Origin of the sequence: Bordetella genomosp. 7, from assembly GCF_002261415.1 — a bacterium.
In the GTDB taxonomy this organism is placed as follows: Bacteria; Pseudomonadota; Gammaproteobacteria; order Burkholderiales; family Burkholderiaceae_B; genus Bordetella_A.
The window spans coordinates 1-55,805 of record NZ_NEVI01000020.1 but is presented as its reverse complement, the minus strand read 5'-3'; the positions used below and the strand labels follow the sequence as shown (position 1 = coordinate 55,805).

Annotated in this window: 55 protein-coding genes (1 of these 55 running past the window's edge); 33 read left to right on the top strand and 22 right to left on the bottom strand. The window is 63.3% G+C overall.

Going from position 1 to position 55,805, the window contains the following annotated elements; genetic code table 11:
• A protein-coding gene (locus CAL18_RS16260; protein ID WP_094818326.1) for a sigma-70 family RNA polymerase sigma factor crosses the window boundary here: on the bottom strand, positions 1-211 show its start. 347 nt of this gene lie to the left of the window's left edge; the window shows 211 of its 558 coding nt (coding positions 1-211); its start codon is at positions 209-211; the stop codon falls past the left edge of the window.
• Between the two features lie 346 nt (positions 212-557).
• Here CAL18_RS16260 and CAL18_RS16255 point away from each other — a divergent pair, with 346 nt between their 5' ends.
• Genes CAL18_RS16255 through CAL18_RS16230 form a run of 6 tightly spaced genes read left to right on the top strand, consistent with a single transcriptional unit; the run spans position 558 to position 5,472 of the window.
• The gene (locus tag CAL18_RS16255; RefSeq protein WP_094797428.1) at positions 558-1,223 is read left to right on the top strand and encodes an RraA family protein; all 666 of its coding nucleotides are present in this window, start codon (positions 558-560) and stop codon (positions 1,221-1,223) included.
• An 8-nt stretch (positions 1,224-1,231) separates the two neighbouring features.
• Positions 1,232-2,461, top strand: coding sequence for an aminotransferase class I/II-fold pyridoxal phosphate-dependent enzyme (locus CAL18_RS16250; RefSeq protein ID WP_094818325.1), 1,230 nt, complete (start codon positions 1,232-1,234; stop codon positions 2,459-2,461).
• 18 nt (positions 2,462-2,479) lie between these two features.
• Entirely contained in the window at positions 2,480-3,310 is an 831-nt protein-coding gene (locus CAL18_RS16245; protein ID WP_094818324.1) for an ABC transporter substrate-binding protein, read from the top strand.
• 23 nt (positions 3,311-3,333) lie between these two features.
• Positions 3,334-4,038: an amino acid ABC transporter permease gene (locus tag CAL18_RS16240; protein ID WP_026641415.1), complete on the top strand. Its 705-nt coding sequence runs from the start codon at positions 3,334-3,336 to the stop codon at positions 4,036-4,038.
• 6 nt (positions 4,039-4,044) lie between these two features.
• Complete coding sequence (locus tag CAL18_RS16235) at positions 4,045-4,737, top strand: amino acid ABC transporter permease (protein WP_026641416.1); 693 nt, start codon at positions 4,045-4,047, stop codon at positions 4,735-4,737.
• Between the two features lie 12 nt (positions 4,738-4,749).
• The gene (locus tag CAL18_RS16230) at positions 4,750-5,472 is read left to right on the top strand and encodes an amino acid ABC transporter ATP-binding protein (RefSeq protein ID WP_026641417.1); all 723 of its coding nucleotides are present in this window, start codon (positions 4,750-4,752) and stop codon (positions 5,470-5,472) included.
• Here CAL18_RS16230 and CAL18_RS16225 read toward each other — a convergent pair.
• The 6 genes from CAL18_RS16225 to CAL18_RS16200 all read right to left on the bottom strand — a co-directional run bounded on the left by CAL18_RS16225 (position 5,462) and on the right by CAL18_RS16200 (position 10,995).
• Complete coding sequence (locus CAL18_RS16225) at positions 5,462-6,370, bottom strand: LysR family transcriptional regulator (RefSeq protein WP_094797426.1); 909 nt, start codon at positions 6,368-6,370, stop codon at positions 5,462-5,464. The two genes, CAL18_RS16230 and CAL18_RS16225, sit on opposite strands and share 11 nt — an antisense overlap.
• Positions 6,371-6,466: 96 nt before the next feature.
• The gene (locus tag CAL18_RS16220; RefSeq protein WP_094818323.1) at positions 6,467-7,753 is read right to left on the bottom strand and encodes a TRAP transporter large permease; all 1,287 of its coding nucleotides are present in this window, start codon (positions 7,751-7,753) and stop codon (positions 6,467-6,469) included.
• A 2-nt stretch (positions 7,754-7,755) separates the two neighbouring features.
• Positions 7,756-8,256, bottom strand: a complete 501-nt coding sequence (locus CAL18_RS16215; RefSeq protein ID WP_094818322.1) for a TRAP transporter small permease — start codon at positions 8,254-8,256, stop codon at positions 7,756-7,758.
• 25 nt (positions 8,257-8,281) lie between these two features.
• Positions 8,282-9,274 carry a TRAP transporter substrate-binding protein gene (locus tag CAL18_RS16210; protein ID WP_094818321.1) on the bottom strand — a complete coding sequence of 331 codons (993 nt, stop codon included), beginning with the start codon at positions 9,272-9,274 and terminating at the stop codon, positions 8,282-8,284.
• Between the two features lie 80 nt (positions 9,275-9,354).
• Positions 9,355-10,074 carry an SDR family NAD(P)-dependent oxidoreductase gene (locus tag CAL18_RS16205; protein ID WP_026641422.1) on the bottom strand — a complete coding sequence of 240 codons (720 nt, stop codon included), beginning with the start codon at positions 10,072-10,074 and terminating at the stop codon, positions 9,355-9,357.
• Positions 10,075-10,209: 135 nt separating this feature from the next.
• The gene (locus CAL18_RS16200) at positions 10,210-10,995 is read right to left on the bottom strand and encodes an aldolase (RefSeq protein WP_026641423.1); all 786 of its coding nucleotides are present in this window, start codon (positions 10,993-10,995) and stop codon (positions 10,210-10,212) included.
• Between the two features lie 280 nt (positions 10,996-11,275).
• On the opposite strand from CAL18_RS16200, the gene CAL18_RS16195 reads away from it, so the two are divergent.
• A complete protein-coding gene (locus CAL18_RS16195; protein WP_094818320.1) occupies positions 11,276-11,911 on the top strand; it encodes an XRE family transcriptional regulator in 636 nt (211 codons plus the stop codon).
• A gap of 44 nt (positions 11,912-11,955) precedes the next feature.
• Here the strand turns inward: CAL18_RS16195 and CAL18_RS16190 are convergent, their stop codons facing one another.
• The 5 genes from CAL18_RS16190 to CAL18_RS16175 form a co-directional block, all read right to left on the bottom strand.
• Positions 11,956-12,927 carry a Bug family tripartite tricarboxylate transporter substrate binding protein gene (locus CAL18_RS16190; RefSeq protein ID WP_026641424.1) on the bottom strand — a complete coding sequence of 324 codons (972 nt, stop codon included), beginning with the start codon at positions 12,925-12,927 and terminating at the stop codon, positions 11,956-11,958.
• A 67-nt stretch (positions 12,928-12,994) separates the two neighbouring features.
• Complete coding sequence (locus tag CAL18_RS19780) at positions 12,995-13,114, bottom strand: putative transporter small subunit (protein ID WP_212589910.1); 120 nt, start codon at positions 13,112-13,114, stop codon at positions 12,995-12,997.
• A 15-nt stretch (positions 13,115-13,129) separates the two neighbouring features.
• Positions 13,130-14,821: a sodium:solute symporter family protein gene (locus tag CAL18_RS16185; RefSeq protein WP_026641425.1), complete on the bottom strand. Its 1,692-nt coding sequence runs from the start codon at positions 14,819-14,821 to the stop codon at positions 13,130-13,132.
• 472 nt (positions 14,822-15,293) lie between these two features.
• Entirely contained in the window at positions 15,294-16,205 is a 912-nt protein-coding gene (locus tag CAL18_RS16180) for a LysR family transcriptional regulator (protein WP_094818319.1), read from the bottom strand.
• A 96-nt stretch (positions 16,206-16,301) separates the two neighbouring features.
• Positions 16,302-17,066, bottom strand: a complete 765-nt coding sequence (locus CAL18_RS16175) for an SDR family oxidoreductase (RefSeq protein ID WP_249278426.1) — start codon at positions 17,064-17,066, stop codon at positions 16,302-16,304.
• A 733-nt stretch (positions 17,067-17,799) separates the two neighbouring features.
• Between CAL18_RS16175 and CAL18_RS16170 the strand changes: the two genes are divergently transcribed.
• Entirely contained in the window at positions 17,800-18,783 is a 984-nt protein-coding gene (locus CAL18_RS16170) for a LysR family transcriptional regulator (protein ID WP_249276338.1), read from the top strand.
• Here the strand turns inward: CAL18_RS16170 and CAL18_RS16165 are convergent.
• The gene (locus tag CAL18_RS16165) at positions 18,763-19,653 is read right to left on the bottom strand and encodes a DMT family transporter (protein WP_094797422.1); all 891 of its coding nucleotides are present in this window, start codon (positions 19,651-19,653) and stop codon (positions 18,763-18,765) included. The genes CAL18_RS16170 and CAL18_RS16165 overlap by 21 nt on opposite strands.
• Before the next feature lie 184 nt (positions 19,654-19,837).
• Between CAL18_RS16165 and CAL18_RS16160 the strand changes: the two genes are divergently transcribed.
• The 15 genes from CAL18_RS16160 (at position 19,838) to CAL18_RS16090 (ending at position 33,226) form a co-directional block, all read left to right on the top strand.
• On the top strand, positions 19,838-20,152 hold the full coding sequence (locus CAL18_RS16160) for a non-heme iron oxygenase ferredoxin subunit (RefSeq protein ID WP_094818317.1): 315 nt from the start codon (positions 19,838-19,840) through the stop codon (positions 20,150-20,152).
• 136 nt (positions 20,153-20,288) lie between these two features.
• Positions 20,289-21,152: a fumarylacetoacetate hydrolase family protein gene (locus tag CAL18_RS16155; protein WP_026641430.1), complete on the top strand. Its 864-nt coding sequence runs from the start codon at positions 20,289-20,291 to the stop codon at positions 21,150-21,152.
• 13 nt (positions 21,153-21,165) lie between these two features.
• Positions 21,166-22,173: an ornithine cyclodeaminase family protein gene (locus CAL18_RS16150; RefSeq protein WP_094818316.1), complete on the top strand. Its 1,008-nt coding sequence runs from the start codon at positions 21,166-21,168 to the stop codon at positions 22,171-22,173.
• 21 nt (positions 22,174-22,194) lie between these two features.
• A complete protein-coding gene (locus CAL18_RS16145; RefSeq protein WP_094797421.1) occupies positions 22,195-23,298 on the top strand; it encodes a cupin domain-containing protein in 1,104 nt (367 codons plus the stop codon).
• Between the two features lie 5 nt (positions 23,299-23,303).
• A complete protein-coding gene (locus tag CAL18_RS16140) occupies positions 23,304-23,822 on the top strand; it encodes an aromatic-ring-hydroxylating dioxygenase subunit beta (protein WP_094818315.1) in 519 nt (172 codons plus the stop codon).
• Between the two features lie 16 nt (positions 23,823-23,838).
• Complete coding sequence (locus CAL18_RS16135; protein ID WP_094818314.1) at positions 23,839-25,077, top strand: aromatic ring-hydroxylating dioxygenase subunit alpha; 1,239 nt, start codon at positions 23,839-23,841, stop codon at positions 25,075-25,077.
• Positions 25,077-26,141 carry an NADP-dependent oxidoreductase gene (locus CAL18_RS16130; RefSeq protein ID WP_094818313.1) on the top strand — a complete coding sequence of 355 codons (1,065 nt, stop codon included), beginning with the start codon at positions 25,077-25,079 and terminating at the stop codon, positions 26,139-26,141. Before CAL18_RS16135 ends, CAL18_RS16130 begins: the two co-directional genes overlap by 1 nt.
• 39 nt (positions 26,142-26,180) lie before the next feature.
• Positions 26,181-27,401, top strand: coding sequence for an ABC transporter substrate-binding protein (locus tag CAL18_RS16125; RefSeq protein WP_094818312.1), 1,221 nt, complete (start codon positions 26,181-26,183; stop codon positions 27,399-27,401).
• Between the two features lie 64 nt (positions 27,402-27,465).
• Positions 27,466-28,329, top strand: a complete 864-nt coding sequence (locus CAL18_RS16120) for a branched-chain amino acid ABC transporter permease (RefSeq protein WP_094797418.1) — start codon at positions 27,466-27,468, stop codon at positions 28,327-28,329.
• Between the two features lie 2 nt (positions 28,330-28,331).
• Positions 28,332-29,342 (top strand): branched-chain amino acid ABC transporter permease, encoded by a 1,011-nt coding sequence (locus CAL18_RS16115; RefSeq protein WP_094818311.1) that lies wholly within the window; start codon positions 28,332-28,334, stop codon positions 29,340-29,342.
• On the top strand, positions 29,339-30,082 hold the full coding sequence (locus tag CAL18_RS16110) for an ABC transporter ATP-binding protein (protein ID WP_094797416.1): 744 nt from the start codon (positions 29,339-29,341) through the stop codon (positions 30,080-30,082). The genes CAL18_RS16115 and CAL18_RS16110 overlap by 4 nt, the downstream gene beginning before the upstream one ends.
• Positions 30,082-30,777 carry an ABC transporter ATP-binding protein gene (locus CAL18_RS16105; RefSeq protein ID WP_026641439.1) on the top strand — a complete coding sequence of 232 codons (696 nt, stop codon included), beginning with the start codon at positions 30,082-30,084 and terminating at the stop codon, positions 30,775-30,777. The genes CAL18_RS16110 and CAL18_RS16105 overlap by 1 nt, the downstream gene beginning before the upstream one ends.
• A gap of 2 nt (positions 30,778-30,779) precedes the next feature.
• Positions 30,780-31,523 carry an SDR family oxidoreductase gene (locus CAL18_RS16100; protein WP_094818310.1) on the top strand — a complete coding sequence of 248 codons (744 nt, stop codon included), beginning with the start codon at positions 30,780-30,782 and terminating at the stop codon, positions 31,521-31,523.
• 36 nt (positions 31,524-31,559) lie between these two features.
• Entirely contained in the window at positions 31,560-32,789 is a 1,230-nt protein-coding gene (locus tag CAL18_RS16095; RefSeq protein WP_026641441.1) for an NAD(P)/FAD-dependent oxidoreductase, read from the top strand.
• Positions 32,790-32,827: 38 nt separating this feature from the next.
• Positions 32,828-33,226 (top strand): nuclear transport factor 2 family protein, encoded by a 399-nt coding sequence (locus tag CAL18_RS16090; protein ID WP_026641442.1) that lies wholly within the window; start codon positions 32,828-32,830, stop codon positions 33,224-33,226.
• A gap of 19 nt (positions 33,227-33,245) precedes the next feature.
• Here the strand turns inward: CAL18_RS16090 and CAL18_RS16085 are convergent, their stop codons facing one another.
• From CAL18_RS16085 to CAL18_RS16065, 5 genes are all read right to left on the bottom strand, one after another.
• Complete coding sequence (locus CAL18_RS16085; protein WP_094818309.1) at positions 33,246-34,115, bottom strand: alpha/beta fold hydrolase; 870 nt, start codon at positions 34,113-34,115, stop codon at positions 33,246-33,248.
• Positions 34,116-34,293: 178 nt separating this feature from the next.
• Entirely contained in the window at positions 34,294-35,844 is a 1,551-nt protein-coding gene (locus CAL18_RS16080) for a tripartite tricarboxylate transporter permease (protein WP_026641444.1), read from the bottom strand.
• Positions 35,845-35,865: 21 nt separating this feature from the next.
• Positions 35,866-36,381, bottom strand: a complete 516-nt coding sequence (locus CAL18_RS16075) for a tripartite tricarboxylate transporter TctB family protein (protein WP_026641445.1) — start codon at positions 36,379-36,381, stop codon at positions 35,866-35,868.
• 15 nt (positions 36,382-36,396) lie between these two features.
• Positions 36,397-37,416 (bottom strand): Bug family tripartite tricarboxylate transporter substrate binding protein, encoded by a 1,020-nt coding sequence (locus CAL18_RS16070; protein ID WP_051423929.1) that lies wholly within the window; start codon positions 37,414-37,416, stop codon positions 36,397-36,399.
• Between the two features lie 147 nt (positions 37,417-37,563).
• Positions 37,564-38,769 (bottom strand): pyridoxal-phosphate-dependent aminotransferase family protein, encoded by a 1,206-nt coding sequence (locus tag CAL18_RS16065; protein ID WP_026641447.1) that lies wholly within the window; start codon positions 38,767-38,769, stop codon positions 37,564-37,566.
• A 205-nt stretch (positions 38,770-38,974) separates the two neighbouring features.
• On the opposite strand from CAL18_RS16065, the gene CAL18_RS16060 reads away from it, so the two are divergent.
• Both CAL18_RS16060 and CAL18_RS16055 read left to right on the top strand, forming a co-directional pair.
• On the top strand, positions 38,975-39,730 hold the full coding sequence (locus tag CAL18_RS16060; protein ID WP_038852733.1) for a GntR family transcriptional regulator: 756 nt from the start codon (positions 38,975-38,977) through the stop codon (positions 39,728-39,730).
• 26 nt (positions 39,731-39,756) lie between these two features.
• On the top strand, positions 39,757-42,783 hold the full coding sequence (locus CAL18_RS16055) for an FAD-binding and (Fe-S)-binding domain-containing protein (RefSeq protein WP_094818308.1): 3,027 nt from the start codon (positions 39,757-39,759) through the stop codon (positions 42,781-42,783).
• Positions 42,784-42,846: 63 nt separating this feature from the next.
• On the opposite strand, the gene CAL18_RS16050 is transcribed toward CAL18_RS16055, so the two are convergent.
• Complete coding sequence (locus tag CAL18_RS16050; RefSeq protein WP_094797410.1) at positions 42,847-43,332, bottom strand: MarR family winged helix-turn-helix transcriptional regulator; 486 nt, start codon at positions 43,330-43,332, stop codon at positions 42,847-42,849.
• Between the two features lie 50 nt (positions 43,333-43,382).
• Between CAL18_RS16050 and CAL18_RS16045 the strand changes: the two genes are divergently transcribed.
• Both CAL18_RS16045 and CAL18_RS16040 read left to right on the top strand, forming a co-directional pair.
• On the top strand, positions 43,383-44,891 hold the full coding sequence (locus CAL18_RS16045; RefSeq protein WP_026641450.1) for an FAD-dependent oxidoreductase: 1,509 nt from the start codon (positions 43,383-43,385) through the stop codon (positions 44,889-44,891).
• A gap of 22 nt (positions 44,892-44,913) precedes the next feature.
• Entirely contained in the window at positions 44,914-46,158 is a 1,245-nt protein-coding gene (locus tag CAL18_RS16040) for an MFS transporter (protein ID WP_026641451.1), read from the top strand.
• A 64-nt stretch (positions 46,159-46,222) separates the two neighbouring features.
• On the opposite strand, the gene CAL18_RS16035 is transcribed toward CAL18_RS16040, so the two are convergent.
• On the bottom strand, positions 46,223-47,167 hold the full coding sequence (locus CAL18_RS16035; RefSeq protein ID WP_026641452.1) for an alpha/beta fold hydrolase: 945 nt from the start codon (positions 47,165-47,167) through the stop codon (positions 46,223-46,225).
• 119 nt (positions 47,168-47,286) lie between these two features.
• Here CAL18_RS16035 and CAL18_RS16030 point away from each other — a divergent pair, with 119 nt between their 5' ends.
• The 6 genes from CAL18_RS16030 to CAL18_RS16005 all read left to right on the top strand — a co-directional run bounded on the left by CAL18_RS16030 (position 47,287) and on the right by CAL18_RS16005 (position 52,782).
• The gene (locus CAL18_RS16030; protein WP_026641453.1) at positions 47,287-48,114 is read left to right on the top strand and encodes an AraC family transcriptional regulator; all 828 of its coding nucleotides are present in this window, start codon (positions 47,287-47,289) and stop codon (positions 48,112-48,114) included.
• Between the two features lie 253 nt (positions 48,115-48,367).
• Positions 48,368-49,537 carry an ABC transporter substrate-binding protein gene (locus CAL18_RS16025; protein ID WP_026641454.1) on the top strand — a complete coding sequence of 390 codons (1,170 nt, stop codon included), beginning with the start codon at positions 48,368-48,370 and terminating at the stop codon, positions 49,535-49,537.
• Positions 49,538-49,549: 12 nt separating this feature from the next.
• The gene (locus tag CAL18_RS16020; RefSeq protein ID WP_026641455.1) at positions 49,550-50,425 is read left to right on the top strand and encodes a branched-chain amino acid ABC transporter permease; all 876 of its coding nucleotides are present in this window, start codon (positions 49,550-49,552) and stop codon (positions 50,423-50,425) included.
• Complete coding sequence (locus CAL18_RS16015; protein WP_026641456.1) at positions 50,418-51,314, top strand: branched-chain amino acid ABC transporter permease; 897 nt, start codon at positions 50,418-50,420, stop codon at positions 51,312-51,314. The genes CAL18_RS16020 and CAL18_RS16015 overlap by 8 nt, the downstream gene beginning before the upstream one ends.
• A 9-nt stretch (positions 51,315-51,323) precedes the next feature.
• Complete coding sequence (locus CAL18_RS16010) at positions 51,324-52,073, top strand: ABC transporter ATP-binding protein (RefSeq protein WP_026641457.1); 750 nt, start codon at positions 51,324-51,326, stop codon at positions 52,071-52,073.
• Positions 52,063-52,782 (top strand): ABC transporter ATP-binding protein, encoded by a 720-nt coding sequence (locus CAL18_RS16005; protein WP_026641458.1) that lies wholly within the window; start codon positions 52,063-52,065, stop codon positions 52,780-52,782. The genes CAL18_RS16010 and CAL18_RS16005 overlap by 11 nt, the downstream gene beginning before the upstream one ends.
• 25 nt (positions 52,783-52,807) lie before the next feature.
• On the opposite strand, the gene CAL18_RS16000 is transcribed toward CAL18_RS16005, so the two are convergent.
• Both CAL18_RS16000 and CAL18_RS15995 read right to left on the bottom strand, forming a co-directional pair.
• The gene (locus tag CAL18_RS16000; protein ID WP_094818307.1) at positions 52,808-54,778 is read right to left on the bottom strand and encodes an FAD-dependent oxidoreductase; all 1,971 of its coding nucleotides are present in this window, start codon (positions 54,776-54,778) and stop codon (positions 52,808-52,810) included.
• A complete protein-coding gene (locus CAL18_RS15995; protein ID WP_026641460.1) occupies positions 54,775-55,557 on the bottom strand; it encodes an SDR family oxidoreductase in 783 nt (260 codons plus the stop codon). The genes CAL18_RS16000 and CAL18_RS15995 overlap by 4 nt, the downstream gene beginning before the upstream one ends.
• Positions 55,558-55,805: the final 248 nt, after the last annotated feature.

Sequence of the window (55,805 nt, the reverse complement as noted above, 5' to 3'; positions counted from 1 at the left end):
TGGCGCGCAAATACGCGCGCGCCTCTGGTCCGCTGGCCAAGCCTCTGGACGCGGGTTTCACAATAAGGCGCAAGAAAGCATCGTGGGCCAGGTCGGCCGCATCGGCGGCGTTCCCCAGGCGGCGCTGCAACCATGCCTTGAGCCAAGCGTGGTGATCGATGTAGAGCGCGTCGATCGACGGCTGGGGCGATAGGGGGGGCGCGGCGGTCAAGATCCGGTCGCTCCATGGCGGTTTCGGAGAGGACGTCTGGATGGTAATGGAAATTGTTTTTGTTTAAAAGACAAACGCCTTGCTGCGCACGATATGCACCTTGCAACTTATCGGGATTTACCCTTGTCTGCCCTCGTTTGGTGCATGGGGCGCCGGTGCGCCGTTCAGGGCGCGCAGCGGCATGCCGAATCGTAAGTTCTTGTTTAATAGAATGAAAATCTAACTCGCGCCAGGTATTTCAGAACAAGGCGACGTAACATTCCTAAAAAGAATAAGACTTAAGGACTTTAATTCCCTTTTAGCTTGCGGGGGTTTTTTGCATGATCGGCACTTCAGGAGCCTAACCATGCAGAACTCATACGCCATCCATCCCGCCCCGCCGGTTCTCAGTGCCGAACTGGCCACCGCTTTGCAGTCTATCGTCACGCCGCACCTGAGCGACCACCTGCACCGGCAGCGGGGCGTTGTCGGCCTGAACCGGTATAACCGCCGCGGCAAGCTGGTGGGCAGCGCACTGACCGTAAAGACGCGCCCCGGCGACAACCTGTTCATCTACAAGGCCATGACGCTGATCCAGCCCGGACATGTGCTGGTCGTGGATGCCGGCGGCGAGCTGTCCAACGCCTGCGTGGGCGAGATCATGAAGCGGTACCTGCAGCAGCGCGGCTGCGCCGGCCTGATCGTGGACGGCGCCATTCGCGACGTGGCGGCATTCGAGAACGACGACTTTCCCTGCTATGCGCGCGGGCACGTGCACCGCGGCCCCTATAAGGACGGCCCGGGCGAAGTCAATGCGCCGGTGAGCATCGGCGGGCAGGTCATCCAGCCGGGTGACGTCATTGTGGGTGATGAGGACGGCATCGTGTCCTTCCCCGCCAGCCAGGCCGACGCGCTGGTGCAAAAGGCGCGCGAGCATGCGGCCAAGGAAGAACGGATCATGGCCGAGATCGCCTCTGGCGCCGAACGCCAGAGCTGGCTGCACCCCGTACTGGAAGCGAAGAACCTGCTGTAAGAGACATCATGACCGCAACACCCGAGCAACAAGATTCCGCCAGGTTCCTGGCCCGGCGCATGAGCGCCATCAAGCCCTCGCCCAGCATGGCGGCCAAGCGCAAGGTGGATGCCCTGCGCGCCGAAGGCCAGACCATCATCGACTTCACCATAGGCGAGCCCGACCTGCGCACGCCCGCGCATATTGCCCGCGCGGGCATTGACGCCATCGAGCGCGGCGATGTGAAGTACACATCTTCGTCAGGCATTCGCGAACTGCTGCAGGCCGTGCAGCAGAAGTACCAGCGCGAAAACGGCCTGTCGTTCGGCCTGGACCAGCTGGTGGTGGGCACGGGCGCCAAGCAACTGATTTTCTCGGCCCTGCAGGCAACGCTGGACGCCGGCGACGAAGTGATCATCCCCACGCCATACTGGGTGTCGTATCCCGACATGGTGCTGATCAACGAGGGGCAGCCGGTCATTGTGTCCACGAGCGAGGCGCAGGACTTCAAACTGACTCCCGAAGCGCTGGAAGCCGCCATTACGCCGCGCACGAAGTGGCTGTTGCTCAATGCGCCCAACAATCCGTCCGGCGCTACGTACACCGAATCCGAGCTGGCTGCATTGCTGGCGGTGCTGGAGCGCCATCCGCACGTGCTGCTGATGGTCGACGAGATCTACGAACACTTTTGCTACGATGGCCGCTATGTGTCGGCGCTGTCGGTAAAGCCGGAAATGGCCCCACGCGTACTGTTGGTCAACGGCGTATCGAAGGCCTATGCGATGACCGGTTGGCGCGTGGGCTACGCGTCCGGGCCGGCCTGGTTGGCCAAGGCGATTTCCACGCTGATATCGCAGTCGACCTCGTGCGCAAGCCAGATCTGCCAGGTGGCGGCGGCCACGGCGCTGACGGCCGACCAGCAATGCGTGGCCGACACCGTCGCCATCTACAAAGAGCGGCGCGACTTGATTGTCGAGCTGCTCAATGGCATCGAATCGATGTCGTGCGCCAGTCCGGCCGGCGCGTTCTATGTGTTTCCCAATATCCAGGGCTTCCTGGGCAAGCGCACCCCCCAGGGCAAGATCATCGCCAACGACCTGGACTTCGTGCATTACCTGCTTGACGCCGCAGGCGTGGCCGTGCTGGATGGCACCGCTTATGGCAACCCCGGCTATATGCGCATGAGTTTTGCCACCGACCTGGACACCATACGGGTCGGCTGCGAAAAGCTGTCGTGGGCATGCGGCCAACTTCAATAACATCGCAAGGAGAAAACCATGAACTTCAAGAAAATTCTGAAGGCATTGCCATTGGTGGCCTGCCTGGGCGTGGCCGGCGTTGCGCATGCCGATGCGCTGTCCGATATCAAGGCGCGCGGCACGCTGGTGTGCGGCACGCTGGGCACGTCCGAGCCGTTCAGCTTCCAGGACCCGGCCACCCGCCAGGTCGTGGGGTATGAAGTCGACCTGTGCAAAGAGATCGCCGATCACCTGGGCGTGAAGCTGGACGTCAAGATGATCGCCGTGGCGGCCCGTATTCCCGAACTGGCCGGCGGGCGCGTCGACGTGGTGGCGGCCAACCTGGGCTGGAGCCCCGACCGCGCCAAGCAGATCGACTACAGCTACCAGCACTACGTCAGCCCGCAGAAAATCCTGATCCGCCGCGACGATGCCGACGCCCTGAAGACCAACGGCGACCTGGCCGGCAAGCGCGTCAGCGCCGTATCGGGCTCGTCGTCCGAGGCCGGCGCCAAGCGCCTGATTCCCGATGTGACCACGGTGACGTTCAAGGACCCGCCCACCGCGTTCATGGCGCTGCAGCAGAAGAAGGTGTCGGGTTTCGTGGGGTCTGAGCTGATGCTGTTGAAGTTCAAGCAAGACGCCGAGCAGTCGCCCGTCAAGCTCGAGATCATCGAAGACCCGCTGTTCGTCGAACCCTGGGGCATCGGCATGGCCAAGGGTGAAGACGGCCTGCGCACCGAAGTGAACAAGGTGCTGGCCGACCTTGAAGCATCGGGCAAGATGCAGGCGATCTTCGAACGCTGGTTCGGTCCGGATACCAAGTTCCCGACCAAGCGCGTGTTCAAGGTCGAAGAAATCAAGGGTTGAGCCGGCGGGGCGGGTAGCTGCTTATGAACTACACATTGGATTTCGGTGCGTTACTGAGTAACGGCTACCCGTCGCTGATTCTTGGAGGGCTGGTCACCACCCTTCAGATGACCTTGTTCGCCTGGCTGCTGGCCTTCGGCCTGGGCAGCGCCCTTGCGGTGCTGCGCATGCTGAACATACGCGTGCTGAACTATGCCATCGCGGTATACGTGGCGTTTCACCGCAATGTTCCCATGCTGGTGCACATTTTGCTGTGGTATTTCGGCGTGGCGTCCATCGTGCCGCCGGCCATCAACGATGTCATCAACCTGGTGGGCGGAGAATTCTTCTACTCATCGGTTGCCATCGGCCTGGTTACCGCGGCGTATGTCAGCGAAGATCTGCGCAGCGCCATACGCGCCATTCCGCGTGGCCAGATGGAAGCGGCGCGCAGCCTGGGGCTGGGCTATCTGCAGGCCATGCGCAAGGTGATACTGCCGCAGGCGTTCAAGATATCGATTCCGCCGCTTACCAACCAGACGCTGCTGCTGTTCAAGAACACCAGCCTGGCCATGGCCATCGGCCTGATCGAACTCACCGGGGCGGGGCGCGAGATCGAATCCGCCACATTCAAGACTTTCGAGATCTATTTCGTCGTGACGGTGCTGTACCTGGCAATTTCGCTGCTGCTGATGGCCGGCGGCGCCCATTTATCCAAGCGGGTCGCGTACGTGGCCAGGACCCGGTAGGCCGTCATGCTGGAAATACTTTCTGATAACTGGCTGTTGCTGCTGGTGGGCCAGTGGCCCCATGGCCCCATGGGCGGCCTGGTGGCAACAGTGGGCCTGGCGCTCGTGAGCCTGGCGCTGGCGTTTCCGCTGGGCGTGCTGCTGGCGCTGGGGCGCATCAGCTCGCTCAAGGTGTTTTATTGGCCGGCCACGGCCGTGGTGTACCTGGTGCGCGGGTTGCCGCTCATCATGTTCATCTTCTGGGCGTACTTCTTCCTTCCGCTGCTGATAGGCAATTCCGTCAGCGGCGTGGTCACCATGGCCGCCGCGCTGATCATCTACGAAGGCGCCTACCTGGCCGAGATCATCCGCAGCGGCATCCAGGCGCTGCCGGCCGGCCAGATGGAAGCGGGACGCTCGCTGGGCCTGTCGCACATGCAGGCCATGCGCAAGATCGTGCTGCCGCAGGCCTTGTACAACACCATTCCCAGCATGCTCAGCCAGTTCATCTCGACGGTGAAGGAAACATCGCTGGGCTTTGTGATCAGCGTGCACGAACTCACGTTCGCCGCGGCGCAGGTAAACAATATGCTGCTGACCAAGCCGTTCGAAGTGTTTGCGCTGCTGGCGCTGACCTACTTCGTGCTCAACCTGATTCTTACCGGCATCGTCAAGCTCGTTGAGGCCCGCATGGGCGGAAAGCGCACCGTGGCTGCCTAGGCTTTGTCTAACATGATCGAATTCAAGAACGTCAGTAAATGGTATGGCGATTACCTCGCCCTCGACGATATCAACGCCAGCGTGCGACAGGGCGAAGTCCTGGTGGTGTGCGGGCCGTCCGGGTCGGGCAAGTCGACGTTGATCCGCACCATCAACCGGCTTGAACCCATCCAGAAAGGCAGCATCCTGGTCGACGGGGTGGATGTTTACCGCTGTGGGTCGCTCGATGAAATGCGCAGCCATATAGGCTTTGTGTTTCAGTCGTTCAACCTGTTCCCGCACATGAACGTGCGCGAAAACCTGATGATGGCGCCGGTGCTGCTCAAACGCATGGGCAAGAGCCAGGCGCGACAGCATGCCGAGGCCCTGCTCGAGCGCGTGGGCCTGGCGCACAAGGCCGACGCCTATCCGGGCGAACTGTCGGGCGGCCAGCAGCAGCGCGTGGCCATTGCGCGCGCGCTGGCCATGAAGCCGCGCATCATGCTTTTTGACGAGCCCACCAGCGCGCTGGATCCCGAAATGGTCAACGAGGTGCTGCTGGTGATGAAGTCACTGGCGGCCGAAGGCATGACCATGGTTTGCGTCACGCACGAAATGAACTTTGCCCGGGACGTGGCCGACTCTGTGTGGTTCATGGACGCCGGACGCCTGGTCGAGCAGGCGCCGCCCGCGCAGTTCTTCGCGCAGCCGCAAACCGAACGGGCGCGCAAGTTCCTGGCCGACATCAGACACTGAGCCCGCCGCCATAGGGGCGGGTAAAGTCGCATACGTCGCGCGCGATGCGCGCGATTTCCCGATAGAACATCGGATTGGATTGCCGGGCGTACATGGCGCAGTACATAGACGTAGGCAGCGGCTTGGTGGTGCGCACCTGCACCAGCTTGCGGCTCTTGAACAGGTCTGAAAAGTACCCCAGCGGAATACAGGCCACGCCCAGGCCGGCCACCGTCAGGCCCACCATGGCCTGCAGGCTGTTGATGGTGAACAGGTTTGTCTGCGCCGTGTAGGGCGCCAGCCATTCGTCATAGATAACATTCAGGGCCGAATCCGGGTCCTGCCTGATGACGTTCATGCGGGATATGTCTTCCGGCGTGTAGACCTTGGCCGGCGAAATCAGCGCCGGGCTGCCTGCCCAGCCGAAGTCCACCTGCGCAAGCGGCTCGCTTTCCAGGTGGGGGTTACGGATTTCCCAGTGCAGAATGGCCATGTCCAGCTGGCCGCTCAGCAGGTTCTGCTGCAGGTTCCACGCCATGCCGATCTTCAGCTGCACCGCCAGTTCGGGAAACGCCGCGCGCAAGGCCTGCATCAACTGGGGCAGCCACGTCATGGCGGTAATTTCGGTAATGCCCAGGCGCAGCGAGCCCGTAAAGGGCTTGAACCCCTTCATCTTCAACAGCATCTGGTCGCGCCGCGCGAGCAGGTCGGCAGCCAGTTCCAGCAAGTCTTCGCCGGTGCGCGTCAGCGTGGCCTTCTGGCCGCTGCGATCGAAGATCTGGATGTTGAAACTGGTTTCCAGTTCCTGGATGCGCTTGGTAATGGCCGACTGGGTGGTATTGAGGCGTTCGGCCGCATTGGCGAAGCCGCCCAGCTGCACTACCCAATAAAGCGCCTCGATTTGCTTGAAGGTCAGCATGGCAACGCCGGTAGCCGTGGTTGGGGCAAATTGTAGCCCCGCCCTGTGTGGCAGGCGGGGCGGCGCTGATCGGCGCCGCCCGGGTTGCCCGTGGCTTTACAGTGCGCCCGCCAGCGCCGGCAGCCACAAGCTCAGGGCAGGGACATACGTCACCAGTAACAGACATATCAGCATGGCCACGTAAAACGGCCATATCGTGCGCGTGATCTGTTCCATGGTGACGCGTCCCACCGCAATGCCCGCAAACAGCGTGGCCCCAACAGGTGGCGTCACCAGCCCGATGGCCAGGTTCAACACCATGATGACGCCGAAATGCACGGGGTCGATACCCAGCTCCATGATGATGGGCATAAACACCGGCACGCAGATCAGCAGCATGGGCGTCAGTTCCATGAAGATGCCCAGCACCAGCAAGGCGATGTTGGCCAGGATCAGGAACACGGTGACGTTGCTGGAATACGCGAGGAACAACTCAGCGATCTGCTGCGGCACGCGTTCCAGTGCCATCATGTAGCCGAAGGCCGATGCGGTGGCCATCATGATCATGATGATGCCGCAGGTGCGAACCACGCCCGTCAGCAGCTTGGGCAGGTCTTTCCAGCGGTAGTCCCGGTACACGAACATGGTCACGGCCAGCGCGTACACGCACGCCACACCCGCGGACTCGGTGGCGGTGAACACGCCGGACAGGATGCCGCCGGTGATGATGACGACCGTGATCAGCCCCCATCCCGCGTCGATGAAGCGGGCGCGGATCAGCCGCAGGCCTGTGGCCTCGCCGCGAGGAAAGTTATGCCGGTAGGCGTAGTACAGGCATAGCGCTGCCAGGCACAGGCCCAGCAGCAGGCCGGGCAGGATGCCGGCCAGGAACAAGGCGGGCACCGACACCATGCCGCCGGCTGCCAGTGAATAGATCACAAAATTATGTGAAGGCGGCAGGATGGTGGCCTGCAGCGAGCCGGTCATGGTGATGTTGGTGGCAAAGGTGCGCGGATAGCCGTTCTTTTCCATTTGCGGAATCATTACCGAGCCAATCGACGCGGTATCTGCCACTGTCGAGCCCGATATGCAGCCAAACAGTGTCGACGCGCATACATTGACCAGGCTCAGGCCGCCTTTCAGCGATCCAAGCAACGCCTTGGCCAGGTCTACCAGCCGGCGCGCCATGCCGCCTTCGGCCATGATGGCGCCGGCAAGAATGAACAATGGTATGGCCAGCATCGGCACCTGGTTGGTGCCGTCCACCAGCTTGATCACCAGCGCGGCAAACGGGATATCGCTTACATACGCGGCGGCAGCCGCTGCCGCACCCATTGCGAAGGCCACCGGCATGCCCATGACCAGCAGTGCCGCAAACACCAATAGCAGAACGTATGTGGTCATGGTCAGTCCAGTTGCAGATCCGCTTTGTCTTGTGAGTTTTCTTCGAGCCGCTGCGCCAGCAGGTTGGCCAGCACCATCAGCGCCATCAGGCCGAAGCCCAGCGGCACTACCGCGTACACGACCGCCGCGGGCAGGGCCGGCACTTCGGGCAGGCTCTGGCCCAGCGTGGACTGGACGAGTTCCCAACTGGCCACGGCCATTGCCACCAGCAGTGCAAGCAGCAGGACGTGCACGACGTTGGCGTTGATAATGCGCAGCCGCGCAGGCAGCATGTTGGTGAAGGTGTTGACGCACACATGCAGCCGGTCTGCCATCGTGACGGCCGCCGACAGGAAGGTAAACGCCACCAGCAGGATCGCCGCCACCGGCTCTATCCACCCTATGGGGGCGTTCAGCCCATACCGCGCTGCCACGCCCACCGGTATCAGTATGGCAATCAACGCCAGTGAAATCGCGGCCAGGAACATCGAGATGCTCCTGGCCCAGCAAGCAAGCTTCTGCATTTGCGTAACCCGGGCGGCCGTGGGCTCAGATGGCTTCGATAGCCAGGATCAGGTCTTGGTGCTTCGCGCCATACTTCTCGCGCACCGGCGCGGTTTTCTCGCGCAGCACATCCTTGCCCTGGAATTCAATCACTTCCACGCCCGCCGCGCGCATGTCCTGCAGCGCTTGCCCGTCGGCCGCCTTCCACAGTTCGCGTTGGCGCTTTTCTGCTTCTTTCGCGCTTTGTTTTACGGCTTGCTGCTGCTGCGGGGTAAGCTTGTCCCAGGCGCGTCGCGACATGACCAGCACGTCGGGAACGATCAGGTGTTCGGTCAGTGAATAATGCTTGGCTACCCGGTGAAACGAGGCCGCCACCAGCGTGGGCGCCGCGCCTTCTGCGCCGTCCAGCATACCCGTCTGCATGCCTGCGAACACATCGCCAAAACCCAGCGGCACGCCGGCGGCGCCCATGGCTTCAATCGCGTCAGACAGAATGGGGTTGGGAATGACACGGATCTTCTGGCCTTGCAGGTCTTGTGCAGTTTCTACCTGCTTCTTGGTGGTCAGCATGCTGCGCGCGCCCGCGCCGATCCATGTAAGCGCAACCAGACGCGAATTGGGCTGATCGGTAATGCGATCGAGCAACTGGTCGCCAAGCGGGCTCTCGATCAATCGTTCGAGATGCGCCTGATCCTTGAACAAGTAGGGCAGGGCCAGTACGTTCAGCTCGTCCACGATCGACGCCAGCACCAGCGCGTTTACGCGGCTGAGCTGGATCGCGCCAAGCTGGGTTTGTTCGATGGTTTCCTTTTCGTTGCCGAGCTGGCCGCCCGCATACACTTGTATCTTGAGCTCGCCATTGGTCTTTGCGCCGAGCAGATCCGACATCTCGGTCAGCGCTTCAGTGGTGGGGTAGCCAATCGGCAGGGTTTCGGCCAGCTTCAGGGTCGTGGCGGCTTGCGCGGGCAGCATCGCCATACCCACGGCGAACGCGCCAGACATTACAACCGAAAGCATGCTGCGACGGGAAATCTTCATTACTCTCTCCAGGCAATTTTTTGTTGTGCTGTCGTTATGCAGTAAGTCAGGTAACCCCCTGACAGGGCTGTTGCATGTGTTCAGACTGCCAGATACCCGCCATCTACCGGGATGATGGCGCCTGTAATAAAGCCCGCCGCCTCGGTGCACAGAAACACCGCCACCGTCGCGATGTCATCGGGGGTGCCCCACCGGCCCATGGGCGTACGCTCCAGAATGGCCCGATTGCGCGCCGGATCATCTTGCACACCCTGGGTGAACTTCGTGGCGATCCACCCCGGCGCGATCGCGTTGACTCGGATACCCTCGGCCGCGTAGGCAATGGCAAGCGACTTGGTCAATTGCGCCACCGCGCCCTTGCTGGCCGAATAGGCAGGCACCAGCGGGCCGCCGAAGTAGCTGAGCATCGACGCCATGTTCACGATCACACCGCCTGTTTTTGCCAACAGCGGGCGAGCGGCCGAGCAAACGCGCATTGTGCCGGTCAGGTTGATGCCAACCACGTGTTCGAATGAATCGATCTCGTGCTCTTTGCCGCGCTGGATGGCGCCGGCGCAGTTCACGACCACGTCGAGCCTGTCCAGGCTCGCCAGGACGCTATCGACGTCGCTGGCGCGGCTGACGTCCATGACAGCGACTTCCACCTTGTCGCTGACTTCCGCGTCAGCCGTGCTGCGCGCGGTCGCCAGCACGCGGGCGCCCAGGCCGGCCATGCGATCGGCCACGGCTGCGCCTATGCCGCGCGTGCCGCCCGTGACCAATACCCGCTTGCCGGCGAATAGATCGGATTGATATGTCATTGCCCTGCTCCGTCATCATGATCCGCCCGCCCATGACACTTGAGGTCTGTTGAGGGGCGGCTGGAAGTTCGTGTTGATCCTATGACATTTGTGTCATATAAGACATAAGCGTTTTCCCCGTGTGCGGGGCGACGATTATTCGAAGCAGTCGGGGTGCCTGTCCAGGACGCGGCGCGCCATGTTGAAGAACGCTACCTTGGTGTGCTTGGGCTTGATCAGCCAATCGTGCGCCTGCCGGCCTTTCTGGGGGTCGATGGGCTTGATCTCGCCGGCCGCCATGCTCATCAACTGCAGGCGGGCGGCTCGTTCGAACGTCACTGCCAGCATGCAGGCTTCCTCTACCGATCCGCCTGCCACCAGCAGTCCGTGGTGCGCCATCAGCAGGGCCCGCTTGCCATTGAGCGCTTGGGAGATCATGTCGCCGTCTTCGTTGCCGAACGGCACTCCTGGCCAGGCGCCGACGAATTCCACATCTTCGTACAGCAGGCAGTTGTCCATATGCGAGATAACCAGCGGCTGTTCAAGCTGGCTGAGCGCCGCCGTATACATGGCATGCGTGTGGATAATGCACTGAGCGTCCGGCCGGGCACGGTAAACCCAGGAATGAAAGCGATTGGCCGGGTTGGGCATGCCTTTGCCCTGCAGCACGTCGAGGTCTTCGTTGACCAACAGCAGATTGCTGGCCTTGATTTCGTCGAAGGCCAGGCCGAAACGTTGCGTGTAGTAGGTGCCCGGTTCGGGGCCCCTGGCGGTAATCTGGCCGGCCACGCCCGAGCCGTGGCCGTGTTCATGCAACACCCGGCAGGTAAGGGCGATTTTTTGCTGAATCGTGTATTCGTCCTGGTCGTCGAACGACGCCAGGAGTTTTTCCTCTGCCTGCTTGAGCAGTTGTTCTTTGTTTTCCGCGAAAGTCGTGGCCATTGAAGCTCCTTTGCTGCCTTGCCGGACGTACCGCCGGCGCGCGCAGGCGCGGCCCGGCAGTCGGGCCGTGCGCACGGGCAATACACGTAAAATCCAGTTCCGGCACACTTCTCGGTAGAAACGTGATAGTTTGTGTGCCGTGAATCCAGTATGACACAAGTGTCCTACAGGACATGTGGGTATTTCGCCATACTTCGGGAAAGTACTTACCCGGCGCGCCAGTGGGCAGCCGCCGCCGTGCCCGGCCGAAGTTGGTTATCAAAAAAATGGAGATAGGGCGATGTCCGCAACGCTACGGGTGCTGAGAGTCCAGTCGGGATTGACGCTGGAAGAACTCGCCGCCCAGACGAATCTCACGCGCAGCTATCTGTCCAAGATCGAGCGCGGGATCTCGACGCCGTCCATCAGTTCGGCGTTGCGCATATCGCGGGCGCTGGATGTTCCCATCGAGTCTCTGTTCGACACCGATGAGCCGACGGATTCGGTGTCAGTCATCCGTGATCCGTTAGCACGCGGGGGCAACGCCACGGGCGCCTTGCAATTGGTGGCGGGCGCCTCGCCACGCTGGAATATGCTGGCCTTCGTGATCCACCCGGACGATGCCCGATCGCCAGCCAATCCCACCGGCCATCACGATGGCGAAGAACTGGTCTACGTGCTGGCTGGGCGGGTCGAGCTGCAACTGGTCAAACGCAAGGAAGTGCTCGAGACAGGAGACTGTGCGCACTTCGATTCCACGGTGCCGCACAAAATATCGTCGCTCAGCGGCGCGGATGCAAAGGTATTGATTGTGATATCGCCGCGTAAAACGCCGCAGAAGCGGCGCGAGTCCAAGCCCGCCAGGCCTGGCCGCGCCGCGCGTCCGGACGAGTTGGCCGGCGCGCGAAGCGGCGCGAAAAGCCGCCCGCGCTCATAAGTCACCCTAGGGTCAGGGCCCGCAATGCGCGGGCCCGCTGCCGCTCAATCGACGGTGGCGCCAGAGCGCTTGACCGCCTTGCCCCACTTGTCGACTTCGGTTTGCACGAAGCGGCGACCTTCTTCCGGCTGGTAGATAAGCGGCTGGCCGCCGCGTTCGGCCAGCGCGCGCGACATCTCGGGCGACCGGAGAATGGCGTTGATCCGCTCGTTCAGGTAGTTCACGACGTCCGCAGGTGTTTTTGCGGGGGCGAACACCATGGCCCAGCCTACGGCCTCGAAGCCCGGCAGGCCCGATTCGGCCACCGTGGGCACTTGCGCCAGTTGCGGCACGCGTTCGCGCGTGGTTACGGCCAGGGGCACCGCCGCCTTCGATTGCACGTGGGGCAGGGCGGCGGTAACCGAGTCCACCATCAGGGGCACGTGGTTGCCCAGGAAGTCCGCCTGCGCCGGGCCGCTGCCCTTGTAGGGGATGTGGCGCAGTTCGACGTTGGCGTCGGCCTTGAACATCTCGGCCGACAGGTGCTGCGTGCCGCCTATGCCGGCGCTGGCATAGGCCAGTTCGTCCGGGCGCGCCTTGGCTTGCTCAATAAGCTGCTGCAGCGACGTGATGCCGCTGGCGGGCGTGGCCAGGAACACCAGCGGCACGGTAAAGATGCCGCCTACCGGTGTGAAGTCGTTGCGCAGCGAATAACCCGGATTGCTGTAGAGCGTCTGGTTGACCGCGGCGGCGCTGCCGCCCACGACCAGCGTGTAGCCGTCCGGAGCCGAGCGCGCTACGTACTGCATGCCGATGTTGCTGCCCGCGCCCGCCTTGTTTTCGACGACCACGGGTTGGCCGATGTCTTTGGCAAGACGTTCGGCCAGCATACGGGCGAAGATGTCGGTGGCCTGTCCGGGAGGAAAGGGCACGATCATGTTGACCGGCCTGTCGGGGTAGGCCGCTTGCGCGGCGCCGGCTGCGGTAATGAGAACGCCGGCTGCGATGGCGGCCAGGCGCTTGAATCGATAAGACATAACGCACCTATGGAGTGAAGTGACGGGCGGCATTGTAGCGACAGGCCGGACTGCGCCGCCCGCGGCTTCAGACCATGGATTCGCCGTTTTTCCGGGCGCGTCGCAGGTCGCGCCACAGGGCCACGACCAGCAGGGCCAGGATGGCGGCCGAGATCACGGGCCAGATCAGTATGTATAGCGTCAACATAGAGGTCTCCTTTGCTCAGGCTTGCGCCGGTTGGGGGGCGGGGCGCGGCGAGATGGCGTCAGGCTGGCCGTCATCGTCCTCCTGGAACGAGGTCACGCGGTCTGCCAGCACGCTGAAATCGAAGCGCTCACGGCTGCGCAGGCTGAGCGCCGTGCATACCGCTGCGCTGACGCCGTACGCGGTCAGCGACCCGGTCAACACGATGTAGTCGCGCAGGAAGCCCAGGAAGAAGGGCGTCGCCACGGCGGCGGCCAGTACGCCCACCACCAGCGCGACGCGGCGGCCGAAGAACCCGAACGCCATCAAGCCCAGCACCACGCCAGCGCCTATGCCGGCGCAGATCTCATAGAACACCGCGATTGCGCCTTCAATGGGCACCAGTTCGAAACGCACGATGGTAAACAGCACGACCGCGGACAGCACCGACCATACGAACGCGCGGTTGTCCACGCGGTCCCAGAAGAAGCTGGCGATGACGGGGAACACGATGGCGCCCCACAGCGCGCCGACGAACACCAGCATGACCAGGATGTCCAGCCGCAGGCTGGCGAAGATGACGCCGGCCATGGTCGCCACCACCATGGTGGCGCGGCCCCACCACAGCATGCGGCGCGGATCCGGGCGATTGCGCGCCAGGTTCTTCGCATAGATGTCCGTCATTACAATGGCCGAAAGCGCGGCAAGGTCGGAGTCGGCCGTAGACGAAAGCGAGCCGATCACCAGTATGAAGAACAGCGCAATGCCCACCGGCGGCAGATATGCCGAGGCCATTTGCGGGATGATGTTGTTCATGTTGCCGTCGGCCGGCTGCAGGCCCACGAACAAGGCCAGCAGGCCCAGCATGCCCAGGCCGATCACCACCGCGCCGTAGCCTATCGTGGCGGTCAGAAAGGTGGGTTTGATCAGGTCCTCGCGCACCGCGAAAAGCCGCTGCGCAATGGTCTGGTTGCCGATCGCATACGCCAGCACCGCCACGAAGTAAGGGGCGCCCTGTTCCAGGATCGCTTGCGGCGAATAAAAGCTTGCCTGCTCGGGCGACAGCCGCCACATGTTGGACGTGATGACGTCAGTGCCGCCCGCGTTGAAGAAGATCAGCGGAATAATGACCACGGCCGACAGGATCATCGCCACCAGTTGCGCGAAGTCCGTCATCACCGATGCGCGGAACCCCGACCAGAATGAATACGACAACACCCCCAGTCCGGCGATCAGCACACCCTGGATAAACGTCAGCGGGCTCAGGATGGATACCAGCGCGCCGGCCGCAGTGAAGTTCACCATCAGGCTGATGCAGCTGCCCACGATATTGGAGATCGCCATGATCATCTGGCTGGATGCGCCGTGGCGGGCGTGCATGATCTCGGCCAGCGTATGGGCCTTGGGGGCAAGCGCACGGAAGCGCCGGCCGAACGGGTAGATAAACAGAATCATCAGCGCGCCCCACAAGCCGTAATGGATGGGGCCGGACAAGCCGTACTTGAACCCGGAAGTGGCGCTGGCGTAGAACGATGCCGCCCAGATCCAGGTAGCGATCATGCTGGCGGCCGACAGGCCGAAGCCGACCGCATTGTTCGACGTCATGTAGCCATCTACGCTTTCCTGGCGTTTGCCGATGCATAGCGACATCAGGAAAGTCAGGCCGTAGAACCCTATCAATAACAAGATTGCCGTAGAGGCGGACAACTGAAAAAACTGCGTATCCTGCATTAGGTGGTCCTTGCTCCTTTGCAGCGACTCGCCGTCAGGCGGGTGCTATGCGCCCATGCCATTTCGCGCTACGCGATGGGTGGCAACTACCCCATTGGCGCGCTGAAACACGGCTCGTACGAACGGTACGCGCGAGCAATATGTGCGGACGAGCCGGATCGACGGCCGCGCACGCAGCATAAAAAAATCGCACACAAAGGTGCATCGCTACCCCACGGGTGGAGTCCTGGAGATTGGCCCCGGTGTCGGTAAGCGCTGAGCCAGCCTGGTGAGCCGGCTATATTGTTGCGCGGCCCAAGTAGGCCGGCTTGATGTGTTTCAGCAAAATGCCGGGCCGCTGTACGCGGCCTGTTGATAGGCGCCCCGATTGGCTTGTGCAGCCTGGAACGCCTGTAAAGATGCGTAAGTATAGGGACATAGAGCAGTCCTGTCCACCCGCCGGCCAGTTGCGTGGGCCGCTTTCATGTGGGCATCAATGGTCGGGCGCGCCGAATTTCTGGGCATACAGTTCGCGCGCCCAGTCTATAAAAACACGCACGCGGGGCGACAGTTGCCGGTGCGATGGATACAGCACAGACACGGGCATGTCGGGGCAACGCCATGCCTGCAAAACTTGCACCAGCCGACCCGCATTCAGGTGTTCTTCAAGGCGGAAGCGCGGCACCTGTATCAGGCCGCAGCCCGCCAGCGCGGCGCTGGTGTAGCAGTCGGCATCGCTGACCTTTATCCAGCCGCTGGATTCGAATTCGGTAACTTTGCCATCGATGATCACGGTGAACGGATAGCGGTTGTCGTTGCCGCGCGTAAAGAATCCGATGCCATGATGCGCTTCGAGTTCGACGGGGTGCTGCGGCGTGCCGTAGCGTTCAAGGTACGCCGGGCTGGCGCAGATGATTTCCGGCATGCTGGCCAGCTTCCTGACCACCAGCGATGAATCGCGCGGGTGGCCGGCGCGCACCACGCAATCGACGCCTTCTTTTACCAGGTCGACCAGCCGGTCGCCGCTGCTGAGCACCACGTCGATGTTCGGATAGCGTTCCCGGAATTCGGTGATGTGCGGCAGAATAATCGCAGTGGCATGCGCGCCATGCACGTCCAGCCGCAGCGTGCCGTGCGGGTTGGCCACGTGCGTGCTGAGCGACGTTTCGGCGTCTTCCAGTTCGGCCAGCACACGCTTGCTGCGTTCGTAGAAGGCCTGGCCGTCCAGGGTAGGCCTGACCTGGCGCGTGGTGCGGTCGAGCAGCCTGACGCCCAGGCGGCTTTCCAGTTGCTTGATCGCATGCGTGGCCGTCGCGCGCGGGATGTCCAGCACTTCGGCTGCTTCGGTGAAGCTGCCCAACTCAACAATGCGGTTGAATAACTGCAAGGCGGCGAAGCGGTCCATAGGTGTCAGTCGTCGCGTAAATGGGCGAAAGCCAATTGCACCCGATGCCGCGGTTGGCGGTCAATGGGCAGAAAGGCCCGATCGGCGGGCGCGCCGTCAGGCAAAGCCGCCATTGGCACGCAATACTTGTCCGTTGATCCAGCCGCCGTCGGGGCCTGCCAGGAACGACACGGCGTTGGCGATGTCTAGCGGAGTGCCCAGCCGTTGCAAAGGCACCATGTTGGAAAGCTCCGCGATCTGCGCCTGGCTCTTGCCTTCCATGAAAAGCTCGGTGGCTACCGGGCCAGGCGCCACGGCGTTTACCGTAATGCCGCGGCCGCGCAGTTCGTTGGCCAGCACGTGCACCAGCCCCTCGACGCCGGCCTTCGATGCGATATAGGCGCCGTAGTTGGGAAAGGCCTTGGCAATGACGCTGGTGGATATCGCGATGATGCGGCCGCCTTGCGTCAGTTCCTGCGCTGCCTGGGCCAGCACCAGGAAGGCGCCGCGCAGGTTCGTGTTGACCATCCGGTCGAATACGTCGACGTGGTCGGGCGATATCGGCGCCAGCGACATGACGCCGGCGCTGTGCACGATGGCGTCGATTGCGCCAAGGGCACCGTGGGCTTGCCGGAACAGCCGCCGCACGTCATCGCCGTTCGAGACATCGGCCTGCACGGCCACCGCCTGTCCGCCTGCCGCCCGGATGTCGGCCACCACGTCGGCCGCGCTGGCCTGGTTGCCCGAGTAGTTCACCACCACTCGATAGCCGTCCTGGGCCAGGCGCATGGCGATCGCCCTGCCTATGCCGCGCGAGGCGCCCGTAACAATCGCCGTGCGTACGGCGGGGGTAGAAACTGGGGTAATGGGCTTGGTCATCATTGAGCTCCGTCGAAGTGGGTATCGGTGCGCCGAGGAATTTGGTGCGATGGAGTCATGATGATCGTTTGGGTATATTGAATAAATGGGCTGAAATCGGCTGGAGAATTCAAAAATCGTTAATAATCGGGGCGTGTTAGGTGTTGCGTAGGTGTCTGACGCCATGAAGGGTGTGGTTGGCGCGGTGGGGTGTCTGACACCTTTCGGAGTCAGACACCTGGAGAGGTTGGTGCGGTGCTGCGGTATACCGGCGCTGCGGTGTCTGACTCCGAAGGTGTCTGACACCGCCTCTGATGAATGGCGTGGGTGGCGCGGTGGGTGTCTGACACCTTTTGGAGTCAGACACCTTGAATGAAGTGTTTGGGGTTGCATGGGGTGTCTGACCCATGAATGGTGTGGTTGGTGCGGTGGGGTGTCTGACACCTTTCGGAGTCAGACACCTGGAGAGGTTGGTGCAGGGCTGCGGTATGCCGGCGCTGCGGTGTCTGACTCCGAAGGTGTCTGACACCGCCTCTGACTCGTCTCTGGCCCCACCTGGACACCGCCTCTGACTCGTCTCTGGCCCCACCTGGACACCGCCTCTGACACGTCTCTGACCCCGCCTCCGACTCGCCTCGGCACCGCCTCGCGGCATCGCAGCACGGGGTGGCGGCGCGGGCCGTACTATGATGGCGGGCCAGCTTCCTGGGCGCGATTGCCGCAGGGGCTGTGATGGCGGGTATGCATGGAGAGCCCCATGACGACTAGTGGATCGGCAAAATTTTCAGAGTCGCAGATCATGCACTCGGCGATTTTCAAAGACCTGACCACCTTGCGCATCTTCGTGCGCACGGTAGAAATCGGCAGCTTTTCTGAAGTGGCGCGGCGCATCGATGTGACGCCCGCCATGGTAAGCAAGCGCATCGCCACGCTGGAAGCTGAAGTCGGGCAGCGGTTGCTCAACCGCGATACCCGTCGCCTGGTCGTCACCGAAGCAGGCGAACGCCTGTATGCCCATTGCATGCGGGCACTGATCGAACTGGACCACGCTGCCGAGGCCCTGGCCGGCATGCAGCACACGCCCAGCGGCTGCCTGCGCCTGACGGTGCCGGCCATGCTGGGCCGCGCCTTCATCGCCCCGCAGATTCCCCGCCTGTTGAAGACCTATCCCCAGCTTTCCGTCGAGATCAACTTTTCCATGGAGAAGGTCGATCTCTATGAAGCGCGCATGGACATCGCGGTGCGCATCGCCGACTCCATCGACGCCGGGCTGGTGGCGGTGAAGCTCGCGCCCTATGTGCGCGCCTTCTGTGCTTCGCCCGAATATCTGGAACGCCATGGCACCCCGCAAGTGCCTTCCGACCTGATCAACCACAATTGCCTGATCACCAAGGGCCTGACCATGACGTCGCGGTGGCCCGTGTGGCAAAACGGCGAGATCACGCATGTAAGCGTCAAGGGCAACCTGCTTGCCGATAACGGCGAGGCGGTGCGCTACGCATGCCTGGAAGGCATAGGCATCATGATGGCGCCCCGCTGGCTGCTGGATGCCGACCTGCGCACTGGCCGGCTGGTCGAAGTGCTGGCCGATTTCGTGCCCCGCAACCGGGCCGTGTACGCGGTGCTGCCGAACCGGGCGGCGGGGTCGCTCAAGATCCAGGCGGGCCTCGAGTTCCTGAAGTCGTGCCTGTCGGGCAGCCAGGCGCCCGCGGATACCGAACTACGATCCGCTGCCCTGTAGGCTGCGCGAGCGGCGCTTTTCGGCCGCCACGCTATACAGGTTGCCGGCCAGTATCAGCGCTGCGCCGGCAAACAGCGACATCCTTACGGATTCTCCGTACAGCAGCGCCCCTATCATGGCGATGAAAGGCAGCCGCAGGAAGTCCAGCGGCACGACGATGGTGGCGTCGGCCAGCTTCATGGCGCGCGCCAGGCAGTAGTGGGTCACCAGCGAGGCCAGCCCCACTACGACGATCCAGTGTATTGCCTGCAGCGGAATGGGGCGCCAGTCGAACGCCGACGGCACGGCCGCAAGCGCCAGCTGCACCGCGCTCATGTAGAACAGGATGCACAGCGGGGTTTCGGTCGGCGTCAGCTTCTTGGTCATGACATACGTCAGGGCAAAGGCAACCGAACTGGCCAGCACCGCCAGCGCGGCGGGATGAACGGGCGCGCCCGCGGGCTGCACGATCAGCCATACACCGGCCAGGCCCAGCGCCACCGACACCATGCGCGGCGGCGTGATTCTTTCATTGACTATGACGGCGGCCAGAAGAATGGTCCACACCGGGGCCGTGAACTCGATGGCGATGACGGCCGCCATCGGTATATAGACCATGCCGTACACCCAGCCGTACTGGGCGCAGAAATGGCTGGCGTTGCGCACCAGGTGGCCGCGCAGCCGCCGGGTGCGCACCTGGCCCCATCCGGCGCGCCACAGAATCAGGCTGACCACCAGCAGCCCGCATGCGCTGCGAAAGAACAGTATCTGGAAGATGCTCAGGTGGGCGGCCAGTTCGCGCGATGCGACCGCCATGGCGGCCAGTGCGACCAGCGCGCCGCCCATCCAGGCGGCGGCTTGGGTAACCGGATGCATGCCAGGGTTGGCCATTTGTCTCCTCGTTTCCGGCCGTCGTGCGGCAGCGGCAATATGATTTTTGCCAGGATTATCCCACCGCGGCCCACGCCTGCCTTATTCCAAATGGAACAGGTGTTGTTACGTCGCGTGCCTTGCCGGCTTGCTTGCCGCAGGCCAACATAGCGCCAACAAAAAATGGCTTATGGAGACAAAGCGCATGAGCGAGCAGTGGCTGGACGCGGGCCCCGTCGATGACGTGGGAGAGGAATATCCATCATCGGTCGTGGTCGCCGGCAAAGAGCTGGCCTTGTATCGGGTGGGCGAAGAAATTTATGCCACCGACAACCTGTGCACCCACGGCAACGCCCGGCTGTGCGATGGCTACCTGGAAGGCTACGAGATCGAATGCCCGCTGCACCAGGGGCGGTTCGATATCCGCGACGGACGGGCGTTGTGCGCGCCCCTGACCACCGACGTGCGCACCTACCCCGTCAAGCTCATCGATGGCCGCATTTCGATAGGCATCGACTGATCTTTTAAACGGATCGGAACAATTGCTTTTCCTGGCCGCTCGTTGTTGGGGCGGCAGGGGTGCGACATACTCGACGCGACACATACATAAATAGACAGCGAGTCGACAAGAACTCGCATGCAACTTGGAGACAGTAGTGAAATTCGTCAGTTATCAGGCGACGCAGGGCTCGGACGCGGCGGCAGACTACGGCGTCCTGGCCGACGGCCGGATCGTGCGGCTTACGACGGCACAGGCTCCGAGCCTGCGCCACGCGCTGGCCCTGGAGGGGATAGACGGCCTGGGCAGGCGCGCCCGCGCCGCGCTGGATGCGCAAGACGGCGTGGCGGAAAGCGAAGTGCGGCTGCTGCCCCCCATTCCCGACCCGGAAAAGATCCTGTGCGTGGGGCTGAACTACTTCCTGCACGCCGAAGAAGCGGGCATGGCCGTGCCGGGCAAGCCATCCATATTCGTGCGTTTCGGATCGTCGCTGGCCGGTCACGAACAACCCGTGCTGCGGCCCAAGGTGTCGGAGCAATTCGACTACGAGGCCGAGCTGGCGGTGGTGATCGGCCGCCGAGCCTACGAGGTGACAGAAGAGCAGGCCATGGATTGCGTGGCAGGCTACACCTGCATGGCCGAGAACTCGGTGCGCGACTGGCAGCGCCATTCCAACCAGGCCACGCCCGGCAAGAACTTCGTGCGTTCGGGGGCGCTTGGCCCGTACCTGGTCACGCCCGACGAGGCCGGGCCGGTAGAGCAGATGCGCATCATCGGACGCCTGAACGGCGAAACCATGCAGGACGACCTGGGCAAGAACATGATCTTTACGGTTGCGCAGGTCATCGCCTACCTGTCGACCTTTACCGAACTCATGCCGGGCGACGTCATCGCCACCGGCACCCCCGCGGGCGTCGGCTTTACTCGCAAGCCGCCGCGCTACCTGCGGCCCGGCGACGTATTCGAAGTCGATATCTCGGGTGTCGGCGTACTGCGCAATTCCGTGGCACAGGCCACCTGACCGAGGGTTATCCATGCATCAATCCGCCATCTGGCTTAGTGAACAGGACGTTGCGTCGCTGGTCAGCCTCAACGACATCATCGACGAGCTCGAAGTGGGCATGCGCTCGCTGGGTGAGGGCAAGGGATTCAATATACCCAAGGCGCTGGGCACCATCGACGCCGCTTCGTCTATGCATTCGCTGGGGTCGGCGCTGACCGAAGCGCACGTATGCGGCTACAAGAACTGGATCAACACGCCACGCGGCGCCAAGGCCATGTTCGTGCTGTTCGACTCGCACGAAGGCCGCCTGCTGGCTTTCATGGAAGCCAACGTGCTGGGCCAGTTGCGCACATCGGCGATGACCGGCCTGGGCACCAGGTGGATGGCGCCGGAAGGCGTCGACGAAATGGCCATGGTGGGATCGGGCCGCCAGGCGCTGGCACAGGTGGCGGCGGTAAACCTGGTACGCCCGCTGAAGCGGCTGCGGATCTGGAGCCCCACCGCAGACAAGCGGCGCGCCTTCTGTGAACAGGTACGCCAGCAGTTTTCCATGGAAGTCATTGAAGAACCCACCCTGGAGCAGGCGCTGCGGGACGCTCCGCTGGTTACCACGGTGACACGCGCCACCACGCCCTTCCTGCATGCGGACATGCTCGCGCGCGGCGCGCATTTGAACGCGGTGGGGGCTATCCTGCCGGCCAACGCGGAGTTCCACCAGGACGTATTCAACCGTGCGAACATGATCGCCGTTGACGATGTCGCCAACACCCGCAAGGCCTCGCGCGAATTCATCGACCAGTTCGGCGACGGAGACTGGGGCCGTGTGCGCCCGTTGGGCGAACTCATTGCCAAAGGCGAACGCCGTCCCGGCGACGCCGATATCACCTTGTTCAAGTCGATGGGCATGGGAATATCGGACTTGTCGGTGGCGGCGTTGGCCTACCGCCGGGCCCGCGAGGCCGGCATCGGGCAGGAAATTCCATTAACTACCGGCGCCAGGCTGCGGTGGTCTTCCGCCCAGACGGCGCAAGCTACTTAAACAGGTTCAGAGGAGACAACGATGCAGTCCGACATTACGCTCGTAGACGTAAGCGGCCAGGGGCCCCGGCAGCAAGAGCGGTGGTCCACGGTGGTGCTGCCCAAGGCGCGCATCGACCAGGAAATCGAGCGGCTGGCGGATATCGCCCGCCCGTCGGACGGGCGTCGCGCGGCCGCGGTGAATCATCCGCAGAATAAAGGCCCCGTGCCCGCCTTCGCGCCCGGTATCGACGTGCATATCGTCGTGCTCAAGCCCGGCGAAGAAACCGTGGCGGCGTTGCGCAATTCCAGCCACGTGGACATGTGCATCCGCGGCACCGGCACCGTTGAAAGCGGCGGCAAGACGTTCCAGGTCGAAAAGTTCGACGTCTGGAACACGCCGGCCCTGCAGCCGGTGCGGTATCGCAATGACGGCAACGACCTGTTCGTCAGGCTGTCGTACAGCAATGCGCCATTGCTCGAACGCCTGGAAGTCCACTACGTCGAAGACGGCTCCGAATCGATTCCGCGCCCGCAAGGCGCAGCGGCCGAGTCGGCGGGCGGCGCGGTCCACAGCGCGCGCGACGCCGCCAGGCCCATCATTATCGGCAGCGACGGCGCCCAGATGCTGGGCTACGAATGGCTGGTGGATATCGAGAAGGTCGATTCGCGCATGCTGCACTGGCCCTGGAAAGAAGTCGCGCCGCACCTGGAAATCGTGTACGGCATGGACCTGCGCTACACCGGCCGCCACTTGTACGTGTTGTACAACCCGGCCACCGAACGCCGCATCGGCACGTCGCACAGTTTCTTTGCCACCATCGCCAAGCTGCCGCCGGGCAAGGTGGATATGCCGCACCGGCACACGTCGGCGGCCATCAACTACATCATGTGGGGGCACGGCAAAAGCGCGGTCAATGGCGAACGCATCCAGTGGCAGGAAGGCGACCTGCACTTCTCGGCGCCCGGCTGGTCGGTGCACAACCATGCGTCGCGCGAAAACGGCTTTGTGGCGCTTACCATCCAGGACCATCCGCTGCACATCGCGATGGAATCGCTGCTGTGGCAGGAAACCCTGAAGTCGCCGATTCTCAAGCTGGGCTCGGAATCGGGTGTGCAGACCAACCTGGCCGCCGTGGCGGGGTGACAGCCATGCTCAATCGTATAGCGCCTTTGCACGGAAGTTTGCCTGCCGGCAGCGAACTGTATGAACTCGAGAACCAGATCCGCCGCTTCTACGATGTGGTCGCGGCGCAGCTGGACGAAGACGACGTGGAAAGTTTTCCCGACCACTTCGTGGAAGATTGCCTGTACCAGGTGGTGTCGCGCGAGAACTACGCCGAAGACCTGCCACAGGCCACGATCTATTGCGACGGCATCGGCATGGTGCGCGACAGGGTGATAGCACTGCGCGAAACACAGGTATACGTGCCGCGCGTATGGCGGCATTTCATCAGCGGCGTTCGCGTGACGGCAGTGGAAAAGGACGGCATTCACGCCCGGGCCAACTTCCTGATTACCGAAGCCATGTCGGACATGGACCCGACCATATTCCTGGTGGGCGAATACCTGGACGTGCTGGTGCGAGACGGCGACGGGCTGAAGTTCAGGCAGCGGCTGGCGGTGTTCGACAACCACCACGTCACCCGCTCGCTGATCGTACCCGTCTAAGGCCTAGGAGACCGACATGCAACAGGAAAGTACTGTGGCTCTGGCAGACCGTCGTTGGCCGGATGCCGGCTGGACGCGCGTGCCGTACTGGGTTTATTCCGACCCCGCCATTTATCAGCAAGAGCTGGACACGTTCTTTTATGGCCCCGGCTGGAACTACGTGGCCCTGGAATGCGAAGTGCCCGAGCGCGGGTCCTACAAGCGCAGCTGGATAGGCGAGCGGCAGGTCGTGGTGGTGCGCGGCGACAATGACCAGATTCACGTATGGGAAAACCGCTGCGCGCACCGCGGCGCCCGGGTGTGCTGGAAGAACAAGGGCAAGGAAGAGTCGTTTACCTGTCCGTATCACCAATGGAACTTCGCGCTGGACGGCAAGCTCCAGGGTGTTCCGCTCAAGCGGGGCATGATGCGCCAGGGCGGCATGCCGGCCGATTTCGACAACGCCGATCACGGCCTGAAGCAACTGCGGGTGCATGTTGAAGGCGGGTCGATATGGGCCAGCTTTCACGAAAACCCGATTCCGTTCGAAGAGTACTGCGGCGAAGAGGTCATGGCCGGCCTGCGGCGCCAGTTTCCCGGAAAGAAACTGAAGCTGCTGGGATACAACCGCCAGCGTATCGCCAGCAACTGGAAGCTTTACTTCGAAAACCTGAAAGACCCGTATCACGCGACGCTGCTGCACTCTTTCCTTATTACGTTCGGCCTGTGGCGCGCCGACACTCAGTCGGAAAGCATTCCCACCGGCGAAGGCCACAGCATCATGGTGTCGCGCAACGTAGGCAAGAAGCGCAACGAAGCGGCCGCCGAGATCGCGCGATTCAAGGAAGAACTGGAGCTGCACGACCGCGACACGGTGACGCCGCGCCCGGAGTTCGAAGACGGCAAAGTCGTGGCCATTACGCATTTCCCCACCGTGGTGGTGCACCAGCAAGCCAATACCTTTGGCATGCGGCACGTCATTCCCAAGGGCACCGGCTCGTTCGAGCTGGCCTGGACCTTCTTCGGATACGAGGACGACGACGATGAAATGACCCGCCTGCGCGTGCGGCACGCCAACCTGTATGGGCCGGCCGGCTTTGTCGCCATGGAAGACGGCGAGGTGCTCAGCGAATCGCAGTTGGGCGCTCACCATTACGGGCACCGCGCCGCCGTGGTGGAAATGGGGGGCAAAGATGTGGAAAAACAAGACCACATGGTCACCGAGGTGCTGATACGCGCCTTCTATAAACACTACCGCGCGGCGATGGGGTTGTGATGCAACATAGCCAGGCGCCTACCCCGGCCCAGGCCGGCGCCAGCTGGCCCGCGACCTACACGCGGGTGGTGCTGGCGTCGCGGCCGGCCGGCCTTCCACAGCCCGACAACTTCAGGGTAGAGCAGAGCGCCGCGCCGGCACTGGATGCGGGGCAGGTGCGTGTGCGCAACCACTATCTGTCCATCGACCCCTACATGGTGGGACGCATGTATGAAACGCGGTCCTATGCGGCCAGCACCGGCATCGGCGAGATCATGCCGGGCGAGACGGCCGGGCAGGTGGTGGAATCGCGGCACCCCGGGTTCGCGGTGGGCGAATACGTCGTCGGCCCGCTGGGGTGGCAGGAGCAGGCGGTTTCGGATGGCCAGGGCCTGCGGCGCGCAGACACCTCGCGCGCGCCGCTGCAGGCTTACCTGGGGGCGCTGGGCATGACGGGGGTTACGGCCTGGTATGGCATGACGCAGATCTGCCGGCCCGAGCACGGCTCGACGGTGGTGGTCAGCGCCGCGGCGGGCGCCGTGGGAGGCGTTGCCGTTCAATTGGCCAAGGCGCGCGGCTGCCGCGTGGTGGGCATCGCTGGCGGCGCGGCCAAGTGCGCCTACGTCACCCAGGTGCTGGGTGCGGACGCCTGCGTCGATTACAAGCGGGAACTGTCGAGCCAGTCCCTGACCGACGCGCTTGCCCGCTGCGCGCCTGATGGTTTCGACGCCTGTTTCGACAATGTGAACGGGTGGGTGCTGGACGCCATACTGCCGCGCATGAACCTGCACGGGCGCATTGCGCTGTGCGGAATGATTGCGCGTTACGGGCAGGCGCCCAACCACCTTGCAGCGCATGGTTACCTGCTGATATCGAGGCTGCATGCGCAGGGGTTCATCGTCTGGGACCACGTCGACCTCTGGAGCCAGGCGGTGGATGAGCTCGGCGCGCTGTTCGACGAAGGCCGGCTGCGCTACCAGGAAACCATCGCCCAGGGCATCGAGGCGGCACCCGGCGCCTGCATCGGCCTGCTGTCGGGGCGAAACACGGGTAAACAGCTCGTCAGATTAATAGATGACCAATAGACGGCTATTCATTTAACTACCAAGAGCCAGGATGGAGACATGGAAAAGCACAACATCACACAATCAGGCCTGACACGGCGGGGGTTTATAAAAGGGGTAGGCGCGGTGGGCGCGGCCAGTCTGTTCGGCGGCATGCCGCCGGCAGTGCTGGCGCAATCGCGGCAGCCATTGAAGATCGGCGCGCTGAACTCCTATTCGAAAGTGTTTGCGGCGCTGGGTAATGCCAACGTACGCGGCATGAACCTGTACTTCAACGAAATCGGCAACACCATTGCCGGACGCAAGATCGAAGTCATACGCGAAGACGACGAGATCAATCCGCAGGTTGGCCTGCAGAAACTGCGCAAGCTGGTGCAAAGCGACAACTGCGACATCATCACGGGTATCCAGGCCAGCAACGTCGCCATGGCGGCCGTGCAGTACCTGCGCCAGAGCGGGGCCTTCATGCTTTGTTCGGGCGCGGGCCTGGTAGACCTGGCGTTCACCGGCCTGCCGTACTTCTTCCGGTGCTCGGTCGACACCTATCCCCTGCATTCGACGATGGGCGAATGGGTGTACGACAACGTCACCAAGGAAATCGTGCTCAGCGCGTCGGACTTCGCGGGCGGCCGCGGGTCGCTCAAGGAGTTCAAGGCAGGGTTCACCGGGCGGGGCGGCAAGATCATCAAAGAGATCTACCCGCCGCTGGGCAACAACGACTTCAGCCCTTATCTTGCCGACATCCGCAACATCGACCCGCCGGCGACCTTCAGCTTCTACGCGGGTACCGACGCCGTGCGCTTCGTCAAGCAATACGACGAGTACGGGCTGAAAATGGCCGTGCCCATGACGGGCTCCGGGTTCATGCTGGACAGCGACACTCTGCCGGCGCAGGGCGCCTCGGCGCTGGGCGTGCGCAACGCGCTGCATTATGCCGATACGCTGGATAACGAAGCCAACAAGAAATTCGTGGCCGGCTACCGCGAGGCGCACAACGAGTATCCCAGCGTGTATTCCGAGTACGGCTACGTGGCGGCGCGCGTCATCCACGCCGCGCTGGAAGCCATAGACGGCGACGCATCCGACAAGGAAAAGCTGCGCAAGGCCATGCTGGAAGTGAAGCTGGCCGCGCCGCGCGGGCCCTTCAGCTTCAATCCCAAGAGCCAGGGCCCTGTCCACAACATCTATATACGCGAAGTGGCGGAAATCGACGGGCGCATTACCAATAAGGTGATCCACACCGTGGAAAACATCACCGACCCGGCCGAGCGCCCAGCCTGATCGGCCACGGCCCGCGCGCCGGCCCGGCTGGGCCGGCGTCCTCCTGTCTGTATTCGATGGCGCTATGGATTTTCTTATTACACAACTATTGAACAGCCTGGTGTTCGGCATGCTGCTGTTCATGATGTCGGCGGGCCTGTCGTTGACGTTCGGCCTGATGAACGTGGTCAACCTTGCGCACGGCTCGTTCTTCATGATTGGTTCGTTTACCGCGTTCACGCTGGCGCAGTGGTCGGGCAACTTCTGGTTCGCGCTGGCCGTGGGCTGGGTGCCGGCGGTGGCCGCGGCAGTCATGATGGAGCGCCTTTTCATCCGGCCGATGTACAGCCGGCCGCACCTGGACCAGGTGTTGCTGACCTTCGGCTTCATTTTTGTATTTGGCGATATCTGCAAATACCTGTGGGGGCCGGACATACGCAACATTGCGCCGCCCGAGGCCCTGGCGGGAGTGTTTGCGCTGGGCGACACGATGCTGCCCAAGTACCGGGTGTTCCTGGTGCTGTTCGGCGCCGTGGTGGCGGCGCTGCTGTGGTGGTTCCTGGAGCGCAGCCGGATAGGCGCCATGGTGCGCGCCGGTGTCGACGATGCCGCTACCGCCGCGGGCATCGGCATCAACGTGCCGCTGCTGTTCGGCGGCATCTTCGCCCTGGGCGCGGCGCTGGCGGCCATAGGCGGCATTGTGGCGGGCCCGATCCTGGGAACCTACCTGGGCATGGATATCGAGATCCTGATTCCCGCGTTCATTGTCACAGTGGTGGGAGGAATGGGCAGCCTGCGCGGCGCGCTGGCCGCGGGCCTGCTGGTGGGCCTGATCGACACGTTCGGCAAGGCCTACTTTCCGGACTACGCGTTGTTCATGATCTACCTGCTCATGGTGGTGGTGCTGCTGACCCGGCCACAGGGGCTGTTTGGCGTGGCAAAGGCCTGAACATGAAAAGAACTTCTTCTGTACTTGGCGTGCTGCTGCTGTGCGCGCTGCTGGCGGCGGCTCCGTTGGGCGGCAATTATCTGCTGGGCATTACGTCCGAGATCCTGATTTTCGCGATCTTCGCCATGAGCCTGAACCTGCTGGTGGGCTACACCGGCCTGCTGTCGTTCGGGCATGCCGCGTTCTTCGGCGTATCCACGTATGTGGTCATCGGCCTGGGAGTGCACCTGGGGATCTCGGGCTGGATAGGCGCGCTGGTCGGCATACTGGTGTCCACCGGCCTGGCGGCGCTGATCGGCCTGGCCTGCATCCGGGTAAGCGGCATTCCGTTCCTGATGCTGACCATGGCGTTTTCCCAGCTGCTGTTCGCCACCGCCCTGAAGTGGCGCACGGTGACCGGCGGCACGGATGGCCTGATCGGCTTCATGCCTCCCGAACTGTTCGGCTACAACCTGGGTTCAGACCCCGTGGCCCGCTATGTCGTGGTGGTGGCCGGCTTCCTGCTGGTGCTGGGGTTCATGGGTTGCCTGGTGAAGTCGCCGCTGGGCTCGATCTTCATCGGCATCCGTGACAACGAGCAGCGCATGCGTTCCATCGGATACCCGGTACAGCGCTTCAAACTGATTGCCTTCACCCTGGCGGGCGCGCTCGCCGGCGTGGGCGGGGCGCTCTACGCCTTGTTCAACGGCTACGTGTCCACCGACATCCTGCATTGGCACCTGTCGGGCGACGCCATGTTGATGGTGATCCTGGGCGGAAGCGGCACCCTGTTCGGCCCCGCAGTGGGCGCCGCGCTGTTCCTGCTGATGAAAAACTTCCTCAGCTCGTACAACGACTACTGGGCCTTCTGGATCGGCATCATCTTCATCTTCTGCGTGATGTTCATGCGCGAAGGAGTGTGGGGCTACCTGATGTCGCGGCTGTGCGCGCGGCGATGCGCGGCGGCCGACGCGCCCGCCGCGGCCACGACGCCGCCGCCTGCTCTGGACAAGGCGCTGGGAGACAGCAAATGACACTGCTGCAGACAGAAAACCTGTGCAAGGCGTTCGGCAGCCTGGAAGTGACGCGCAATGTGGACCTGGTCGTGCGCGAAGGTGAGCGCCACGTGATCATCGGCCCGAATGGCGCCGGCAAGACCAGCCTGGTGCACCAGCTGACGGGCACGCTGCGCCCGACCTCCGGCCGCATCCTGTTCAAGGGCATGGACATCACCGGCGCGGCGCCCGAGAAAATCTGCCAGCTGGGGGTGGGGCGCACGTTCCAGAAGAACACCTTGTTCCGCTCGCTGACGGTCGAAGAAAACGTGCGGCTGGCGGTGCAGGCCAAGCAGGGCGGCTGGTACGAAGCTCTGCGCAGCGTGGCGTCGCGGCGCGAGCAATGGCGGCGCACCGAAGAACTGCTCGCCCAGGTGCATCTGCAGGACTGCGCCGGGCGGCCGGTGGCCAACCTGTCATATGGCGAACAACGCCAGCTGGAAATCGCCATCGCGCTGGCCGCCGAGCCCGAACTGCTGCTGCTGGATGAGCCTACCTCGGGTATGTCGCCGGCCGAGACCAATCGCATGATCGCGCTGGTGCAGAGCCTGCCCGCATCGCTGGGGCTGCTGATCATCGAGCACGACATGAAAGTCGTGCTGTCGCTGGCGCACACCATCACCGTGCTCTATTACGGCGAGATCCTGGCCAGCGGCACGCCGCAGCAGATCCAGGCCAACCAGCGCGTGCGCGAAGTGTATCTGGGAGGAAAGCACTGATGCTGGTCGTCGACAACATCCATGCCTATTATGGCCAGAGCCATGCCCTGCGCGGTATTTCACTGCAGGTGCAGCCCGGCCAGGTAACGTCCATACTGGGCCGCAACGGCGCGGGCAAGACTACGACCGTGCTCAGCATCATGGGATACCTGAAGCCCCGCAAGGGCGCTGTCACCTATAACGGAACTAGCCTGGTGGGCATGCCTTCGCATCGGATATCGCGCCTGGGCCTGGGTTTCGTGCCGCAGGAACGCGGCGTGTTTCCCAGCCTTAGCGTAGAAGAGAACCTGACGGTGGCCGCGCGCCCCGGGCGCGATGGCAAATGGACATGCGAGCGCATCTACGAGCTGTTTCCCCGCCTGAAGGAACGCCGCAACAACCGGGGTTTCCAGCTATCGGGCGGCGAACAGCAAATGGTGTCGATCGCGCGCGCGCTGATGCTGAACCCGTCGGTGATGATACTGGACGAGCCTTCCGAAGGCCTGGCGCCCATGATCGTCGATGAGATCGTGGCCATACTGCATCAGCTCAAATCCGAGGGCCTGGCCGTGCTGCTGGTGGAACAGAACTTGAGCGCCGCGCTGGACGTGGGAGACATTCACTACGTGCTGTCCAAGGGAGAGATCTGTTTTACCGGCACCAGCGATGCGCTGCGCGGCAATGAAGAGGTGCTTGGCACCCACCTTAGCGTGTAGCCATGTACCGCCGCCCGATATTCCTGGTAACCGGAGGCAGCCGTGGAATTGGCGCTGCCATCGCGCAGCAGGCCGCGCGGCACTATCCCGTGGCGATTCTGTATCGGTCCAACAGCGATGAGGCTGCCCGCGTGGTGGCAAGCATCGAGCGCGAAGGGGGTGTCTGCACGGCGATCCAGTGCGATGTGGGCGACGAAATGGCGTTGATGGACGCCTTCGAGCAGCTGGATCTGCTGGGCCGGGTGGGTGTGCTGGTCAACAACGCCGCTATCACCGGCGGGCTGTCCCGCGTGCGCGATGTGTCGGCCCAGGCGCTGTCCGAGGTATTGCGGGTGAACGTGCAAGGCGCGTTCCTCGCCGCGCGGGAAGCGGTACGCCGCATGTCCACCGCGGCAGGCGGCGAGGGCGGCGTGATCATCAACGTTTCGTCGGGCGCGTCGGTGCTGGGATCGCCCAATCACTGGGTGCACTACGCGGCCAGCAAGGGCGCCATCGACACGATGACCATCGGGCTTTCCAAGGAAGTGGCGGCCGAAGGTATCCGGGTCAATGCCGTCAGGCCGGGACTGGTCGATACCGATATTCAGGCGGGCCGCAGCCCGCAAGAGCTGGCGCGCATGACGGCGGCGATTCCGCTGGGACGCATGGCCAGCGCCGACGAAATTGCCAACGCGGTGCTGTGGCTGGCCTCGCCTGCGGCGGCGTATGTCACGGGCGCATTGCTGGACGTGCGTGGCGGCTTCTAGCGTCGCGGCACACACACAAGGCTTACGGAAACAACCATGACGCAATCCGTATTGATCATCGGCGCGGGCCAGGCGGGGGCCTGGGTGGCGCGCACGCTGCGAAACGAGGGCTATGGCGGCCGCATCGTACTGTGCGGCGATGAGCAAGATCCTCCGTACGAACGGCCGCCATTGTCCAAGGAACAACTGCAGGCCGAACCGCCGTGCATGCCCTACCTGATTGCGCACGAGGAATTTGCCGCCTTGCAGGTCGAGTGGATAGGCGGCGATGCGGCCGTGCGTATCGACCGGGACGCCCGCACGGTAGCGCTGGCGTCGGGCGCAACGCTGGCCTATGGCGCGTTGGTGCTCGCCACCGGCGGGCGCGCCTACCTGCCGCCGGTGCCCGGGTTCGAGCTGGACTGCGTGCATACGTTAAGAACCTTGCCCGACGCGCGCCGCCTGCGCGGCAGATTTCAAACCGGCGCGCGCGTCCTGGTTGTGGGCGGCGGCTGGATAGGCCTGGAGGTGGCCGCGGCCGCCCGGGATGCGGGCTGCGAGGTGACGCTCGTCGAGATGTCGCAACGCCTGTGCGCGCGCAGCGCCCCGGCGTCACTGTCGAGCTATCTGGCCGGCCTGCACGCCTCGCGGGGCGTGTCCGTGCGCCTGGGCGTGAGCGTTACGGCCCTGCGGCCGGGGGAGCGGGGCGGCTGCACGGCGGTGTTTACCGATGCGAACGAGCAGCAGGCTGACTTCGTGGTGGTGGGAGCCGGCCTCAAGGCCAATGACGAACTTGCCGTGGCCGCCGGGCTTGAATGCCAGGGCGGCATTGTGGTGGATGCGCATTGCCGCACATCCGACCCGGCCATCTATGCCGCTGGCGACGTGGCCGTGCTGCGGCGGCCCGACGGATCGCTGCGGCGGCTCGAATCCTGGCAGAACGCACAAGACCAGGGCATCGCAGCGGCGCAGGCCATCCTGGGCAAGCCCGTACATTACGACCCGGTGCCGTTCTTCTGGTCGCAGCAGTACGACGTGCTGATGCAGATGGCGGGCGATGCGGCATGCGCCGCCGACTGGGTGGTGCGCGCACACGATGGCCTGCGCCAGACGCATATCGCGCTGGACGATGGTGGCCGCCTGTTGTTCGGGCTGGGCATCAATGCGCCGCGCGACTTGCGGTTCTTGCGGCGGCATATCGCCGAGGGGACGCTGCTGGATCGCGACGGCCTGGCCGATCTGTCGACCCCGCTTGAAAAAGTCGCCAGGCTGGCCGTCGCGGGCTGACGACATACCGTTCTACTTTTCACTGACAGGAAGCAAGTATGAATACGCCGGACACAAACGCCCTGGCCTCGGTGGTATGTGAGTTCTTCAGCGCGCTGGACACGCGCAACCATGAACAGGCAGCGGCGCTGATGGCCCGCGACGGCACCTGGGTGCGGCAAGGAGCCGAGCTCAAGGGCCGTGATGCGGTGCTCAAGGCGCTGGAGCAACGCGACCCCCAGCGGGCCACTGCGCACGTGGTCAGCAACCTGCGCGTCGAAAGCGCGGAGCCCGGCCGGGCGCGGGTCCGCTTCTACATGACTGCCTACGAAACACGCCCGGGCGTATCCGTGCCTCAGCTGCTGGGCATTCGTGATTCGACGGACGACCTGGTGTACGAAGACGGGGCCTGGCGCATCTGGCGCAAAGACAGCCGCAGGGTGATGCCGCCGGAATAAGCGCGCAGCGCGGGCCCGGCTATCCCGGATGCACCCGTTCCAGAAATTCGCGCATCAACGCGGTTACTTCGTCCAGGTTGGTTTCCAGCAGCCAGTGCCCGCCGTCCAGCAGGTGTAGCTCGGCATCCGGCAGGTCGCGCAGGTACGCGCGCGCAGAGGCCTCGGGCATGTAGTGGTCTTGCGGCCCCCACACTATCAGGGTGGGCGGGCGGTGCCGGGCCAGATATTCGCGATGGCGCGCAAACCAGGCGCGATTCTGCTTCAGGCCGGCTATCAGGTCGATGGCGGCCTCTTTGCGCCGCGGCGTCATCAGCAGCCAGTGCAGCTTCCACAGGTCGGGCGGTATGCGCTGCGCGATGTCCGGGCGCACTGCGTTCAGGAACTCTTCTTTGAAAATATCTTCGGTAATGCTGGCGGCGATGGCCCGGCGCATGTCGGGCTCGGGCAGGTTCCAAGTGGCCTCGATGTCTGCGTACTTGGGGCCCAGCGCGTCTTCGTAGGGGATATCGCCGTTCTGGATGACCAGGGCAACGATGCGCCCGGGCCGCATGATTGCCAGGCGGGCGCCGATGGGCGAGCCGAAATCATGCAGATAAAGCACGAAGCGGTCCAGGCCCAGGGCCTGCACGAAACTGTCCAGAAAAGCCGCGTAGCCGTCGAAGCTGTAGTCGAAGTCGTCTGGTGTGGCGCTATGCCCCGCGCCGGGAAAGTCGGGCGCCACCAGGCGCCACCGGTCGGCCAGCCTGGGCATCAGATTGCGGAATTCGTACGAAGAACATGGGTAGCCATGCGGAAGCAGCACGACGGGGGCGCGGGGCGGGCCGGCCTCGCGATAGAAGATATCGATACCGTTGATGTTGCGGCGGCAATGGCGCACCTGGCTATCCATGGGCGGGCTCCCGTAGTGGGCAGGCATGCGCGAAGACGCATGCGCGGCGGGTGGGCGGCGAGCCAGAAAAGGCGCGCCGGGGGCGGCATGGGTTTATTGTGTGCCGCCCGCCCCGCGTTGACTACCGGGATACACCGACGGGTACGTCTCGATACAGCTTACAACCAGGGCGCGACGCTCAGCGCGGCAGTTCTTCGCCCGTGTGACCGACGGCCGCGCCGTTGGCGCCACCGCCGCCCCGTCCGCGCGCCAGGCGCCACAGCGCCTGCACCAAGGGCCATACCAGCATGATCAGCGCCAGCGTGGTGATGGTGCCCACCAGCCCGTTGGACCAGAACACGTGCAGCCCGGTGCCCGGCCCCAGCATGGACTGGCGGAAGGCGTCTTCCATGCGATCGCCCAGCACCAGCGCCAGGATCATGGGCGCCAGCGGGTACGACAGCTTTTTCAGCACATAGCCGATCACCCCGAACAGCAACATGAACCACACGTCGAGCATGGCATTGTTGACCGAGTAGGCGCCGATGGCGCACACCACGATGATGATGGGGGCCACGATGGCAAACGGAATGCGCAGTATCGCGGCAAACAGGGGCACCGTACTCAACACGATGAGCAGGCCGACGAAGTTGCCCAGATACATGCTGGCGATCAATCCCCATACAAAGTCTTTTTGTTCCACAAACAGCAGCGGGCCGGGCTGCAGGCCCCAGATCATCAGGCCGCCCAGCAATACCGCCGCGGTGGCCGAGCCGGGGATGCCCAGCGCCAGCATGGGAAGCAGCGCCGACGTGCCCGAGGCATGGGCAGCGGTTTCGGGGGCGATGACACCTTCAATCTGGCCGGTGCCGAACTTGTGGCCATTGCGCGAGAAACGCTGCGCCAGGCCATAGCCCATGAACGACGCCGCCGTGGCGCCGCCGGGCGTCACGCCCATCCAGCAGCCGACCACCGTGCTGCGCACCAGCGTCATCCAGTACCGGGGCATTTCTTTCCAGGTCTGCAGCACCACTTTCAGGTTGATGCGGCCGTTCTTGCCTTCGAACTTAAGGCCTTCTTCCATGCTGACCAGGATTTCGCCTATGCCGAACAGGCCGATCACGACCACCAGGAAATCGACGCCTCGCAACAGCTCGGACCAGCCGAAAGTCATGCGCAGGCTGCCGCTGATGGTGTCCATGCCGATGGCGGCCAGCCCAAACCCCACCATCATGGAAATAATGGTCTTGAAGGGCGTTTTTTTGTCGGTGCCGACGAAACTGCAGAAGGTCAGCAGGAACACCGCAAAGAACTCGGGCGGGCCGAACCGCAGGGCAAACTTCGACACCAGCGGCGCCAGGAAGGTGATCAGCAGCACGCCCGACAGGGCGCCGAAGAACGATCCGGTGAATGATGCCGTCAGCGCATTGCCGGCCCGGCCCTGCTGCGCCAGCGGATAGCCGTCGAAGGTGGTGGCCACCGATGACGTTTCGCCGGGGATGTTGAACAGGATCGAGGTGATGGCCCCCGCGAACAACGACCCCCAGTAGATGCACGACAGCATGATGATGGCCGACGTGGGGGGCATGGTGAAGGTCAGGGGCAGCAGAATGGCCACCCCGTTGGGGCCGCCCAGCCCGGGAAGCACACCGATGATCACGCCCAGCACCAGGCCAATGAACATCATGGCCAGGTTGTACCAGCTCAGGACGGTGCCAAAGCCATGGAATAACGCGTTAAGTTCATCCACTTGCGGTCTCCCGTTGCCGGATCAGTAGCCAAACAGGGCTTCAAGCGGCCCCTTGGGCAAAGGCACCAGGAACTGGACCTCGAACATCCAGAACAGCAGTACGTTCACGCCCACGCTGACGAGCAGCGTCTTCAGCCAGGAGATCTTGCCCAGGATGCGCATGAACGCGGCAATGAAGAGCGTCGATGCGACGTAGATGCCCAGGAACTGGATCAACAGCACATACACGGCAGTGGGCAGCAGCACCAGCAGCACCAGGCGGAACCGGTTCCAGGTGACGAACACTTCACGGTTGCGGTTCTTGCCGAAAACCGCTTTCACGAAGACCGCCACGCTGGCCAGGCAGATGATCATTCCCACGTGGTACGGGAAATAGCCGGTTTCCGGCCCGTCTGCCGCCCAGCTCGTGCCGATACGGTGGTTGTCCACCATCATCACCGCGCCGATGATGAAGAACACGACTGCGGTTATGGCGTCGACCGTGCTGTGCGTCAGCCCGCCCGACGACGCGCCGCCCTGCGCTTGCTGTTGATCCATCCTGCGCTCCTCGGCTTATTTCTTCGCGGCCAGGCCGGCTTCCTGCATCAGGGTCTTGTGCTTGGCTTCGTCCTCTTCCAGGAACTTCACGAAAGCTTCGCCGGTGCGGTAGTCGCCCTTGAGCGCCTGCTTGGCCAGGTAATCCTTCCATTCCTGGGTTTCGCTGATCTTCTTGATCAGGTCGGCGTAGTAGGCCGCCTGCTCGGGCGTGGTTTCCGGCGGAAGGAAGAACGCGCGCAGCATCTGGTACTGCACGTCATAGCCTTCTTCCTTGCAGGTGGGAATGTCGGCCCAGGACTGATCCTTGGTGATCTTGTCCTTGAAGGTCATGCGCTCATTCGAGAACACGCACAAGGCATTGACTTGCCCGGCGCGCCACTGGGCGATGTTCTCGCTGGGGTTGTTGACGTTGGAGTTGGTGTGCTTGCCCACAAGCTGGGTCACCGCTTCGCCGCCGCTTTTGTAGGGCACGTAGGTGAACTTCACGTCGGCCGCTTTTTCGAGCGCCACCGTAATGATCTGGTCTTCGCGCTTGGCGCCCGTGCCGCCCATCTTGAACTTGCCCGGCGGCGCGGCCTTCACCGCATCCAGGTACTCGGCGGCGGTTTTGTATGGCTCTTCCGAGTTGGTCCACAGCAGGAATTCGTCCTGCGCGATCATGGCCACGGGGTTCAGGTCGCGCCAGTTGAAGGGCAGGTTCACCGCAATGGGAAGCGTGTAGATGGCGGAAAACGCCACCATCAGTTTGTGCGGGTTGCCGGACGACGCCTTGGTGTCCATGATGCCTTCGGCTCCGCTGGCGCCGCCCTTGTTCAGCACCAGCGTCGATTGCTTCATCAGGTTGTGCTTGAGGATGATGCTTTGCAGCGTGCGCGCCATCTGGTCCGATGCGCCGCCCGCGCCGGCCGGCACGATGATTTCTACCGGCCGCGTAGGTTCCCAGGCCTGGGCCGGCACAGCCGCAAGGCCGCCCAGTGCGGCCAGCGATGCGATCAAGCAGGTTTTCTTCGACAGTCTTTGAGTCAGGTGCTTCATGTGTGTCTCCTCCGGTGGTGTCACGGGGACGCCCGGTATCGGTACGCCTGGTTCGAGCCTTCCTGTACTGCTAGTCCTGTTGTTGCTCCCCTTGCTGCGGACTTCCTTGTTGATGCCGCGCTACGCTTGCGGCCCGGCCGTACGCGCTTACGTCGCTTGCGCCGGGCAGGGCCGGCTGGTCTCTGCCAGATAGTCCATGGCCGCCTGCACGCCGCCCGCGCGATGCGGCACGCCGGCCTTCTTCAGGCCCATTTCCACGCCCGACAAGGTGGCGCAAAGCGTCAGGTCGTTGAAGTCGCCCAGGTGCCCGATACGGAAAACCCTGTCCGAGAGCTTGCTCAGGCCTTGTCCCAGCGACATGTTGAAATGGTCGAGTACGGTCTTGCGCAAGGCGTCGGCGCTATGTCCGTCGGGCATCATCACCGCGGTAAGGGCTGGGCTGTATTCTTCGGGCCGCGCGCACAGAATCTCCAGGCCCCATGCGCGCACGGCGCGGCGGGTGGCCTCGCCATGGCGCTGGTGGCGCGCAAACACGTTGTCCAGACCTTCGGTAAACAGCATGTCCAGCGCTTCGCGCAAGCCGTAGAGCAGGTTGGTTGCGGGCGTGTACGGAAAATAACCCCGCGGGTTGATCGCCAGCATTTCTTTCCAGTCCCAGTACGAACGGGGAAGCCGGGCCGTATCGGCAGCCTTCAGGGCCTTGGCGCTGACTGCATTGAAAGACAGCCCTGGCGGCAGCATCATGCCCTTTTGCGAGCCGGACACGGTGACGTCAACGCCCCATTCATCGTGGCGGTAGTCCAGCGACCCCAGTGACGAGATGGTGTCCACCATCAGCAGGGCAGGGTGCCCGGCGGCGTCGATGGCCTTGCGCACCGCCGGCACGTTGCTGACCACGCCCGTGGCGGTTTCGTTGTGCACCACGCACACCGCCTTGATCTCGTGGCCCGGGTCCGCCGCCAGGCGCCTGCCTATTTGCTCGGGGTCGGCGCCGTGGCGCCAGTCGCCATCCTGGAACTCGACCTGCAGGCCCAGGCGCTCGGCCATTTTTTTCCATAGCGTGGCGAAATGGCCGGTTTCGGCCATCAACACTTTGTCGCCGGGCGACAGGGTGTTGACCAGGGCGGCTTCCCAGGCGCCGGTGCCCGATGACGGGTAGATGATGACGTCGCCGTCGGTCTTGAACACCTTCTTCATGCCGGCCAGCACCGTCTTGCCCAACTCGCCGAATTCCGGGCCGCGATGGTCGATGGTGGCGTGGTCTATGGCTCGCAGCACGCGATCGGGCACATTGGTGGGCCCCGGAATCTGCAGGAAGTGACGACCGGAAGGGTGCGAGTACAACGGCTGCATGTTGAGCTCCTGAGAATTTGGTATACAAAATACCAATTGTGGGGAAGAATACGCACTAAACAAGCAGTTCTGCAAGCAGATTCAATGCGGCGGCACAGCAATTTCTGGAAAGGAAGCAGCCATTAAAATGGGGCGGCTCCAACGCCACGACGCGGCGCGGGGGCCAATCCGGCGACGATATGCGCCCTTGCCACTTTGTATACCAATGAAAATCGAGCCCGTGAGCCTGCATACCCCGGCGGTCCCTTCCGCATCCGAAGCCATCCCCCCGTCTGCGGCGGTAGACCGGCGCACGCTGCCGGCCGCGATTGCCGAGCGCTTGCGCAACATGATCATCGAGGGCGAACTGGCCGCGGGCGTGCGTTTGAATGAACGCGCCTTGTGCGACCGCCTGCAGGTGTCGCGCACACCATTGCGCGAGGCCTTCCGCCTGTTGTCGGCCGAAGGGCTGGTACGCATGCAGCCCAACCGCGGCGCGCATGTGGTGGCGCTGTCCCAGCACGATGTCCGCGAAAGCTTCGAAGTGATGGGCGCGCTGGAAGCCCTGTCCGGCGAACTGGCCTGCGAGCGCATCAGCGACCAGGAAATCGCCGAGATCAAGGCGCTGACGTTCGAAATGCAGGCATGCCACGCCCGACGCAACCTGTCGGCGTACTACCACTTGAACCGGGTCATACACGACCGGATCAATGCGGCAGGGCACAACCAGTTGCTGGCGCAGGTATATACCAACATCAATCTGCGCCTGCAGAACCTGCGGTTCCGTTCCAACCTGAACCTCGAAAAGTGGGACAAGGCCATGCAGGAACACCTGGAAATGGCCGATGCGCTGGCCTCGCGAGACGGCCCCCGGCTAGCCCACATACTGCGCCAGCACCTGCGGCGCAAGTGCGAAGCGGTGCTAGAGCACCTTCAGTCCGCCGACGGCGCCGATGGGCCAGACCCGTCCGATGCCGCCTGACCCGCCACTCTCTGTTCAAAAGGCTTATGAACGCGCCCCTGCCCCCGCCCCTGCATGCCGAACTGAACCCCTTGCACCTGGAACTGGCCGCGCGATTGCAGGGCGCCACACAGGGCGAAGTGCTGTTCGAGCGGGGCGCCAGGGGGCGCTATGCCACCGATGCATCCATCTACCAGGTGGATCCGGTGGGCGTGCTGGTGCCGCGGTCGGCCGATGATGTCGCCGCGGCGCTGGGGCTGTGTCGCGAAATGGGCGTGCCGGTGCTCGCTCGCGGCGCGGGCACATCGCAGTGCGGGCAGACGGTGGGCGCGGCGCTGGTCATCGACAACAGCAAGTACTTGAACCGCGTCCTTGATTTCAACCTGGAAGCCATGACCGTCACGGTGGAGCCCGGCATCGTGCTGGATCACCTGAACGCCTGGCTCAAGCCCCATGGCGTGTGGTTCCCGGTGGATGTGAGCACATCGGCGCAGTGCACGCTGGGCGGCATGGCGGGCAATAATTCCTGCGGGTCGCGATCCATCGCCTATGGCAACATGGTGCACAACGTGCTGGCCATCGATGCCTTGCTGCTCGATGGCACGGCGGCCACGTTCACCGACACCAGCCGCATGGGCAACGCGCCGCCGCGCGTGCGCGCCATCATGGACCGGCTGGCCGACATTGCCGCGCGCGAGCGCGACGAAATCGCGGGCAAGGTGCCCGCCGTGCTGCGCCGGGTGGGCGGCTACAACCTGGACATCTTTCACCCGCAAAGCCCGCGCCCCTATACGGCCGACGGGCAGGTCAACCTGGCGCACATGCTGGTGGGCAGCGAAGGCACGCTGGCCTACACGCGCGGCATCACCCTGAAGCTGTCGCCGCTGCCCGCTGCCAAGGCACTAGGCGTGGTGAACTTTCCCACGTTCTACCAGGCCATGGACATGACCCGCCATATCGTGGGGCTGGGGCCCTGTGCGGTCGAACTGGTGGATCGCACGATGATAGACCTGGCGCGCGGCAACCCGGCCTTCCGCCCGGTGATCGACAAGGCGCTCATCGGCGAACCCGAGGCCATCCTGCTGGTGGAGTTCGCGGGCCAGTCGCATGCAGACCAGCTGGCCAGCCTGGCCAGGCTGGTGGAACTGATGGGCGACCTGGGCCTGCCGGGGTCGGTGGTCGAAATGCCCGACGCGGCCGCGCAAAAGGCGTTGTGGGACGTGCGCAAGGCCGGCCTGAACATCATGATGAGCATGCGCGGCGACGGCAAGCCTGTGTCGTTCATCGAAGACTGTGCGGTGCCCCTGGAGCACCTGGCCGAATACACCAGCCAGCTGACCGAGGTGTTCGCCAAGCACGGCACGAAGGGCACGTGGTATGCGCATGCATCGGTGGGTACGCTGCACGTCCGGCCCATCCTGGATATGCGCCGCGACGGCGCGGCCCGGATGCGCGCCATCGCCGAAGAGGCCGGGGCGCTGGTGCGGCGCTACAAGGGCGCGTTTTCCGGCGAGCACGGCGACGGGCTGGTGCGCAGCGAGTGGGTGGCGTGGCAGTTCGGCCCCCGGCTGACGCGCGCCTTCGAAGAAATCAAAGACGCCTTCGACCCCGACCGCCTGATGAACCCGGGCAAGATCGTGCGCAGCACACGCATGGACGATCGCACGCTGTTCCGCTTCAAGCCCGAATACCAGGTCATTGCGCTGAAGCCCGCGCTGGACTGGTCGGCCTGGAACGTGAACAGCGACCCCGCCACCGAGACGCTGACCGCGCCCGGCACTGGCGGAGACCCTGCCCATGGGCTGGGCAAGGCCGTGGAAATGTGCAACAACAATGGCCATTGCCGCAAGTTCGATGCGGGCACCATGTGCCCCAGCTACCGTGTCACGCGCGATGAACAGCACCTGACGCGCGGGCGCGCCAATACCCTGCGGCTGGCCCTGTCGGGGCAGCTGGGCCCCGATGCGCTGGTGTCCGACGAAATGCGCGCCACCATGGACCTGTGCGTCAGTTGCAAAGGCTGCAAGCGCGACTGCCCCACCGGCATCGACATGGCCCGCATGAAAATCGAGTTCCTGAACCAATGGCGGCAGAAGCGCGGGCTGGCGCTAAAAGACAAGATGGTCGCTACGCTGCCGCGCTGGGCGCCCTGGGCCAGCCGCGTGCCGTTCTTGCTGAACCTGCGCGACGCGCTGCCCGGGCTGGCGCGGTTGTCCGAACGGCTGCTGGGCTTTTCCGCGCAGCGCACGCTGCCGCAATGGAGCAGCGATGTCTTCACCCGCCACGCCAAGTCCGCCGACTCGAACACGGCAGACGTGGTGCTGTTCGCGGACACCTTCAACAATTACTTCGAGGCGGACAATGCTCGTGCCGCGCAGCAAGTGCTGCAGGCGGCCGGCTACCGTGTGCACGTCGCCGCGCCCGCGCCCGGCGATGCCGAACCGCGGAGGCCCCTGTGCTGCGGCCGCACGTATCTGGCGGCGGGCATGGTCGACCAGGCCAGGGCCGAAGCCCGCCGCGTGGTCAATGCCCTGCAACCCTTTGTCGAACGCGGCGTGCCGATCGTGGGCCTGGAACCGTCGTGCCTGTTGACCCTGCGCGACGAGTTCCTGGTCATGGGCCTGGGCGACGATGCCCAGGCGTTGTCGCGGCATGCCTACCTGTTCGAAGAGTTTCTATCCACCGAGCTGAAAGCGGGGCGCTTGAACCTGAAGCTGAAACCGTTGCCGCAAAAGCGGGCGCTGCTGCACGGGCACTGCCACCAGAAGGCCTTCGACGCGGTCAGGCCGGTGCAGCAAATACTGGGGTTGATTCCTGAACTGAAAGTGGAGCTGATCGAATCCAGTTGCTGCGGCATGGCGGGCAGCTTCGGCTACGAGGCTTCGCATTACGACACGTCCATGAAAATGGCCGAACTGTCGCTGTTGCCCGCGGTGCGCAACGCCGGGGCCGATACGCTGCTGGTGGCCGACGGCACCAGTTGCCGGCACCAGATTGCCGACGGCACCCGGGCGGACGCGCGCATGAAAGCCGAGCATGTGGCGCGCGTCCTGCTCAGGGCGTTGGCCGCCTGACGCCTGGTGTCTTGGGCGCACGGCGCAACACGTCGGGCGCACGGCGCGTCGCAACCCGTTTGATCATGAGCGCTGCGCTTCTTTTTCCAGGGCGTCCGCGAAGCGGCGCAACTGAGCGACGAAGCTGCCGATTTCGTCAGCGGTCCAGTCTTTGAATATCGTCCGGGCCATGCGTTCTCGTGCGGCGTCGATGCGATCCGTCATCGCCTTGCCCTCGGGTGTGACCAACGCCTCGCGGATGCGGCGGTCTTGCGCGTTTTCGTGGCGCCGTGCCAGCCCCAGGCTTTCCAGTTTGGCCACCTGGCGGCTGATCGTGGTGTAGTCGCGCCCGGTACGATCGGCCAGCTCCACGATACCTACCGGCCCAAGCCGCTCGATGCTGACCAGCACCGAGAACAGGGCGCGATCCAGCCGGATGCCGGCCTTCTGGATCATGTTCTCGTCATTCTGGGGCCGGTTCAGCGTGCTTGCGATGCTGATAAGCGCCCCATGCAGCGCCTTCATCTGCGCCGATATATGTGTATCTTGCACATTTTTTCGCGATGCCATAGTATTGCTCCTATCGTGTGCATAATACACACATCTACCACGAGACGACCATGCATTCGTCCCCCGACATACTGGTCTGCGGCGCCGGCGCCACGGGCTTGACGCTGGCCCTGGAATTCGCCCGAAGGGGCATACCCTTCCGGCTGATCGAAAAAAGCGCCACGCCTTTTCCCGGCTCGCGCGGCAAGGGAATACAACCGCGAACACAGGAAATATTCGAAGACCTGGGCATACTCGACGCCCTGTTCGCGGCGGGCGGCATTTATCCGCCCGTGCGCACGTACCGCGACGACGGCAGCTGGTTCGACGCCGATATCGCCGAACGCGTCGAACCTACGGCGGCCGAACCGCACCCGTCTGCGCTGATGGTGCCGCAGTTTCTCACGGAACGCGTCATGCGCGACCGGCTGGCCGAACTAGGGCACCAGGTCGAATGGGGCACAGAGCTGACCGGGTTCGATCAGGACGCCAACGGCGTCACGGCGCGCGTGCACAGCGCCGGGGGCGGCACGACCATCCGGGTCCGCTACCTGATCGGCGCGGATGGCGGCCACAGCTACGTGCGCGGCGCACTGGGCGTGCCCTTCGCGGGCAGGTCGCTGGGAGCGCGCGCCATCGTGGCCGACGTGATCCTGTCGGGCCTGGGCCGCGACGCCTGGCACCAGTTCAACATGGGCGACAGGCATCGCATGATGGCCATCTGCCCGCTGGCGGGCACAGGGCTTTTCCAGGTTCAGGCCGCCGTCGCCTCGGATGCGCCGGTGGATCTTACTGGCCACGGGCTGGCCGCTCTCGTGGCCGAGCGCAGCGGGCGCGATGACATCAAGGTTCAGTCCGTATCGTGGGCGTCCGATTATCAAATGAGCGCGCGGCTTGCGGGCCAGTATCGCGTGGGCAGGGTGTTTCTGGCGGGCGACGCCGCGCATGTGCATCCTCCCACGGGTGGCCAGGGCCTGAACACCAGTGTGCAAGACGCCTACAACCTGGGCTGGAAGCTCGCGGCAGTATTGAAAGGAGCGGATCAGGCGTTGCTCGATACCTACGAGGCCGAGCGGCGTCCGGTAGCCGAATCCATGCTGGGCCTGTCCACTCGATTGCTACAGGCCCAGCAACACGGCGACATGCGGCGCGGCCGCGAGGTGCGCCAGTTGGATATTGGCTACCGCGATTCCGCGCTTGCCCTGGAACTGCCTGCGCGCATCCACGGCCTGCGCGCAGGCGACCGCGCGCCGGATGCGCCTGTACGCGGCGCATCGGGCCAGCCGACGCGCTTGTTCCAACTGTTCCAGGGCACGCACTGGACGCTGCTGGCTTACCAGGCGCGGCTCGGCGCATTTGCTACCCGCGCAGGGCTGCGCGTGCGCCATGTCGGCCCTGACGGCGACACGGTCGACGCATGGGGCCATGTCCAGGACGCATACGGCCTGGCGCCCGGCGATTGTGTGCTGGTGCGGCCTGACGGCTACGTGGCGGCCATCGCCCATGCCGGCCGCCTTGCCGAGCTCGACGCTTACCTGCGCCGCATGGCCATGCCGGCGTCCGCTGCCCGCGCAGACTAAGGCGCACGCCAGAGTACCGAACATGACCGCATGCATGCAGGCGGGCGAGCACCGCCCGGGCCACAAGGCCATCCCGTGGCGCACTGTTGCCATCGTGGGCTTTATCGTCTGCATGTACGGGGCCGGCATGGCCGCGGTGCTGCCGGTACTGCCGTTCTATGTCAGGGAAATGGGCGGCTCTGCGCTGATACTCGGCGTAGTCTTTGCCATTGAAGCGCTAAGCCAGTTCGTCTTCGCGCCGCTTATCGGCCAACTGTCCGACCGTTATGGCCGCAAGCGTGTCCTGCTGGCCACCCAGGTTGTCGCGGCGGCAAGTCTGCTGTTGCTGGCGGCCGCCCCGGGGCTGCTGTGTGTACTACTGGCTCGCGCGCTATTCGGCACCGCCGCGGGAAACCTTTCGGCAGCGGCGGCCTATGTTGCGGAGCGGTCCCATCCCGACCATCGGCGCCAGGCTATCGGCATACTGACAGGCAGCGTCGGGCTGGGGGGCATTGTCGGTGCGGGCCTGTCCGGCCTGCTTTCCGATGTGTCGCTGACCGCGCCTATATATGCAGCTCTCTTGCTGACGCTATTGGCGCTGTGCGCGGCGACGTACGGGCTGGACGACGGGCACGCCGCGCCGGCAGAGCCTGGCCAGGCCCATCGAGCCGGCGGCTCGATTGCGTCGGTCCTGCGGGCGCCGGCCATCCGCATTCTGCTCGCGGTGATGATGTGCCATTTCTTTGCCTTCGGCATGTACACCTCGCAGGTGCCGGTTTTTCTGGCCGATACGTTTGTGTGGAACGGCCATGCTTTCGGGCCGAAACAACTGAGCTATTTGATGATGGCCGATGGGGCGGTCAATGTGCTGGTGCAGTTCTCACTGCTGGGCTGGCTGGGAGCAAGGTTCAGCGACAGGAGCCTGATCGTCCTGATATTTACCTTGCTCGGCACCGGTTTCGTGGTTTTGGGGCTGGCCGGCACCATACCCGTGCTCGTTTTCGCGGTGCTGTGCGTCAGTATCGGAGACGCCATCGCCAAACCTACCTACCTGGCCGCCCTGTCCGTGCGAACGCCGCTGCCGCGCCAGGGGGCGATGCTGGGCGCGGCACAAGCCCTGATCGCCGTCGCCGATGTTGCTTCGCCCGTTGTAGGCGGGCTTCTGTTGAGCCATGCGCTGCATGGCGCGTGGATAGGCCTTGCGGTGGGCGTGGCGGTGGCAGGCGCGGCGGCTGCTTTCGCGGGGCTTCCCGCTGCCCGCGCCGCCAGGCAAGATATGCGGGCCTGACTATCGGGTTGGTACGGGCCGGCTGCAGGGGCTTGCCCCGCAGCCGGCATGCCGCGCCCGACGCTCACTGTTTCAAGAAGTCCAGCAGGTCCTGGTTGAAGCGGTCTTTGTGCGTGTCGGTCAGGCCGTGCGGTGCGCCCGGGTACACGATCAGCTTCGCGCCCTTGACCAGCGCGGCTGACGCTTTGCCCGAGATGTCCAGCGGTACGATCTGGTCGTCGTCGCCATGGATCACCAGCGTAGGCACGTCGAACTTCTTCAGGTCCGCGCGGAAGTCAGTGGCCGAGAACGCCGCGATGGAATCGTAGGTGTTCTTGTGGCCGGCCTGCATGCCTTGCGACCACCAGCTGTTGATCAGCCCTTGCGAGACCTTCGCTCCGGGGCGATTGAAGCCATAGAACGGGCCCGACGCCACGTCCAGGTACAGCTGCGAGCGGTTATCCAGCGACGCTTTGCGCAGCCCGTCGAACACTTCAATCGGCACGCCGCCGGGGTTGTCGGGCGTCTTCACCATCAACGGCGGCACGGCGCTGACCAGCACCGCCTTCTTGACGCGGTCTGTGCCGTGGCGTCCGATATAGCGGGCGACCTCGCCGCCGCCGGTCGAGAAGCCCACGGCGGTGATGTTGTTCAGGTTCAGTGCCTGGATCACGGCGGCCAGATCGTCGGCGTAATGGTCCATATCGTTGCCGTCCCAGGGTTGGCTCGATCGGCCATGGCCGCGGCGGTCATGCGCGACCACGCGGTAGCCCTGCTCGGCCAGGAAGATCATCTGAGATTCCCAGCTATCGGAGCTGAGCGGCCATCCATGGCTCAGCGTGACGACCGGGCCGTCTTTGGGGCCCCAGTCTTTGTAGTAAAGGCGCACGCCGTCGGCGGTGACGACGTAGTTGCCTTGCACGGTGGCTTGCGCCGCGGCTTCGGCCGGGGTCGCGGCTTGCGCGGCGACGCCCGATTGCAAGGTGGCGGCGAGCACGCCGGCGACAAGGTTGCGGGTGGTAGCATTCATGGCGTTGATTCCTGTAAAGGGGTTGATGTGGTGTTTGCTGCTTGGGTAAGGCGTATTCTGCAGGCCCCGGCAACACCATTGGTGATGTAAAGTTCTGAAAACTTGATCACGAGTACGATATGGCCGACCGACTCGCTGCGCTGATGGCGCATTTCCCCGTAAGCGCAAAGGTGTACGGAGCAGGCGCCGCCCCCGGCTTCATCGCTGCGCGCAGCAACGACCTTCACGGCCAACTGCATCTGGTGCGCAGCGGCCGGGTGGATTTTCGATATGGCCAGCAGGCCTTGTGCGTCGAGCGGCCCAGCCTCTTGCTTATTTCAAGGTTGCCCAACCCGAGCTTCGTCGTCGCGCCCGAACCCGGCGCCGACATGGTGGGCGCCACGCTGTCGTTCGAGGGGGGCGCCTACAACCCCATCGCCGCAGCCTTGCCGGACCTGGTGTGCCTGCCGCTTGAAGAGATCGATGGCGCAGCGCCCGTGCTGGCGGTGCTGTTCGACGAGGCGCAGGAACAGCGGTGCGGGCGCGTCGCGCTGGTCGAGCGTCTGTTCGAAGTCGTGATGATTCAGGTGCTGCGCCAGTTGATGGAAACCGGCAAAGTGCGCGGCGGCCTGCTGTCGGGCCTGGCACATGCGCGCCTGCGCAATGCCCTGGTGGCCATGCACGAAGCGCCCGCCAAGGAATGGACGCTGGATTCGCTGGCCGAGGCGGCCGGCATGTCGCGCAGCGTGTTTGCCACCACCTTTCGCGACACCGTGGGCATCACGCCCGGGCAGTACCTGCAAAGCTGGCGCGTCCGGCTTGCGCAAAAGGCGCTTCAGCGCGGACGCCCGTTGAAGATCATCGCGGCCGAGGTGGGTTACGGCAGCGAAGCCGCGCTATCGCGCGCATTCAAGGCGCATTCGGGCAGGTCGCCTCGGGAATGGAAGGCCGAGGCGCGGGCCAACTAGTTCGTCGACTGGAATCGGGCTTCTACTGGCGTATTCGGCGCGCGTTGCGCGCCGTCCAAGGATGTCGTCTATCGCGGGCCATCCACGTCGCTCCCGGTAGGATGTTCGTCGCGAATTCGGCATATCAGCCGCGCCGGCAACGATTCCAGGGTACGGAACGAGCGCAAAATCTAATTTGACCCGCTTCTGTGGCGAAGACTCTAATTCGTACGGGTCTGGCGCGTGCGCCATACGAACCCTACCGGAGGAGACTATGAAAGCACCAATTAAAAAGGCGATGTCGATCAAGGCCGGCTTCGCGATTGCTTTGTTCGCCGCGTCCGCTTTTGCCCACGCGGAAACCATCAAGCTGGGCATGTCCATCCCATTGTCTGGCGCGGGCGCCAATTGGGGGAAAGGGTCTGAGTGGCTGTGCACCAAGGCGGCCGAAGAAATCAAGGCTGCCGGCGGAGTCAAGGTAAAGGACGCCACCTATAACTTCGAATGTGTAGGCTACGACAACAAGTACAACGCGGCGGAAGGAGCCAAGGTCGCGCAGGCGTTGGTCGCACGCGATGGCGTGAAGTATGTCGCAGGCAGTATCGGCGTGGCGCCCGTGCGGGCGCTGCAGTCACTGACTGAACGCAGGGGTGTGCTGCTGTTCACTGCCGCCTGGGGAAACTCGATCAAGGGGCCCAAGTTCCCATTGACCTTCTCGCAGATGAATTCGGTCAACGAGATATCCGACCCGATGATCGCTCATGTGAAGAAGCTGCATCCAGAGATCAAGACGGTGGCATTGCTCAATCCCAACGACGCCACAGGCCAGGAAACCGAGAAGGTGGCGCGCGCCGCATGGGAGCGCCATGGCGTGAAGGTGCTGGTCAGCGACTGGTATGAACGCGGCACCAGCGAGTTCCAGCCGATTGCGGCGAAGCTGAACTCGCTCAAACCCGATGTGGTTGATCTGGCATCCACTCCGCCCGCCGACGCAGGGCTGGTGTTCCGAGAGTTGAACGCTTTGGGATGGAACGGCATCAAGGTCGTGGAAGTCGGCACGGGGGCCGACGGCCTGCTGGCCACTGGCAAGAACGCCGTTGATGGCACCTACCTTGGAGCCGCGGTTGCGGTTTCCAGCATGAATCCGCACCAGAAAGAGCTGAACAACGGGGTGCGGAAAGTAACGGGGGAAGACATCAACTCGGTGCAGATCGGAATGTACGACGCCGTATGGGCACTGAAAGCCGCAATGGAAAAGGCGCAGAGCGTTGACCCGGAGCAGGTGGCCAAAGTGATGCCGGAGGTCAAGTTCCAGTCGTTCTTCGGCGAGGTCGGTTTCGGCGGAAAGGATGTATACGGTAGCGACCAGCAGATGCAACTGCCCGTCATCATTACCCAAATCGCCGGGACGACGCTGAAGGAAGTTGGGCGCGTGCAGAAATAAGGAGCCATGCACATGCAGGACAACCTCCAGCTGCTGTTCACGGCGCTGCAGATCAGCTCGGTGTACATCCTTTTCTCACTAGGGCTGACGATCATCTTCGGCGTACTGAAGGTCGTGAACTTTGCGCACGGTCAGTTCTTTACGTTTGCAGCCTTGATGCTGTCGCTGGGGCTGTCCTGGCTGGCTCCGCGCATCGGCAACCCCTACTTGGTGTATGCGCTGGCCGGTATGGGCGGGCTGGCCGCGTGCCTGCTGTTCGGACTGGTGCTATATCAATTCGGATTCAAGCGGTTGGAGCGCGACATGATCGGCTCCTTCATCCTGTCGGCGGGGCTGGTGCTGCTTTTTGAGGGGCTCATGCTCGAGGTCTTCGGCGGCGCAGTCCGGCCGGTTCCATCTCTCGTGGAAGGCAATCTCGATGTCGCAGGCATTTCCGTTTCAAAGCAACGGTTGATCCTGTTTGTTTTTGCTGCGGTGCTCACGGGGGTCATCATCGCCCTGCTCAAGAGCACGCGTTTCGGCAAGGCGCTGCGAGCCGTGGCGATCGACCACGAAGCAGCGATGCTGCAGGGCATTGCCTACCGAAAAATAGCACTGCATGGATTCCTGATTGCAACCGGCGTGGCGGCGATTGCGGGCATGCTGATCGCACCCGTTGCGGCGGTGACTCCCACATTGGGCGATTCATACTTGGTCAAGGGTTTCATCGCCGTGGTGGTGGGGGGCATGGGCAGCATCGTCGGCGCCATACTCGGCAGTTTGCTGATCGCCATCCTGGAGACCTTTGTCGGCTTTTACTTTGATCCGTCGGCCGCAAACCTGACTATTTTTGTGATCGTGATGCTGGTGCTGCTGATCAAACCCAAGGGCTTCTTCGGCAATGACTAAAAGAACCGACCTTCCACTTATCTTGCTCATTGCCGCGGTACTGGTGGGCTGCATCGCGTTTGGCGGCGGCTACACCGGAAACCTGGTCGTATGGATGAGCATCGCCGCCGTCATGGCGGCCAGCCTGCGGTTTGTGTTGCTGATAGGCGAACTGAACTTCGCCACTGCTGCGTTCTTCGGTATCGGTGCATATTGCACCGGCTATATCGTGAACTATCTGGAATGGCCATTCTTGCTGACGCTGGCTGCCAGCACGATCCTGGCACTGCTGGTCAGTGTGGTGTTCGGATGCATTACGCTCAGGGTAAAGGGGCCGTACTTCCTGCTTATCGGCTTTGCGTTTACAGAGGCGATGCGCATTTTGTACAGCCGCACCGACGTACTGGGCGGCAACTCCGGCCTGGTAGGCATATTTCCGCCAGAATGGCTCGACGCCTATTACCAGTACTTTGTGACAATACTAAGTTTCGGGTTGATCACGGCGATGTGGTTCGTCGAGCGTTCCAACCTGGGCAAGGTGTTCATCGCCATCCGCGATAACGAAAACGTGGTGCGCAGCGTTGGTATTCCGGTGTTCATGACCAAGGTCCTGTGCTTCGCGGTGGCTTCGGCGGTGGCTGGACTGGCTGGGTCTGTACATGCCTATGCCAACAATGTAATCAGCCCGTTGGACTTTGGCTTCATGCTCTCAACATTTGCATTGGCATACCTGAAAGTGGGTGGCGAAGACAGCCCGCTGGGGCCAGTCATCGGGGCCGTATTGCTCGTGGGCATCGCCAGCTACGCGCAGACGTTGGGCGGCAATGAGCACATACTCTATGGCCTGGCCATCATTGTCTCGGTGTTGTTCCTGCCCAAGGGCCTGATGGGCCTGTTCAAGAGCCGCTGAGAGGACACCATGCAGACGGGATCAACGCTACTTTCAGGCAAGAACCTATCCAAGCAGTTCAAGGGGCTGCTGGCAGTTTCCAAGGTCGATATCGAGATCAGGCAAGGTGAAATCGTAGGTCTCATCGGCCCCAACGGTGCCGGAAAGAGCACCACGTTCAACCTGCTGTCCGGGTTCCTGAGGCCGACATCGGGACGCCTTGAGATCAACGGCGCAAGAATGACTAACGCCAAACCCGAGCGCATCAGCAAGCAAGGCTTGGTGCGCACGTTCCAGCATGGCAGCTATCTGCCTTCGATGTCGGTGCGCGATAACGTGCTGATCGGATGCCTGGGAGGCAAGCGCGTAGGTCGGGTGTCGTCCGGCGATCAAGATCGGGTGATCTCGCAGGCCATCGAACTGTTCGGCCTGGCGGGGTATGAACGCGAGATCGCCAGGAACCTGCCGCATGGGTTGCAGCGGCTGGTCAGCATGGCCATGGCGTTCGCGGCCGGCCCTTCGCTGCTTTGCCTGGATGAGCCCCTGACCGGCCTGAACCAGACAGAAGTGGCCGATACACTGGGCGTATTCAGACGGCTCAGGGCAGAGCACGATATGTCGATCTTGCTGGTTGAACACAATATGCGCGCCGTGATGAACATCTGCGATCGAATTTACGTACTGCATCACGGAGAGATAATCTGCAGCGGTACGCCGGATGAGGTAAAGGCGAGTGAAACCGTGCTTCGGGCATATCTGGGGGAAGCGCATGACCTCTGAAAATTCTCTGATGGTGCGGAACCTGTCAGTCAGTTACGGAACCGTACCCGCCATCATGGATGTGAGCCTGGAGGTGAAAGGCGGGACCATCGTGAGCCTGATCGGGGCCAATGGCGCCGGAAAATCCACTTTGATCAAAGCAATTACCGGCCTGGTGAAAACTTCCAAAGGTGACATCGCCTATGGAGGCAAGTCGTTCGTCAATTGCGAGCCCAACATTATCCTTGGTCATGGCGTGGCGCTGGTACCGGAAGGCAGGCGCCTGTTCGGCAGCATGACGGTGCGCGAAAACCTGGAGATGGGAGCGTACCTGATCGATAGTGTGCAGAAACGATCCGATCTGCTCGCGACGTGCCTGCATTACTTTCCAGACCTGGAGGCAAAGCTGTCCAGTCCGGCAAATTCGCTTTCCGGAGGGCAGCAGCAAATGGTGGCAGTGGCGCGCGCCCTCATGAGCTCGCCAAGTATGCTGTTGCTGGATGAACCTACTATCGGGCTGGCGCCTGCCTTCGTCAACGTCATCAGCAAGGTGGTGCGCGATATCAATCGGCAGGGCGTGACAGTGCTGCTGGTAGAGCAGAACGCGGAAGTCGCATTACGAGTCAGCGACTACAGCTATGTGCTGGAATCGGGCAAGGTCGTCAAGCATGGTCCGGCGTCCGTGTTTCTTAACGACCCGGACATCAAAAAGGCATACTTGGGTCTTTGATCGGCGGCCCCGCGGCCGCCGCAGATTACGTGATGGCCCGGGCCGCCAGATGCCCTTCGCGAATCGCCGCCTGCACGTCACGCGTTGAAAGGGCATCGCCGACGATGTGCAGCTGTGGAACCCGACCTCGCAGCGTACTCCAGACATCGTTCAATGATTGCCGGTACCCAACCAATACCACGGTGTCGGCACTTACGACAGTAGCTTGCTCGCCATATAGCGGCCGAACTCGCGCCGATCCGTGGTCAATGGAAACGAGAGCGGACTGCGTCAAGATGCGGAAGTCGCCTGCTTTGTAAAACCGTTGCAGCGCGGCCTGTGTGCGTCCTGTTCCTTCTACTGCGGGCGCGAACATCGAATGGCGGGTGACGTAGGTTACCGCGGCGCCAGACTCGATCAAGGCTTCGCAGCAGCCAATGGCCTCATAATGGCCGATATCGTCAAAGACCAAAGCGGTCGTTCCATACTGGCCTTGCGTTTTCATGCATAGCTCGCATGACGTCAGCACGTTTGCATCAGGCGCAATGGCCAGGCTGGCGGCCGGGTCGGCCGTCTGGCGAAAAGCGGTGGCGTCCGTCGGCATGGACCCGGTTGCAACAATGACCACGTCAGGGTGCTCGGCCAAGACGTCTTCTGCCTCGGCATAGGTTGCCATGCGCACTTCTACGCCCAGCCGGTAGATTTCGTTCTCCAGCCAAAGGGCGATGTCGCCTATCAGGTGCAGCTTGGGCAGCTGCTTGGCATAGTTGAGCAGGCCTCCCAGCGTGGCGCCGGCTTCCAGCAATGTGACGTGATGGCCCAGCAGCCGGGCAACGCGCGCTGCCTCCATGCCTGCCACCCCACCACCAACCACCACGACCTTGCGAGGCGCCGCCGCGGCGACAAGGCGGCTTTCCGCCAGATGCCGTTCGTCGCCCACGACCGGGTTCACGGCGCAGCGCATGCGCCCGGTGAATACACCGCCGATGCATCCCTGGTTGCAGCTGATGCAGGGGCGCACATCGGTGCCGCGTCCGGCACGCGCTTTCTCGATCAGCATCGGGTCGGCGATCATGCCGCGCACCATGCCTATCATTTCGGCGTGGCTTTCCCTGATGGCCTGTTCCGCATCGTCCAGCGTGGCGTAACGGCCCACAATGATGCGCGGCACAGTGACACCGTGGCTTATGCGGTCGCTTGCGGGAAGCTGGTAGCCAACCGGCCGATCCATTCCGGCGTAGCGTTCCACATGGAAGTAATAGTCGCCGTGGGTGATATCGACGAAGTCGACCAAGCCTTCGTCTTGCACCCTCAGCAGAATCGCGTTGACATCTTCGGTCGACAGAATGCGTGGGTCCGTACTTGCGCTGACGCGGATACCGACGGCGAACTCGGCCGAGGTTGCGCTCCGTATGGCGCGCAGAGTTTCCAGCAACGCGCGCATGCGGTTTTCCAGGCTGCCACCGTAGACGTCTGTTCGCTGGTTGAGCACCGGCGAGAAGAACTGTGAAAACAGATAACCCGCGCCCGCCAGAACCTCGACGCCATTCAGGCCGGCTGCCTGCATGCGGGCCGCTGCCTTTCCGTAAGCCTCGACCAGCTCGCCGATCTGGCCGGTGGTCATCGGAACCGGCGGCGCCACCGAGTAGCGACCGGGCAGCGCGCTTACCGCCCAGGGCAGGCCTCCATCTGCCGCCGGGTCGGTATATCCTCCGTGCCACAGTTGGGTGAAGAGCTTCATGCCGGTGGGTGCAATGGCGTCCACCAGGCGGCGCATAGGTGCGATCGCGCCGTCGTCCGCTGCAGTGAGCGAGAACGTAGAGGACGGATGAACCGACGTGCTTTCCAGAATGGAAAGTCCGACTCCGCCCTTGGCTCGTTCGAGGTGATAAGCGATCAGGTCGTCGTTGACATAGCCTTGCGCCAGCCGCGTCGCATGCGCCGTCCGCACGATGCGATTCGAAATCTCGACGCCTCCGATCAACAGCGGCGAGAAGAGATTTCTATACGCAGTCATGCCACCGAACGTTTAGATGAGATGCCGCCGTCGATAGTGACAATGGTGCCGCTGGTGTACGAAGAGCGCGGCGAGGCCAGATAGACGAACACGTCCGCCACTTCTTCTACCGTAGCGGCGCGCCCACGCGGATAGGCGGCCAGCAGTTCGCTGGATCGGTTTTCGTCGCCCAGCAGCCGGGCGGCATGACTCTTTAGCACTTTGGCAATGCGTTCCGTCGCCACCGGCCCGGGATTCACGCCGATGACACGAATACCGTCTTCCAGGCTTCGGCCGCCCAGGGCACAGGTAAACGCCATCAGAGCGGCGTTGCCTGTCGAGCCTGCGATGTAGTTGAAGTCGGGGTTCTGGCCGCCATTGCCGATGTTGTTGAGAATGACGCCTCTGCCTCGCGTCTTCATGCGCGGATAGATGGCGCGGACAAGGTCGATATAGCCAAAGACCTTCAGTTCCCAACCCTTGCGCCAGGCCTGCGCGTCCACATCCCAAAGGTCGCCGCCCGGAATCGCGCCCGCGTTGTTTACCAGTACGTCCACATCGCCCGCGAATTCCGCCACCCGCTCGATCGCTCCGGGCAGGGTCATGTCCAGCGGCAGCAACGAAACCTGTACGCCGTAGTCAGATATCAAGCCGTCAGCCAGCGCCTGGAGCTTGTCTGCCGAACGGGCCACCAGAGCCAGGTGACAGCCTTCGGCCGCGAAGGCGTGGGCGAGACCCGCGCCGATGCCTTGCGAGGCCCCGGTTATCAACACGCGCTGACCCGATAGTTTCAGATCCATATTTGTCTCCTGTTAGTGGGAATTACATCGGGGCAGCCTGCGTGTATCAATGTCGCCGTATGGCGCGTTCCGTACAACGGCGGCGCAGGCCCGGTATGCTGATCGGGCCCTTGGGTCAGGCTGACCTGCCCCCAGACTTAGTACGGCACCGACATAGAGTCCAGGGTTAAAAACCGTTGTTGTCGATGCGCCTGAGCAAACTGCTCCGGCGTTAAGTATCCCAGCGCGCTATGCGGGCGTTCGGTGTT

Excerpts from the sequence above, each read along its gene's own strand:
- CAL18_RS16255 (WP_094797428.1), top strand. The coding sequence starts at position 558 with ATGCAGAACTCATACGCCATCCATCCCGCCCCGCCGGTTCTCAGTGCC.
- CAL18_RS16250 (WP_094818325.1), top strand. The coding sequence starts at position 1,232 with ATGACCGCAACACCCGAGCAACAAGATTCCGCCAGGTTCCTGGCCCGG.
- CAL18_RS16245 (WP_094818324.1), top strand. The coding sequence starts at position 2,480 with ATGAACTTCAAGAAAATTCTGAAGGCATTGCCATTGGTGGCCTGCCTG.
- CAL18_RS16240 (WP_026641415.1), top strand. The coding sequence starts at position 3,334 with ATGAACTACACATTGGATTTCGGTGCGTTACTGAGTAACGGCTACCCG.
- CAL18_RS16235 (WP_026641416.1), top strand. The coding sequence starts at position 4,045 with ATGCTGGAAATACTTTCTGATAACTGGCTGTTGCTGCTGGTGGGCCAG.
- CAL18_RS16230 (WP_026641417.1), top strand. The coding sequence starts at position 4,750 with ATGATCGAATTCAAGAACGTCAGTAAATGGTATGGCGATTACCTCGCC.
- CAL18_RS16225 (WP_094797426.1), bottom strand. The coding sequence starts at position 6,370 with ATGCTGACCTTCAAGCAAATCGAGGCGCTTTATTGGGTAGTGCAGCTG.
- CAL18_RS16220 (WP_094818323.1), bottom strand. The coding sequence starts at position 7,753 with ATGACCACATACGTTCTGCTATTGGTGTTTGCGGCACTGCTGGTCATG.
- CAL18_RS16215 (WP_094818322.1), bottom strand. The coding sequence starts at position 8,256 with ATGCAGAAGCTTGCTTGCTGGGCCAGGAGCATCTCGATGTTCCTGGCC.
- CAL18_RS16210 (WP_094818321.1), bottom strand. The coding sequence starts at position 9,274 with ATGAAGATTTCCCGTCGCAGCATGCTTTCGGTTGTAATGTCTGGCGCG.
- CAL18_RS16205 (WP_026641422.1), bottom strand. The coding sequence starts at position 10,074 with ATGACATATCAATCCGATCTATTCGCCGGCAAGCGGGTATTGGTCACG.
- CAL18_RS16200 (WP_026641423.1), bottom strand. The coding sequence starts at position 10,995 with ATGGCCACGACTTTCGCGGAAAACAAAGAACAACTGCTCAAGCAGGCA.
- CAL18_RS16195 (WP_094818320.1), top strand. The coding sequence starts at position 11,276 with ATGTCCGCAACGCTACGGGTGCTGAGAGTCCAGTCGGGATTGACGCTG.
- CAL18_RS16190 (WP_026641424.1), bottom strand. The coding sequence starts at position 12,927 with ATGTCTTATCGATTCAAGCGCCTGGCCGCCATCGCAGCCGGCGTTCTC.
- CAL18_RS19780 (WP_212589910.1), bottom strand. The coding sequence starts at position 13,114 with ATGTTGACGCTATACATACTGATCTGGCCCGTGATCTCGGCCGCCATC.
- CAL18_RS16185 (WP_026641425.1), bottom strand. The coding sequence starts at position 14,821 with ATGCAGGATACGCAGTTTTTTCAGTTGTCCGCCTCTACGGCAATCTTG.
- CAL18_RS16180 (WP_094818319.1), bottom strand. The coding sequence starts at position 16,205 with ATGGACCGCTTCGCCGCCTTGCAGTTATTCAACCGCATTGTTGAGTTG.
- CAL18_RS16175 (WP_249278426.1), bottom strand. The coding sequence starts at position 17,066 with ATGATGACCAAGCCCATTACCCCAGTTTCTACCCCCGCCGTACGCACG.
- CAL18_RS16170 (WP_249276338.1), top strand. The coding sequence starts at position 17,800 with ATGACGACTAGTGGATCGGCAAAATTTTCAGAGTCGCAGATCATGCAC.
- CAL18_RS16165 (WP_094797422.1), bottom strand. The coding sequence starts at position 19,653 with ATGGCCAACCCTGGCATGCATCCGGTTACCCAAGCCGCCGCCTGGATG.
- CAL18_RS16160 (WP_094818317.1), top strand. The coding sequence starts at position 19,838 with ATGAGCGAGCAGTGGCTGGACGCGGGCCCCGTCGATGACGTGGGAGAG.
- CAL18_RS16150 (WP_094818316.1), top strand. The coding sequence starts at position 21,166 with ATGCATCAATCCGCCATCTGGCTTAGTGAACAGGACGTTGCGTCGCTG.
- CAL18_RS16145 (WP_094797421.1), top strand. The coding sequence starts at position 22,195 with ATGCAGTCCGACATTACGCTCGTAGACGTAAGCGGCCAGGGGCCCCGG.
- CAL18_RS16140 (WP_094818315.1), top strand. The coding sequence starts at position 23,304 with ATGCTCAATCGTATAGCGCCTTTGCACGGAAGTTTGCCTGCCGGCAGC.
- CAL18_RS16135 (WP_094818314.1), top strand. The coding sequence starts at position 23,839 with ATGCAACAGGAAAGTACTGTGGCTCTGGCAGACCGTCGTTGGCCGGAT.
- CAL18_RS16130 (WP_094818313.1), top strand. The coding sequence starts at position 25,077 with ATGCAACATAGCCAGGCGCCTACCCCGGCCCAGGCCGGCGCCAGCTGG.
- CAL18_RS16125 (WP_094818312.1), top strand. The coding sequence starts at position 26,181 with ATGGAAAAGCACAACATCACACAATCAGGCCTGACACGGCGGGGGTTT.
- CAL18_RS16120 (WP_094797418.1), top strand. The coding sequence starts at position 27,466 with ATGGATTTTCTTATTACACAACTATTGAACAGCCTGGTGTTCGGCATG.
- CAL18_RS16115 (WP_094818311.1), top strand. The coding sequence starts at position 28,332 with ATGAAAAGAACTTCTTCTGTACTTGGCGTGCTGCTGCTGTGCGCGCTG.
- CAL18_RS16110 (WP_094797416.1), top strand. The coding sequence starts at position 29,339 with ATGACACTGCTGCAGACAGAAAACCTGTGCAAGGCGTTCGGCAGCCTG.
- CAL18_RS16105 (WP_026641439.1), top strand. The coding sequence starts at position 30,082 with ATGCTGGTCGTCGACAACATCCATGCCTATTATGGCCAGAGCCATGCC.
- CAL18_RS16100 (WP_094818310.1), top strand. The coding sequence starts at position 30,780 with ATGTACCGCCGCCCGATATTCCTGGTAACCGGAGGCAGCCGTGGAATT.
- CAL18_RS16095 (WP_026641441.1), top strand. The coding sequence starts at position 31,560 with ATGACGCAATCCGTATTGATCATCGGCGCGGGCCAGGCGGGGGCCTGG.
- CAL18_RS16090 (WP_026641442.1), top strand. The coding sequence starts at position 32,828 with ATGAATACGCCGGACACAAACGCCCTGGCCTCGGTGGTATGTGAGTTC.
- CAL18_RS16085 (WP_094818309.1), bottom strand. The coding sequence starts at position 34,115 with ATGGATAGCCAGGTGCGCCATTGCCGCCGCAACATCAACGGTATCGAT.
- CAL18_RS16075 (WP_026641445.1), bottom strand. The coding sequence starts at position 36,381 with ATGGATCAACAGCAAGCGCAGGGCGGCGCGTCGTCGGGCGGGCTGACG.
- CAL18_RS16070 (WP_051423929.1), bottom strand. The coding sequence starts at position 37,416 with ATGAAGCACCTGACTCAAAGACTGTCGAAGAAAACCTGCTTGATCGCA.
- CAL18_RS16065 (WP_026641447.1), bottom strand. The coding sequence starts at position 38,769 with ATGCAGCCGTTGTACTCGCACCCTTCCGGTCGTCACTTCCTGCAGATT.
- CAL18_RS16060 (WP_038852733.1), top strand. The coding sequence starts at position 38,975 with ATGAAAATCGAGCCCGTGAGCCTGCATACCCCGGCGGTCCCTTCCGCA.
- CAL18_RS16055 (WP_094818308.1), top strand. The coding sequence starts at position 39,757 with ATGAACGCGCCCCTGCCCCCGCCCCTGCATGCCGAACTGAACCCCTTG.
- CAL18_RS16050 (WP_094797410.1), bottom strand. The coding sequence starts at position 43,332 with ATGGCATCGCGAAAAAATGTGCAAGATACACATATATCGGCGCAGATG.
- CAL18_RS16045 (WP_026641450.1), top strand. The coding sequence starts at position 43,383 with ATGCATTCGTCCCCCGACATACTGGTCTGCGGCGCCGGCGCCACGGGC.
- CAL18_RS16040 (WP_026641451.1), top strand. The coding sequence starts at position 44,914 with ATGACCGCATGCATGCAGGCGGGCGAGCACCGCCCGGGCCACAAGGCC.
- CAL18_RS16035 (WP_026641452.1), bottom strand. The coding sequence starts at position 47,167 with ATGAATGCTACCACCCGCAACCTTGTCGCCGGCGTGCTCGCCGCCACC.
- CAL18_RS16030 (WP_026641453.1), top strand. The coding sequence starts at position 47,287 with ATGGCCGACCGACTCGCTGCGCTGATGGCGCATTTCCCCGTAAGCGCA.
- CAL18_RS16025 (WP_026641454.1), top strand. The coding sequence starts at position 48,368 with ATGAAAGCACCAATTAAAAAGGCGATGTCGATCAAGGCCGGCTTCGCG.
- CAL18_RS16020 (WP_026641455.1), top strand. The coding sequence starts at position 49,550 with ATGCAGGACAACCTCCAGCTGCTGTTCACGGCGCTGCAGATCAGCTCG.
- CAL18_RS16015 (WP_026641456.1), top strand. The coding sequence starts at position 50,418 with ATGACTAAAAGAACCGACCTTCCACTTATCTTGCTCATTGCCGCGGTA.
- CAL18_RS16010 (WP_026641457.1), top strand. The coding sequence starts at position 51,324 with ATGCAGACGGGATCAACGCTACTTTCAGGCAAGAACCTATCCAAGCAG.
- CAL18_RS16005 (WP_026641458.1), top strand. The coding sequence starts at position 52,063 with ATGACCTCTGAAAATTCTCTGATGGTGCGGAACCTGTCAGTCAGTTAC.
- CAL18_RS16000 (WP_094818307.1), bottom strand. The coding sequence starts at position 54,778 with ATGACTGCGTATAGAAATCTCTTCTCGCCGCTGTTGATCGGAGGCGTC.
- CAL18_RS15995 (WP_026641460.1), bottom strand. The coding sequence starts at position 55,557 with ATGGATCTGAAACTATCGGGTCAGCGCGTGTTGATAACCGGGGCCTCG.